Origin of the sequence: Clostridium algoriphilum (genome assembly GCF_020443705.1) — a bacterium.
Taxonomy (GTDB): domain Bacteria; phylum Bacillota; class Clostridia; order Clostridiales; family Clostridiaceae; genus Clostridium_AD; species Clostridium_AD algoriphilum.
The window spans coordinates 57,672-115,342 of record NZ_JAIZZK010000011.1; the positions used below are offsets into that span (position 1 = coordinate 57,672).

57 protein-coding genes (2 of these 57 cut by a window edge) are annotated in these 57,671 nt (G+C 31.6%); 12 read left to right on the plus strand and 45 right to left on the minus strand.

What is annotated here, in order from left to right:
• The 4 genes from zwf to LGK95_RS10040 form a co-directional block, all read right to left on the minus strand.
• On the minus strand, positions 1 to 156 hold the beginning of the coding sequence (gene zwf, locus LGK95_RS10025) for a glucose-6-phosphate dehydrogenase (RefSeq protein ID WP_226124581.1). The gene continues 1,359 nt to the left of window position 1, outside the view; only the first 156 of its 1,515 coding nucleotides appear in the window; it begins with the start codon at positions 154 to 156; the stop codon falls past the left edge of the window.
• Positions 157 to 329: 173 nt separating this feature from the next.
• A complete protein-coding gene (locus LGK95_RS10030) occupies positions 330 to 1,010 on the minus strand; it encodes a fructose-6-phosphate aldolase (RefSeq protein WP_226124584.1) in 681 nt (226 codons plus the stop codon).
• Between the two features lie 20 nt (positions 1,011 to 1,030).
• On the minus strand, positions 1,031 to 3,436 hold the full coding sequence (locus LGK95_RS10035; protein ID WP_226124587.1) for a glycyl radical protein: 2,406 nt from the start codon (positions 3,434 to 3,436) through the stop codon (positions 1,031 to 1,033).
• 19 nt (positions 3,437 to 3,455) lie between these two features.
• On the minus strand, positions 3,456 to 4,211 hold the full coding sequence (locus LGK95_RS10040) for a DeoR/GlpR family DNA-binding transcription regulator (RefSeq protein WP_226124589.1): 756 nt from the start codon (positions 4,209 to 4,211) through the stop codon (positions 3,456 to 3,458).
• Positions 4,212 to 4,464: 253 nt separating this feature from the next.
• Here LGK95_RS10040 and LGK95_RS10045 point away from each other — a divergent pair, with 253 nt between their 5' ends.
• Entirely contained in the window at positions 4,465 to 5,367 is a 903-nt protein-coding gene (locus LGK95_RS10045; RefSeq protein ID WP_226124591.1) for a glycyl-radical enzyme activating protein, read from the plus strand.
• 65 nt (positions 5,368 to 5,432) lie between these two features.
• Here the strand turns inward: LGK95_RS10045 and LGK95_RS10050 are convergent, their stop codons facing one another.
• The 19 genes from LGK95_RS10050 to LGK95_RS10140 form a co-directional block, all read right to left on the minus strand.
• On the minus strand, positions 5,433 to 7,214 hold the full coding sequence (locus tag LGK95_RS10050; protein ID WP_226124593.1) for a penicillin-binding transpeptidase domain-containing protein: 1,782 nt from the start codon (positions 7,212 to 7,214) through the stop codon (positions 5,433 to 5,435).
• A gap of 513 nt (positions 7,215 to 7,727) precedes the next feature.
• Entirely contained in the window at positions 7,728 to 8,189 is a 462-nt protein-coding gene (locus LGK95_RS10055) for a hypothetical protein (protein ID WP_226124595.1), read from the minus strand.
• A 159-nt stretch (positions 8,190 to 8,348) separates the two neighbouring features.
• Complete coding sequence (locus tag LGK95_RS10060; protein ID WP_226124597.1) at positions 8,349 to 9,314, minus strand: aromatic acid exporter family protein; 966 nt, start codon at positions 9,312 to 9,314, stop codon at positions 8,349 to 8,351.
• A gap of 291 nt (positions 9,315 to 9,605) precedes the next feature.
• Positions 9,606 to 10,541: a hypothetical protein gene (locus LGK95_RS10065; RefSeq protein ID WP_226124599.1), complete on the minus strand. Its 936-nt coding sequence runs from the start codon at positions 10,539 to 10,541 to the stop codon at positions 9,606 to 9,608.
• 36 nt (positions 10,542 to 10,577) lie between these two features.
• Positions 10,578 to 11,204: a Fe-only nitrogenase accessory protein AnfO gene (anfO, locus tag LGK95_RS10070; RefSeq protein WP_226124602.1), complete on the minus strand. Its 627-nt coding sequence runs from the start codon at positions 11,202 to 11,204 to the stop codon at positions 10,578 to 10,580.
• A 65-nt stretch (positions 11,205 to 11,269) separates the two neighbouring features.
• The gene (locus LGK95_RS10075) at positions 11,270 to 12,016 is read right to left on the minus strand and encodes a beta/alpha barrel domain-containing protein (protein WP_264174522.1); all 747 of its coding nucleotides are present in this window, start codon (positions 12,014 to 12,016) and stop codon (positions 11,270 to 11,272) included.
• A gap of 4 nt (positions 12,017 to 12,020) precedes the next feature.
• Entirely contained in the window at positions 12,021 to 13,052 is a 1,032-nt protein-coding gene (locus LGK95_RS10080) for a homocitrate synthase/isopropylmalate synthase family protein (protein WP_226124603.1), read from the minus strand.
• Positions 13,053 to 13,168: 116 nt separating this feature from the next.
• Positions 13,169 to 13,477 carry a 2Fe-2S ferredoxin gene (locus tag LGK95_RS10085; protein ID WP_226124604.1) on the minus strand — a complete coding sequence of 103 codons (309 nt, stop codon included), beginning with the start codon at positions 13,475 to 13,477 and terminating at the stop codon, positions 13,169 to 13,171.
• The gene (gene nifB, locus LGK95_RS10090) at positions 13,474 to 16,092 is read right to left on the minus strand and encodes a nitrogenase cofactor biosynthesis protein NifB (protein WP_226124605.1); all 2,619 of its coding nucleotides are present in this window, start codon (positions 16,090 to 16,092) and stop codon (positions 13,474 to 13,476) included. Before nifB ends, LGK95_RS10085 begins: the two co-directional genes overlap by 4 nt.
• Before the next feature lie 16 nt (positions 16,093 to 16,108).
• Positions 16,109 to 17,434, minus strand: a complete 1,326-nt coding sequence (gene nifE, locus LGK95_RS10095) for a nitrogenase iron-molybdenum cofactor biosynthesis protein NifE (protein ID WP_226124606.1) — start codon at positions 17,432 to 17,434, stop codon at positions 16,109 to 16,111.
• 24 nt (positions 17,435 to 17,458) lie between these two features.
• Positions 17,459 to 18,829, minus strand: a complete 1,371-nt coding sequence (gene nifK, locus LGK95_RS10100) for a nitrogenase molybdenum-iron protein subunit beta (protein ID WP_226124607.1) — start codon at positions 18,827 to 18,829, stop codon at positions 17,459 to 17,461.
• Positions 18,829 to 20,427, minus strand: coding sequence for a nitrogenase molybdenum-iron protein alpha chain (gene nifD / locus LGK95_RS10105; protein WP_226124608.1), 1,599 nt, complete (start codon positions 20,425 to 20,427; stop codon positions 18,829 to 18,831). The genes nifK and nifD overlap by 1 nt, the downstream gene beginning before the upstream one ends.
• 22 nt (positions 20,428 to 20,449) lie before the next feature.
• Entirely contained in the window at positions 20,450 to 20,833 is a 384-nt protein-coding gene (locus tag LGK95_RS10110; protein ID WP_226124611.1) for a P-II family nitrogen regulator, read from the minus strand.
• A 14-nt stretch (positions 20,834 to 20,847) separates the two neighbouring features.
• The gene (locus LGK95_RS10115; RefSeq protein ID WP_226124614.1) at positions 20,848 to 21,174 is read right to left on the minus strand and encodes a P-II family nitrogen regulator; all 327 of its coding nucleotides are present in this window, start codon (positions 21,172 to 21,174) and stop codon (positions 20,848 to 20,850) included.
• A 146-nt stretch (positions 21,175 to 21,320) separates the two neighbouring features.
• Complete coding sequence (nifH, locus tag LGK95_RS10120; protein WP_226124617.1) at positions 21,321 to 22,142, minus strand: nitrogenase iron protein; 822 nt, start codon at positions 22,140 to 22,142, stop codon at positions 21,321 to 21,323.
• 864 nt (positions 22,143 to 23,006) lie between these two features.
• The gene (locus tag LGK95_RS10125) at positions 23,007 to 23,207 is read right to left on the minus strand and encodes a hypothetical protein (protein ID WP_226124620.1); all 201 of its coding nucleotides are present in this window, start codon (positions 23,205 to 23,207) and stop codon (positions 23,007 to 23,009) included.
• A gap of 291 nt (positions 23,208 to 23,498) precedes the next feature.
• Positions 23,499 to 24,062, minus strand: coding sequence for a sugar O-acetyltransferase (locus LGK95_RS10130; RefSeq protein WP_404814416.1), 564 nt, complete (start codon positions 24,060 to 24,062; stop codon positions 23,499 to 23,501).
• A 186-nt stretch (positions 24,063 to 24,248) separates the two neighbouring features.
• Complete coding sequence (locus LGK95_RS10135; protein ID WP_226124624.1) at positions 24,249 to 25,166, minus strand: S66 peptidase family protein; 918 nt, start codon at positions 25,164 to 25,166, stop codon at positions 24,249 to 24,251.
• A gap of 48 nt (positions 25,167 to 25,214) precedes the next feature.
• The gene (locus LGK95_RS10140) at positions 25,215 to 25,502 is read right to left on the minus strand and encodes a SoxR reducing system RseC family protein (RefSeq protein WP_226124627.1); all 288 of its coding nucleotides are present in this window, start codon (positions 25,500 to 25,502) and stop codon (positions 25,215 to 25,217) included.
• A 268-nt stretch (positions 25,503 to 25,770) separates the two neighbouring features.
• Here LGK95_RS10140 and LGK95_RS10145 point away from each other — a divergent pair, with 268 nt between their 5' ends.
• The 5 genes from LGK95_RS10145 (at position 25,771) to LGK95_RS10165 (ending at position 28,475) form a co-directional block, all read left to right on the plus strand.
• Positions 25,771 to 26,325 (plus strand): flavodoxin family protein, encoded by a 555-nt coding sequence (locus tag LGK95_RS10145; RefSeq protein ID WP_226124629.1) that lies wholly within the window; start codon positions 25,771 to 25,773, stop codon positions 26,323 to 26,325.
• A 200-nt stretch (positions 26,326 to 26,525) separates the two neighbouring features.
• Complete coding sequence (locus LGK95_RS10150; RefSeq protein ID WP_226124631.1) at positions 26,526 to 27,008, plus strand: GreA/GreB family elongation factor; 483 nt, start codon at positions 26,526 to 26,528, stop codon at positions 27,006 to 27,008.
• 129 nt (positions 27,009 to 27,137) lie between these two features.
• Positions 27,138 to 27,593, plus strand: a complete 456-nt coding sequence (locus LGK95_RS10155; RefSeq protein WP_226124633.1) for a DUF441 domain-containing protein — start codon at positions 27,138 to 27,140, stop codon at positions 27,591 to 27,593.
• A 186-nt stretch (positions 27,594 to 27,779) separates the two neighbouring features.
• Positions 27,780 to 28,136, plus strand: a complete 357-nt coding sequence (locus LGK95_RS10160) for a hypothetical protein (protein ID WP_226124635.1) — start codon at positions 27,780 to 27,782, stop codon at positions 28,134 to 28,136.
• A 105-nt stretch (positions 28,137 to 28,241) separates the two neighbouring features.
• A complete protein-coding gene (locus tag LGK95_RS10165; protein WP_226124638.1) occupies positions 28,242 to 28,475 on the plus strand; it encodes a hypothetical protein in 234 nt (77 codons plus the stop codon).
• Between the two features lie 222 nt (positions 28,476 to 28,697).
• Here LGK95_RS10165 and LGK95_RS10170 read toward each other — a convergent pair whose 3' ends face one another.
• Both LGK95_RS10170 and LGK95_RS10175 read right to left on the minus strand, forming a co-directional pair.
• The gene (locus LGK95_RS10170; protein ID WP_226124640.1) at positions 28,698 to 29,297 is read right to left on the minus strand and encodes a nitroreductase family protein; all 600 of its coding nucleotides are present in this window, start codon (positions 29,295 to 29,297) and stop codon (positions 28,698 to 28,700) included.
• A gap of 202 nt (positions 29,298 to 29,499) precedes the next feature.
• Entirely contained in the window at positions 29,500 to 29,946 is a 447-nt protein-coding gene (locus LGK95_RS10175; protein ID WP_226124643.1) for a MarR family winged helix-turn-helix transcriptional regulator, read from the minus strand.
• 236 nt (positions 29,947 to 30,182) lie between these two features.
• On the opposite strand from LGK95_RS10175, the gene LGK95_RS10180 reads away from it, so the two are divergent.
• Genes LGK95_RS10180 through LGK95_RS10190 form a run of 3 tightly spaced genes read left to right on the plus strand, consistent with a single transcriptional unit; the run spans position 30,183 to position 33,109 of the window.
• Complete coding sequence (locus tag LGK95_RS10180) at positions 30,183 to 31,121, plus strand: acyl-CoA dehydratase activase-related protein (RefSeq protein WP_226124646.1); 939 nt, start codon at positions 30,183 to 30,185, stop codon at positions 31,119 to 31,121.
• The gene (locus tag LGK95_RS10185) at positions 31,075 to 32,172 is read left to right on the plus strand and encodes a 2-hydroxyglutaryl-CoA dehydratase (protein ID WP_226124648.1); all 1,098 of its coding nucleotides are present in this window, start codon (positions 31,075 to 31,077) and stop codon (positions 32,170 to 32,172) included. The genes LGK95_RS10180 and LGK95_RS10185 overlap by 47 nt, the downstream gene beginning before the upstream one ends.
• Entirely contained in the window at positions 32,153 to 33,109 is a 957-nt protein-coding gene (locus tag LGK95_RS10190) for an acyl-CoA dehydratase activase (RefSeq protein ID WP_226124649.1), read from the plus strand. The genes LGK95_RS10185 and LGK95_RS10190 overlap by 20 nt, the downstream gene beginning before the upstream one ends.
• A gap of 47 nt (positions 33,110 to 33,156) precedes the next feature.
• On the opposite strand, the gene LGK95_RS10195 is transcribed toward LGK95_RS10190, so the two are convergent.
• The 10 genes from LGK95_RS10195 to LGK95_RS10240 all read right to left on the minus strand — a co-directional run bounded on the left by LGK95_RS10195 (position 33,157) and on the right by LGK95_RS10240 (position 44,752).
• Positions 33,157 to 34,119, minus strand: coding sequence for an ABC transporter ATP-binding protein (locus LGK95_RS10195; RefSeq protein WP_226124653.1), 963 nt, complete (start codon positions 34,117 to 34,119; stop codon positions 33,157 to 33,159).
• A gap of 2 nt (positions 34,120 to 34,121) precedes the next feature.
• Positions 34,122 to 35,099, minus strand: a complete 978-nt coding sequence (locus LGK95_RS10200) for an ABC transporter ATP-binding protein (protein WP_226124655.1) — start codon at positions 35,097 to 35,099, stop codon at positions 34,122 to 34,124.
• 13 nt (positions 35,100 to 35,112) lie between these two features.
• Entirely contained in the window at positions 35,113 to 36,012 is a 900-nt protein-coding gene (gene nikC, locus LGK95_RS10205) for a nickel transporter permease (RefSeq protein WP_226124657.1), read from the minus strand.
• Between the two features lie 13 nt (positions 36,013 to 36,025).
• Positions 36,026 to 37,030: an ABC transporter permease gene (locus LGK95_RS10210; RefSeq protein ID WP_226124660.1), complete on the minus strand. Its 1,005-nt coding sequence runs from the start codon at positions 37,028 to 37,030 to the stop codon at positions 36,026 to 36,028.
• 79 nt (positions 37,031 to 37,109) lie between these two features.
• A complete protein-coding gene (locus LGK95_RS10215) occupies positions 37,110 to 38,666 on the minus strand; it encodes an ABC transporter substrate-binding protein (protein ID WP_226124662.1) in 1,557 nt (518 codons plus the stop codon).
• 332 nt (positions 38,667 to 38,998) lie between these two features.
• On the minus strand, positions 38,999 to 39,985 hold the full coding sequence (gene amrS / locus LGK95_RS10220; protein ID WP_226124664.1) for an AmmeMemoRadiSam system radical SAM enzyme: 987 nt from the start codon (positions 39,983 to 39,985) through the stop codon (positions 38,999 to 39,001).
• Positions 39,986 to 39,996: 11 nt separating this feature from the next.
• Entirely contained in the window at positions 39,997 to 41,397 is a 1,401-nt protein-coding gene (gene amrA / locus LGK95_RS10225; protein ID WP_226124666.1) for an AmmeMemoRadiSam system protein A, read from the minus strand.
• 607 nt (positions 41,398 to 42,004) lie between these two features.
• Positions 42,005 to 43,294 carry a D-alanyl-D-alanine carboxypeptidase gene (locus tag LGK95_RS10230; RefSeq protein WP_404814418.1) on the minus strand — a complete coding sequence of 430 codons (1,290 nt, stop codon included), beginning with the start codon at positions 43,292 to 43,294 and terminating at the stop codon, positions 42,005 to 42,007.
• A gap of 306 nt (positions 43,295 to 43,600) precedes the next feature.
• Positions 43,601 to 44,473, minus strand: a complete 873-nt coding sequence (locus LGK95_RS10235) for a mechanosensitive ion channel family protein (protein ID WP_226124671.1) — start codon at positions 44,471 to 44,473, stop codon at positions 43,601 to 43,603.
• Positions 44,474 to 44,602: 129 nt separating this feature from the next.
• Positions 44,603 to 44,752, minus strand: coding sequence for a hypothetical protein (locus tag LGK95_RS10240; protein ID WP_226124704.1), 150 nt, complete (start codon positions 44,750 to 44,752; stop codon positions 44,603 to 44,605).
• Between the two features lie 262 nt (positions 44,753 to 45,014).
• On the opposite strand from LGK95_RS10240, the gene LGK95_RS10245 reads away from it, so the two are divergent.
• Both LGK95_RS10245 and LGK95_RS10250 read left to right on the plus strand, forming a co-directional pair.
• Complete coding sequence (locus LGK95_RS10245) at positions 45,015 to 45,791, plus strand: CsxC family protein (protein WP_226124673.1); 777 nt, start codon at positions 45,015 to 45,017, stop codon at positions 45,789 to 45,791.
• 217 nt (positions 45,792 to 46,008) lie between these two features.
• The gene (locus LGK95_RS10250) at positions 46,009 to 47,457 is read left to right on the plus strand and encodes a DUF7852 domain-containing protein (RefSeq protein WP_226124676.1); all 1,449 of its coding nucleotides are present in this window, start codon (positions 46,009 to 46,011) and stop codon (positions 47,455 to 47,457) included.
• 298 nt (positions 47,458 to 47,755) lie between these two features.
• Here the strand turns inward: LGK95_RS10250 and LGK95_RS10255 are convergent, their stop codons facing one another.
• A complete protein-coding gene (locus LGK95_RS10255; RefSeq protein WP_226124678.1) occupies positions 47,756 to 48,262 on the minus strand; it encodes a hypothetical protein in 507 nt (168 codons plus the stop codon).
• A gap of 176 nt (positions 48,263 to 48,438) precedes the next feature.
• On the opposite strand from LGK95_RS10255, the gene LGK95_RS10260 reads away from it, so the two are divergent.
• Positions 48,439 to 49,221, plus strand: coding sequence for a CsxC family protein (locus LGK95_RS10260; protein WP_226124680.1), 783 nt, complete (start codon positions 48,439 to 48,441; stop codon positions 49,219 to 49,221).
• A gap of 222 nt (positions 49,222 to 49,443) precedes the next feature.
• Here the strand turns inward: LGK95_RS10260 and LGK95_RS10265 are convergent, their stop codons facing one another.
• The 9 genes from LGK95_RS10265 to LGK95_RS10305 form a co-directional block, all read right to left on the minus strand.
• Entirely contained in the window at positions 49,444 to 50,379 is a 936-nt protein-coding gene (locus LGK95_RS10265; RefSeq protein ID WP_226124682.1) for a DUF2935 domain-containing protein, read from the minus strand.
• 413 nt (positions 50,380 to 50,792) lie between these two features.
• On the minus strand, positions 50,793 to 51,473 hold the full coding sequence (locus LGK95_RS10270; protein WP_226124684.1) for a fructose-6-phosphate aldolase: 681 nt from the start codon (positions 51,471 to 51,473) through the stop codon (positions 50,793 to 50,795).
• 62 nt (positions 51,474 to 51,535) lie between these two features.
• Positions 51,536 to 52,360: a [formate-C-acetyltransferase]-activating enzyme gene (locus LGK95_RS10275; protein WP_226124688.1), complete on the minus strand. Its 825-nt coding sequence runs from the start codon at positions 52,358 to 52,360 to the stop codon at positions 51,536 to 51,538.
• 12 nt (positions 52,361 to 52,372) lie between these two features.
• Positions 52,373 to 54,673, minus strand: a complete 2,301-nt coding sequence (locus LGK95_RS10280; protein ID WP_264174523.1) for a formate C-acetyltransferase — start codon at positions 54,671 to 54,673, stop codon at positions 52,373 to 52,375.
• A gap of 170 nt (positions 54,674 to 54,843) precedes the next feature.
• The gene (locus LGK95_RS10285) at positions 54,844 to 55,161 is read right to left on the minus strand and encodes a PTS fructose-like transporter subunit IIB (RefSeq protein WP_226124691.1); all 318 of its coding nucleotides are present in this window, start codon (positions 55,159 to 55,161) and stop codon (positions 54,844 to 54,846) included.
• Positions 55,162 to 55,233: 72 nt separating this feature from the next.
• Positions 55,234 to 56,334 carry a PTS fructose transporter subunit EIIC gene (locus LGK95_RS10290; protein WP_226124692.1) on the minus strand — a complete coding sequence of 367 codons (1,101 nt, stop codon included), beginning with the start codon at positions 56,332 to 56,334 and terminating at the stop codon, positions 55,234 to 55,236.
• Between the two features lie 85 nt (positions 56,335 to 56,419).
• A complete protein-coding gene (locus LGK95_RS10295) occupies positions 56,420 to 56,857 on the minus strand; it encodes a PTS sugar transporter subunit IIA (protein ID WP_226124693.1) in 438 nt (145 codons plus the stop codon).
• A gap of 1 nt (position 56,858) precedes the next feature.
• Positions 56,859 to 57,005, minus strand: coding sequence for a hypothetical protein (locus tag LGK95_RS10300; protein WP_226124694.1), 147 nt, complete (start codon positions 57,003 to 57,005; stop codon positions 56,859 to 56,861).
• A gap of 397 nt (positions 57,006 to 57,402) precedes the next feature.
• A protein-coding gene (locus tag LGK95_RS10305; protein WP_226124696.1) for a hypothetical protein crosses the window boundary here: on the minus strand, positions 57,403 to 57,671 show its 3' portion. It continues 1,111 nt past the right edge of the window; 269 of the gene's 1,380 nt are visible here — the last part of the coding sequence; its start codon lies beyond the right edge, outside the window; the stop codon is at positions 57,403 to 57,405.

The window sequence follows — 57,671 nt, forward strand, 5'->3', positions numbered from 1 at the left end:
CCGTCTTCCTATAGACACAATTGTAAAATTCTCTGGTAATTTATTCTCGTACATCAAACTAAAAATAGCAGGAATAAGTTTTCTTTTTGTTAGATCGCCAGTTCCACCAAAAATTACAAACATACTAGAAAGTTCTTTATTTATATCTTTCTCCATCAAGTGCCTCCTTCCTCCTATTTTTTTATAATATACTTTTTATCATATTCATTTTGTATTTTTATGTTCCAATTATCATTCTTAATGTATTACAAATTAATCAAAATAAAATAACTAACTTATTATAATTAATATTAATAAGTTAGAGTTTTAAAGTAAGGTTTATTTATGTCCTATAAATCTACAATTGATACACCTTTTCCAAATATAGTTTCAAAATCAGTTGTAAAATCCTCCACAGCCTTTTTAATTACAGGCATTTTGAGAGCAGTATGTAGAAGTGCTGGTTGGATTGTCGCCGTTTGTGCACCACACTCAAATGCTGTATTTACCTGTCCCATATTTTTAAAGCTTGCAGCAAGTATTGTGGTTGAGTAATTATACTTTTCAATCATCTTAGCAAAAGTAGTAATAACTGCCTTAGGATCTATATCCATGTTCTCCATACGATTGTAATAAGGAGCTATAAAATCTGCACCGGCCTCCATAGCAAGTAACCCTTGTACTTTTGTATAAATTGCAGTAGCAGTAACCCCAATTCCTTTTGCTTTTAAGGCTCTAATTGCTTTTAATCCTTGCTCAGTTACAGGCACTTTTATAAATACCTTATCATCAACATTCTTGATAATAGCAGCAGCTTCTGCCATTATGCCATCATAATCCTCTGAAACGACTTGAATATGAAGAGATTTATTCATTCCTATAATTTTTCGAATCTCTTTGAAGTGATTAAAAAAATTAATTTTACCCTCTATTTTTATAATGCTTGGATTGCTAGTAATCCCTGTTATTGGGTAAAACTCACTATAATGCTTAATATCCTCTATATTAATTGTGTCAAACATATATTTCATAGTTTAAAACTCCTTTTATATTATATTTTGTGTTCGGTACGTTCTATTATGTCATCCTGAGTCTGTTTTGATAATACATTAAAGAATGCACTGTAGCCTGCAACACGTACAATTAAATCACGATGGTCCTCTGGATGTTTTTGTGCATCTAATAACACTTCTCTTGATACTACATTATACTGAACATGAAACCCATGCAATCGATTAAAGAAGGTACGTAGGAGCATAACAAGCTTCATTCTATCTTCCTCTTTTTCAAGCATTTGTGGATTTACCTTTTGGTTTAAAAGCACTCCCCCAGTAATTTTTTCAGTAGGTAGTTTTGAAACCGATTTAAACACAGATGTAGGGCCGTTTTTATCCATACCGTGACTTGGAGAACACCCTTCAGCAAGTGGAGTATGAGCTAATCGTCCATCCGGCGTTGCTGATGTAGAATCCCCTTGTGGTACATTTGCAGATATTGAAGATGTTCCTGCCGAATATATTCCACCAATAGGTCCACGACCATATCTAGTGTTATGGTATTTTCCTATTTCATCAATGTATACATCATATGCATCTTTTAATAATAAATCAATATAGTCGTCGTCATTTCCATATTTTGGTGCATCATTTATTAGCGAATTCTGTATTTTCTTTCCTTCTTCGCCTTCAAAATTGTTGCTTATTGCTACCCACAATTGAGATGTGGTAAAAAGTTTATCCTCAAATATACATTTTTTTATAGCAGCCAGGGAATCTCCCAGATTTGCTATGCCAACCTGTAGTCCGCTAATAAAGTCATAAACTGCTCCACCTTCTTTTAGAGTTAATCCACGGTCAATGCAATCATCAACTAAGCTAGAGCATAAAACATCTGCAGCATCTTGCTCAAGTACTGTGTCTGCACAGTTATCAATAATAACGCTGTGACGTGTAAACTCACGGATGATTTTATCCCAGGCCTCAAGCACTTGGTCAAATCTTTCCATATTTTTAAAATGACCAACCCCCTCGCATAATTTAATACCACTTTCAATATCAACACCATCATTCAATGCTATCATAAAGCTCTTAACAAAATTTAAAAAACTCATACCAGTGCATCTATATCCCCATTTTCCCGGCACCGCAACCTCAACGCATCCAATAGCACTGTAATTGTAGGCATCAATTTCCTTAACACCTTTTTTTATAAAACTAGGAATGATAATTTCATCATTGTTAAAAGCCGGCATTCCTGTACCTAACCGAACGACCTCTATACACTCCTTCATAAAGGTATCATCCAATCCACTATGATAACGAACTGTTAAATTAGGTTGTGGTAGTTTAACTTGTGCTACACTACGTAGTATTAGATACGATAGTGGGTTAACAGCATCCTTCTTAGAACTTGTTTGACCTCCAACTGTAACATTTTGATAAAGTGGACTACCAGCACTAAATTGAGTATGGCCCCAAGAACGAATTTTATTAATTGTATAAGTTTTTAGCCACAAATTGGTTAATAATTCACAAGCATAATCTTTTGTAACCGTTTTATCAGCAAGGTCTTTCTTGTAAAATGGATATAAGTATTGGTCCATTCTGCCATAAGAAAGTGAGTGTCCATTAGACTCAATTTGTAAACATAAATGAACAATCCACAATGATTGAATAGCCTCTTGCAAATTATCCGCACCAGCAAACGGAACCTTGCTAAGAATGTGACCCATATTTACAAGTTCTGCCCTGCGATTATCATTTTGCTCAGTCCTCGCCTTCTCGAATGCACAATCTGCATAACGCTTAGCAAAATCAACTACTGCGTTTAGTACAATGATAATTCCACGATAAAAATAAGACTTGTTTAATTTTTTATAGTCTGTTAAGTCTAGATCATTAAGTTTCTCCTGGGTACGCTTCTTGTAATCAGCTAGGCCGTATATTAAAATCTTTTCATAATTAACGGCTAAATGAGCGTCTCCAGATGTAATATTTCCCTCAGCTTTAATTATACCTAAATCATAAAACACTTTGCTCTCAGCAGGCATAGCTGCTATACCACGGTCTTTTAGTGTGTTATGCTCCCAGTATGGTGCAATTTTTCTTAGAGCCTGCTTATTTTCTTCTGTAATATAAAACCGATCTCCGTCACGCTTATCAAACTCATCAAGCTCCTTTATTACCCAATCCATTGCATATTCCGGGAAAATAGGTGCAGAGCGATTAGAACATGCTTGATTACCTGCAATCAGAGTTTGAGGCTCAATATATATGCTCATATTTTTCAGCACATTCTCAAGCATTAATGCTCTACGCAAAACCATTGGTTTATCCGCATGTAGCTTGTAACTTTCTGTTACAAGTTTAGCACGTTCTACACACACCATAGGTTTTGCGTTTAATAAATCTTCACGAAACTCTTGCATTCTTGTAGTTAATTTACCAAAGTAATTCATATTTTTCTCCTTTTAGTAATTATTGTGTATCTACTACTTGTACATCTAAGTTATTTTGAACTAATAGGCTTTCCATAACTTCAGGTATTTTGTTATCAGTAACAAGAATAGTGACTTCATTAATTTTAAACTGTGATACTACACCTTGCATAAAAAATTTTCTAGATTCGGTTAACACAATAACCTTATTAGCATTTTCAGCCATCGTTCTTACTGTTTCTGTTCTCATGTGATTATTGCCTGTAAATCCTGCTAATTCAGTAAACCCATCTGTACCAACAAATAGCTTATCCACATAAAAACTTTCAATACATTTGCGAGTAATTGGCCCAACCACAACCTGACTCTCCTTCTGGTAATCACCCCCAAGCAAAACTACCTTTCCATAAGGACATTCTCTTATGTATGATGCTACAAATGCAGAATTAGTAATTATGGTGACATCACGCTTATTTGTTGCAAGCTCCTGGGCAAGTAATGCGCAACACGAACCAGACTCAATCATCACCGTTTCACCATTTTCAACTAAATTTGCAGCTAAAATTGCAATTTTAAGCTTCACATCATAGTTACAGGCCAAGCGGTTATTAATATCGTCACTACTAATCATTACGGCATAACCATGCTCTCTCTTTATAAGGCCTTTTTCTTCAAGTAATGCCAGATCCTTACGTACTGTAACTTGTGAAACCGCAAGCTTTTCAGATAATAAAGTAACTTCAATACGACCATTTGCATTTACAAGTTCTAATAGTTTTGCATGCCTTTTGTTCATGAAAAATCTTCCTTTCTTTCCTAAATATTATGCAAATTATATCACAGTGGGTTTCAAAAATAAAGATATTAATTTCAAGTGAAATAGATCATCATTCGTTCACAAGTTAATTATAGCAAATATACTCTATAAATCAATTTATAGTTTCATTCGTAACTAATATAATTTTTATATGAAGCTTTTACTTTACTTTAAAATATGTCTATGCTACTATAACTTAAAATGATAAAAAAAGTATATAAGGAGCTATCATATGAATAATCAAACTGCTTCCATCTTCAATATACAAAAATATAGTATTCACGATGGACCAGGTATTCGCACAGTAGTATTTTTTAAAGGGTGCCCTTTAAAATGCCTTTGGTGCAGTAATCCGGAGTCACAATATGGTAGTCCACAGCTATCCTTTGATGAAAGTAAATGTGATGGATGCTTAAAATGCATGGAAATCTGTCCACATAAGAATATCGCTTTTATAAATAATAAAATCACTTTTAATGGGAATAAATGTACCGGTTGTTTGAACTGCGTTAAGACATGCCCTAAGTCAGCACTTACCATATTCGGAAAATACCGAAACCTTGATTATATTATGAAAGAAGTTATGAAGGATAAAGACTTTTATGCTGAGTCAAAGGGTGGTGTTACATTATCCGGTGGTGAGGTTTTAGTGCAACATGAATTTGCAATTGTTTTACTGCAAGAGCTAAGAGAACAAGGCATCCATACCGCCTGTGAAACTACAGGATATGCACCACCAGAAATTTTCCAAACGATTATTAAAAAAGTTGATTTACTTTTATTTGACATAAAGCATTATGATAGCCAAAAGCACTTTGCTTATACTAATGTTTATAACGAAACAATTATTTTCAACTTAAAAACTGCAATTGAACAAGGGAAAGATGTTATTATCCGAATTCCAGTGATACCCGACATCAATAACAGTTTGGAAGATGCACAGGGTTTTTGTAATATTTTAAAAGAAGTTGGTGCAATAAAAGTAAACCTATTACCTTTTCATCAATTTGGTGAAAAAAAATACTCCTTATTGAATAAGAAGTACAGTTTTGCAGGTGTTTCCCAATTGCATGAAGATGATTTACAAGATTATAAAGAAATATTCATTAAAAATGGACTAGATTGTATAATATAATTTAGGTCATTTTAGTACTACTCTGTTTACTGATATAAAATAGTTAATTCTAATCTGCATTATTATTATTTTTTTGTACCACTCACATTATCAGGAGTCATTTTCATTATTGGAAATAACTCTGAAAACAGCTTATTAGCTGCTGGTACAGCTGTCTGAGCCGCATAATATTTAGCAGAGTTTGGCTCCTCTATAGTAACTATTAAGCTAACTTTTGGGTTACTTGCAGGGGCCATGCCTACAAATGATGATATATATTTACCAGATTCATAACCTCCATTGGTACTATTAACTTTATTGGCAGTTCCAGTCTTTCCAGCTATGTGATAGCCATCCATATAAGTTCCAATTGCAGTTCCTTCTTCAACAACCCTTTCCAAATACGTTCTTAATTGAGCTGCTTTTTCTTTGTCCATTATAGCTTTCTTATTAAAATCATTAAACTGCTTGTCTATAACTTTTTTACCATTTACATTATGTGATACTTCTTTCATAACATGTGGTTTTATCCATGTTCCACCATTAGCTACTGCATTAAAAGCAGCAATATATTGTACCTGGGTAACCGCAACACCTTGTCCGTAGGACATTGTAGCAAGATCAATAGGTGTGATTTTTTTTAAACTTTTTACTAAGCCTGTACCTTCACCAGTCAAATCGATATCGGTTTTTTCTCCAAACCCAGCCTTTTTTACAAAGTTATAAAGGTTTTCTTTTCCAATCATCTGCCCCAGCTTTACAAACCCGACATTATCTGAATTTTTAATTATGTCAGAAAAAGTCTCAACTCCATAATTCTCTTTGTTGTCACTATACAATGTTCTATCTCCGACCTTGATGCTTCCATCACTTACAAAGCGATCATTGTCAGTTAGAGCATTATTTTGAAGTGCAGCTGCAGCTGTTATAACCTTGAAAATTGATCCAGGCTCAAACACATTGCTGATAGCTCTATTCTTCCATGTTTCCTGTGTTTCTTTATCTGTTTTACCTTCCACATAAGGCTTGCTTAAATTATAGTCTGGTGCATTTGCCATTGCTAAAACCTCACCATCATTTGGATTCATAATGGTAATACTTACAGACTTTGCACCATTTTCAGTTAATGTTTCTTTAGCTACTCTTTCAGCTAACTCTTGAATTCGTTCATCTATAGTGAGAGTCAAATTATTTCCGTCTATCGGCTTAACCGTTACTGCTTCCGTATAAGGCAGTTCATTACTTTCCCTATCTAACTCAACTACTTTTACACCAGGAATACCCGCTAAATCATCATTGTAACTCATCTCTACTCCGTTGACTCCAGAACCATTTGAGTTGGTATGCCCTATAACATGAGATAAAAAACTATCATTTGGATAGATTCTCGCCACATCACTTGAAATTATTATTCCCTTATATTTCAAATCTTTAATAGAATCTACCACTTCCTTCTCAACATTTCTTTTAAATGATACAAATTGAAGTGGTTTTCCTTTGCCATTGTCGGTATTTAATATCTTTTCAATTTCGCTCTTTTTAACATTAAATATCTTTGAAAGTTTTTCAGATGCTTGTCCCTGTGGTATTTTTTTATCTACCAAATATTTTTTTAATACACTTAAATCAGCATCTACCCTATAAACATTCATGCTTAATGCCAAGTCTAAACCATTTCTGTCCACAATTACCCCTCTCTTAGGAGCTACTTCTATACTTTTCGTCTGCTGTTGTAATGCTAATGCTTTATATTTAGAGCCATTAAGGGCCATTAAATATAATAACCTACCAACAAGAGCACTAAATACTAAAGAAAATATAATACCAACAATAAAAATTCTTTTACCTCGCGACTTTCTTCTTTTCACTTTGCTCACCAACCTGCTTTATATTTTAGTTTAAATATGTATATTCTTATTTAATGATTTTTTATTAACATGTTCATTCTACCCTTCAAATGTGGATAAATCGTTAATGTATACTAGTCAAAATGTATGTAAACAAAGAATACTTTCCAACCATTATAATCGAAAAAAAATCCAAATACTACATATAGTATCTGGATTTTTTAAATTTAAATTTTGTTCACTGTTTATAATTACATTTTTGTTTATGTATTATAAATTAATTAATTAGACAGATTTATATTAGGTAATTATGCTTTGATCTAATACCCCTCTTAATATACTATCGGTGCACATGTTAGCAAACTGAAGGTATAATAATATACATTCATTACAAAACTTATGAGAAACGATAATTTAGCTTGTTAAACCGATATGAGGAATACAACAAAATGGATATGTTTAAGAAATGAATGGAATAAAATTAACTAAGGTGAAGCATTAAAGTTTTAATGCTTCACCTTAGTTAATAAAACTTTATAAGTTAATTACCCTTTTTAAGGTTGGTTTGTTTCCATTAATTGGATTAAATTCTATTACATCTGGTAATTTCCAGTTTCTTACTCCCCTATTAAACCTCTGTGGTAATAGATATTGGGTTGTCTTATGTCCTTTTTTTCGGTGTCCCATTATCTCTTCCTCAAACATGTACTTTACCTCATTCATATGACAGCTGTTTATCTTAATTTGTTTGAAATTAAGCTCACTAACAATTTTTAAGAATCTGTCTACTTCACTTTCAAAAACCTTAGCAAAAAAAGCATTTTCCCTATTACCATCACAAATTATTATTGGGTTTAGTTGACTATCATTAATAACAGCTTTTAATTTGTATACGCTTTTCTTGCTCTTTCCCATAAAATAGCCATAATTAAGATGATTGGGATCATCATCTTCAGGAAAGATTACATTATATAATAATTCTTCTTCTTCTTTCATTTTAATCCTCACCTTTCTAATAAATTATTAGATTAATAAAACTAAAATCCTCAAAGCCTCTTTTGTATAAGGTTCTTTATTAAGAATGTATCTGTTACACCTATTATAGCAGTTCATTGTAAAGAATATGTTACTTATTTGTTTACAATTGGTTAAATATTAAAAATTGTGAAAATATTCTTTAAATTCTTTCTTAATAATTAAAAAGTCTTCTAAATCATTAAGAAATTGGAATAGTAATGCTCTATTCTCAAACTCATCTCTATTCTTTGGTAATTCCATCATTTCATAATATTTTCTAAGTGACGTGATCTTATTTATAAGCTCAATGCAATCATTATCTTCATGAATATTAATTGCAACGTCATTTGTAAAATCTGATAATAACTTAGTTTGCTCATAGGTCATATAAACCCTTGAGAAATGTCTTTTCATTCTTTTTATTGCATCTAATTGTATTAACCTCATATCTATATAACTTACATAATAATTATTACTCCTAAATAAATGGTTATTATTTATTATCTGTGCCATTAGCTTACTACTCTTAATTAGTTCCTCAACACTCAAAATTAACTTTTGCTCATAAATTGGTACAGCTTGGGTAACTAAACTTACTGCCATGTCAGATAATATCAATTTATATTGCTCTTCAATATCTTTTTTATTTTTCTCAAAATTTTCCTCAAATGACGCTGTATATAGGTTAAACACCATTGCAACCCCAATACCTATTATAGTTAGCTTTGCTTCATTTATTATCCAATAAATATTAATATTTGTACTTATCAAAAGATGTGTTGATAGAACTGCACCAACCACCATTCCTTCATTTGTTTTTAAAATATTAGTTATTGGTATAAATATAAGTAAAAATAGTCCAAATACAAAAGGATTATTACCAAGTAAAATATATAGCATAAAGGATAAAAGTATAGCTACCCCAGATGCTATTAATCTCCTACCTCCAACTGTTAAAGCTTCTTTCTTAGTATCCTGAATACTTAATATTGCAATTATACCTGCAGTTACCCCAAAGTCTAATTTCATGTAATTTGCTATAATAACTGCTATTGTGGCAGACATTGTTATTTTAAATGTTTTTGATTGTAAGTATTTTACCATTCCTTAATCTTCTCCTACCACCATAATAATATGGTATATTCTTGTATAATCGTTTTTTTTACTAGTCATTCTTATTTCTACCCATCAATGAATTAAGCATATATTAATTAAATATTACCTCTATACACTGAGAATATCAAACTTGAATATTATAATATTCAATATTCTTTATAAATTTACATTTACTAATAAAATATTATAAGTACTAAATTAAAAAGACTCTAGCATTTTTTGCTGGAGTCTTACATGTTGTCTGTGTTATATGCTTTTAATTATTCTTTTATTTTGGAATTATTTTTTCTCTATCTCATTATTAGGTAAGCCTATAAAAGTTTTTCTGACGAATTTATCAATATGGAATTTATTATCTTTTAGGTTATAATCAATCCCGCTGATTTTTACTTTCTCTAAGTTAAATTCAATTTTAAGTGGTATAATATCCATAATTAATTCGTTAAAATTATTTGGTTTAAGTTCTGGTTTGTATACAATTAGTTGTCCAAATATATCTTGAACTATGATTATATCTGTTGATGTTGATAATGATTTTACTGTTCCATCCTCGTTAAAGTTTAAAGAGTTTCTATCTCCATTAAGTCCACTAGCTCCTAAATCAAATGCATGTAGTTCTCCAATAATACTATTAATAGCTGTGTGTTTTCTAGGTTCGCAAGATTTAATAACTCCATTTTGATATAGTGATAGTCCAATGCGGGTTTCAATTACACCATAAATTGATGGTATATTAATAAAATCCCTTGGCCATAATGTTAAGCTCTTTACATCTCCGGATTCATAAAAATTGATACCAATAACCTTTTTCTTAAAATTACCAAACTTAAAATTAAAATCTAATTCCTCTGCTAATTCATATTCATTTTGCTCTGTCCAATAGGCAGTTATCTTTCCATTCAAGGGGAAAATACGTTTAACTTTTCCACCATCATAAAACAAAGCGAGTTCTGCTGGCAATTTACCAATACTCGTATCTATAACAGTTTGCTTCTGGAAGGATATACACTGCATATTCCCACTCTCATAGAAAGCTAGAGATCTTTTATACTTACGTCTTACTTCTGATTCGTCATATTGAGGAATTAAATCTCCATACATCGTTTTAATTTTGCAATATTGACTTAATTTGCATTCTTTTATAACGCCTTCACTATAATATTCAATATTACTTATACCCTTAAGTTGTCCGTATTTAGTCAAGAATCCTTCCATATTATCGCCTCCACAATAAATTTCGTATACAATTTACTACTCACCGCAACCCTTAGGATAAACTGTTATTTTAATCTCATCCTTACTTATTGACTCACTTTTTGTAATTAAATTCAGCCTATTAAATTCAGCTTCAAACCAAGGAGGTATATGCCCACAAATTATTTCTAATTGATAAAAAACTGTAGTATCAAAAAACGGTAACAATATTCCCTTTGAAGTAAGGTTGATATTATGCTCTTGAATCTTTTTTAAATTTAGAAAATAATAACCATCCCTGCTTTTCTGAATTAGAGGTAACTTATCTTTTGATTTTGACATTTCCATAGATTTTGTTTCTTCTTCTTCTTTTTCAAACACAAACTCCAAAAGATCCTTCGTTGTGCCCTCTAGTTCCCAGGTATTAAAGCCCATTGAATCAAGAACCGTATATGGGAGCCCTTTAATTTCTCTTCCGACAAAAACCTTGCAGTCCCCAAGGGTTTCTGCCATGTTTCTAATACTTTGACGAATTTCTTTTAAACTAGCTATATTATCAATTCTATATATAATTTCTTTAGTTATTTTCCATTCACCCATGTGTCTTGAATAAACTTTAACTATACCAGGTTCAACAAAGGATTGTGTTCTGCCACTATTATCTTGAAAAACTGCAATTTCCATATAATTCTCTATTTATCATATCAACAACAACTCTATCATTAACTTGACAAATTATCCTCCTTATTTTAATGAGCTAGTACCCTATAACTTTTATTCCTATCTATTGCCTTTATAAGCTTAACGTAATCACAATTACCTGCACGTTCACCTATTCCTCCAAATGTAGTATCCACAAATTCACATCCTGCCATAACTGCTGCTACAGAATTTGCTACAGCCATACCAAAGTCATTGTGTCCATGAAATTCTATTGATATATCGATCTCTTGTCTTATTTCAGTTATTAATTTAAAAATTTTGTTTGGGTATAATATTCCCACTGTATCAGCATATCTAATACGTTTTACACCAAGGGCCTTAGCTTCTTTAATAACATGTATTAAAAAATCAGTAGAAGTTCTTGAAGCGTCTTCAAGTCCCACTACAACTTCAAAGCCCTTGTCTTTGGCATAATAAACACTCTTCTTCATTTCATTAATAACCCAATCTTTATTTCTGCCAAGTTTCCATTTTATTTGTATATCAGAAACTGGTACCGAAATGTGTATTATATCTACTCCGCAATCAATGGAGTGGTTTATATCATTTATGTTCATTCTATTCCATGCAGAAATTTTGCTATTTAAACCTAGACTCATTAATTTTTCAATACTCTTTTTTTCTTCTCCTCCCATAGCAGGAGTTCCGGCCTCAATTTGATATACCTTTTTTGAGTCAATAATTTTAGCAAATTCAATTTTATCCTTAAATCCTAACTCCACTCCTGCCATTTGCTCACCATCTCTTAGCGTTGTATCAACAATTTTGCACATAATGTTACCTCTTAATTCTTCTACATATGTCTATAAAATCTTTATCTGATACTTCTGTTTTATTTGATATGCTTATATTTTTAACCTTGCCTAGAATGTTAAGAATTTCTAAATCACTAAATTTATTATCCATATTGAGCTCTTTTAATTTAGAATTTATAGAATTTTTTCCTGAATGTTTACCTAAAGCGAGCTTTCGCTTCATTCCAACAAGTTCAGGCATAAAAGGTTCATAGGTTACTGGATTTTTCTCAATACCAGCGACATGTACTCCTGATTCATATTTAAATATATTTTTGCCTATAATTGCCTTATTATCAGGTACATTTTTATAGGTTATTTTTTCATATTGCTCTCTCATTTCCGAGAGCAGACCAAGTTCTCCATTTACCTTTTCACCCATAATAACCTTTGTAGCAACTAGTAATTCTTCTAAAGCGGTTGTGCCATAAGTCCCATCCCTTCCACCAAATGCTGTGGTTATAGATTGTATACCTGAAGTCAAGCCCTGAAAACCTACAGCGGTTGCCATAGAGAATTCATCACTAGCATATATATTTATATTAACATTATATTTATCTTTAATATAATCATTAAAAACCCAATTACTCTCTCCTTTAATTCTTATAGAAAAGAGTTTATTTATATCTATGTTTTCATTGATCTTTTGCATAAAGTCACTAGCACATGATTTAACATCTATTTCTAATATAATTTTAAAATTATATTTCATTTCCAAATTACAAATTTTAATAATCTCTAAGTTCTCTTCTCTTATCAAGATATATTCTATGCCTCTTGCTTTACATATTTGCAATTGGCTAGCTTTATTAACTCGAAAAATAATATCTTTCGTTTTTATTGAAAGCTTTATAAAATTAAAAACTTCCTCATCGATTTCAAAAAAATCTACTCCTACTCCTTTTAAGTTTCTAATAAACTCTGGTAATCCCTTTTCATTAAAGCTTTTTTTTGTAATGTTCATTAATGTCCTATCAATAATAAATTTGTCTTTTTCTTTTATAACTAAAGACATTAATAACACCCCTTTAAAAAGCAATTCATTATAACAGATAAAATATAAAACCTGAAAACATCAATGTTATCAGATTTCATATTATAAAGTTGAAATTTCTAAATTTATTTCTTTTATCATATCTCTAGTCTTTTTACTATATTTCCATTTATTAAATGTTCTTCCACAATTTCATCGACATCATCGGGTGTTACCTTACCATACCAAGTACCTTCAGGATAAACAATAACTATCGGTCCATCATTACATAAACCTAGGCATCCTGTGTTAGTTACCATTACCTTATCACTGATATCATTTTCCTCAATGGATTCTAAAAAATTTGTTACAATCTCACTAGATGCATTTGAATGACAATATCCCTTTTGTGTTCCATTTATTCTAGAACTTGTGCAAACAAAAATGTGATATTCAGGTTTTATCATGACACTGCCTCCCCTACAATTTTTCTAATTCCATTTCTAATTTCGTCACATAATAGATATACTTTTATCTTTTTCTTTTCTAGTTTTTGTTTAGGTACATCTCCAATTCTAAGAGCAAGCACCCCACAACAATCCTCAATTGTTTTTATTATATAGTCAATTTTATCTTCGTGACTATCATCACAATCATCTACACCTGTACAAAATTTAGGTATTTTCCTTTTTTCAATAAATGTTGCGTCACCATTTGTAAAATCATATATATAGAACTCCGCTGCATGTCCAAAATGCTGATCTACATTAAGGCCTGATTTAGATGCAACTGCAAATCTCACAGGTTTAATATCATCACTTTGAGATAATTCTGTCACTCCTGCTGTTTGCGATATATCATTTCCAAGAGTTCCTACAGCATCCGCTCTACATTGTTTACAGTGATACATTTGTTTAAGATCTATTTCACATTTTTTTCTCATTACTAACAATTCTTCATTATTAACTGTTTTAATGTGTTCAAATTTACTTCCTGGCGCATTTATCATTGGCATAATATTTGTCATAAAGGCTCCACATTCTTTAACTTTTTTAACAGTATCTTCTATCCCAATATCATTAATACCTTTTACATAAACTATGTTTACCTTGCAAATAAGACCTTTCGAAGTAAGGTACCGAAGACCTGATAATTGATTTTGTAATAAAATACGAGCTCCCTCAATTCCTGTATATTTCACCCCAAGATAATTAATTTCCTTATAAAGTTTCACGCCTATTTCTGGATCTATGGTGTTTATTGTTATTGTAATATGCGAAACACCGAGTTCTAATATTTCGTTTGCATAGAAAGGTAACATTAATCCATTGGTAGATAAACAAAATGTAATATCAGGACTCTCTTTTCTAATTAATTGGATGGATTCTTTAACCACATCAAAGTTTGCTAAAGCATCTCCCGGACCTGCTATACCAACTACTGTAAGATTTTTAAGTTTACTTTTAAATTCTTTAAACCTTTCTAGTGCCTGCACCGGAGATAAGATTGAACTTGTAACTCCAGGCCTACTTTCATTTACACAATCAAATTTACGGCTACAATAGTTACAACTAATATTACAAGCTGGAGCTACAGGAATGTGTATTCTGGCATTGTCATGAGCACAGCCATTAAAACATGGGTGACTTTTTGTTCTCTCCTCCATACTAATTACTTTTTTAACTTGAACCGCAATAGAAGGCTTAACTTCATCTAATCCATTATCGTAATATTTATCATACATATCCTCTCTGTAGCCCCTTTCTTTTCTTTCCAATATAGCATTAGTGATTTCATCTAAGAATCTTAATGAACCATAATATCCTACATTAACTGCTCTTTGAGCACCTACCCTATCATGAATAGGAAATCCGATCCTTATTAGTTTAATTCCTAATTTTTTCTCGAGACGTCTTCCATTAGAATCCCCGATTAATAAATTAACCTTGAGATCCTTAGTATATTTCTCTATAATTTCAAAATCACTATCATCTATAATAATAGGTTGCTCTTCAAGGTCTTTTGTAAGTTCTTTTAAATTACCTGCTAAAATTTTATTCTTAGAACCAGTAGCTATAAGTAGAGGCTTAATACCATTTTCAACACATAGGGCAGTAACTGCATACACTATTTCAGGCTCTCCGAAAATAACTGCTCTTCCTTCGCCATTATATTTGTGAGAATCTATTATTCCATCAAGGTAACGACTTCTTTCTTTCTCTAATACTTTAGGAACTGACTTTTTACTAATTTTAGAAATTAAATTAATAAAAACATCTGTTGCTTTTATTCCTATAGGAACTGCACATTTAAATATGGGAACTCCGAAGGTTTCAAATAAATAATCTCCAGCAGTAGAGCCAATTTCAGCGCTACAATCCATCTCTATAGTAGCTCTGGCTCCTCCCATTAAAGCTATATCATGAAGGCTCGTACCTCCTTCTGGAACTTTATTGTAATTTTTATTGTAACCGGAGTCCAATGTATCTGATATATCTGGTAATATTGTATATTCCACTTTAAAAGCATCTAAAATATATTTCAATTGCCTTATATCTCCTGGATTTATATTTGCAGCAATTACATTTATCCTATCGCTTTTTATATCATCCTTACTTAAAAACTCAACTAATCTTCTAAGTGCTTTATAGTAGCCCTCAGATTGGGTACCTGAATAAGCAGGTGTCGATATTGGTATAATCTTAATATCACTAGTTGTAGAATTCTCTTCTTGAAATTCTATAATTATACGTCCTATATCCTCTCCAATAGTTTCTGCAAGGCACGTTGTTAGAACACCAATAACACTTGGATTATATAATTTAATTATATTTTTAAGTCCTAATTTCAGGTTTTTAGCACCCCCATAAATTGTTCCATCTTCAGTAAGTGAAGATGAAGCTATATCTATTGGTTCATTAAAATGAGTTGCCATATGCCTTCTTATATATGTGCTACAACCTTGAGATCCATGTAGAATTACCATACTATTTTCAATTCCTTTAAGAGCCATTACACCACCAAGCGGCATACACATCTTACAAGGATTAACACTCAAATTTACAGAATTTTTGATTACCATATTAACACCTCCCTCTTTATATAAGATTCCAAACCGGACTATTTATTGTTAGATCTACTTCCTTTGCAAAGTTAACCGCTCCTTCAAATCCAGCTAGAGCATGCTTTCTTTCATGATTATGGTCACAAAAGGCAACTCCTAACTTATAAGCTAAAGGTCTTTCTTTAACTCCTCCAACTAAAATATCTGCATTTTTTTCAAGTATAAATTTCTCAAGTTCTGCTGGATTAGTATCATCTAAAATCACTGTTCCTTCAAGAGTTATTTCTTTAATAATATTGTAGTCCTCTTCTTTACCTGTTTGAGTACCTACCATAACAGTTTCCATTCCAAGCTCCCTAAATTGTTTTATTAATGAGATGGCTTTAAATCCACCACCTACATATATAGCAACCTTCTTGCCTGTTAATCTCCTTTTATAGTAATTTAATGTTTCCTCAATTTGTTTTTCTTCAGTGAATATCAGTTCTTTTGTTCTTCGCAATATATCTTTGTCTTTCGTGAATTCTGCTATATTCGTTAAAGATGCTTTAATATCCTCAAGTCCTAAAAAGCTAACGTTAATGTACGGTATTCCAAATTTCTCGGTCATTTGATTGGCAAGATAATGCATTGAACCAGCACACTGTACAATGTTTAAATTGGCTGTAGGAGCCTTCTTTATCTCATCAGTTGTACTATCACCTGTGATTCTTGCAACCACTTTAACACCTATTCTCTTAAAATAATTTTTGATAATCCACATTTCTCCGGCTAAGTTAAAATCGCCCAAAATGTTTATTCCCAAAGTCTTTGGATCATTATTTTCACCCATAAGATTTAATAGTGCATTGCAAGCAGCTCTATATCCTACTGCTTTATTTCCTGAAAATCCAGGTGCCTTTACTGGAATAACTCTAATATTATGTTTAATCTCAGCTGCCTTACATACAGCATCAATATCATCTCCAATTACGCCCACTATACAAGTTGAATATATAAAAATAACTTTAGGAGTGTTTGCAGCTACTATCTCATCGATAGCAGCTGCAAGTTTCTTTTCACCCCCAAATATAACATCCCTTTCTCTTAAATCCGTGGAGTAACTATTCCTGTAATTTTCAGAATCACTACTTAAACTTCCTCTTATATCCCAAGTATAGGCAGCGCATCCAATAGGTCCGTGAACCAAGTGAAAAGCATCTGTTATGGGATTTAATACGACTCTTGCACCAGCGTAAACGCAAGCCCTTTGGCTCACTGAGCCTGATACACTATTACCATCGCATTTCATCTTTTTATTTTTACTTTTAGAGTTATAACAGACTGAGTCTTCTCTTTCTTTAAGTAGCTTTGATTCCATATAATTACCTCCACAAATAATATATTACATTACTAGTTCAAAATCTTCTTCTGGGCACGTTCTATCTATTTTATCTAAAATTGTATTTAACATCATTTCAATTAATCTAATTGCACCCTTATATCCAACTATTGCAAAATATTGGTGTGCATATCTGTCTAAAATTGGGAAACCTACTCTTACAAAAGGCACATCCTCTGCTCTTGCAATAAATTTACCATGGGTATTTCCCATTAATAAGTCTACAGGCTCATTTTTAATCCATTGGTGAAGTTCAAATAAGTCAGATGCTGCCTTAACTTCTGATCCTTCTATGTCATTTGCAGTTAATATTGCATCAACTTCTCTTTTAAAAGAATCTCCTGGAGTTCCTGTAATTACATATTTAGGAATCATACCTAAACTTATTACAAATTCAGTTAAACCTATAACTGTGTCTGGATCTCCATAAATAGCCACTTTTTTACCATTAAAATATGCTTGACTATCTAGCATTAAATCAACTAGTTGTCCTCTTTCCTCTTCTATAGAGTACGGAACTTCTTTATGAGTCAGTAGAGCGAGTTCTGTAATTAATCTATCTGTAGCTTCGATTCCAATAGGTGTACTTAAAGTTTTCATAGGAACTTTACATTTCTTCTCTAGTTCTATTCCAGCAGCTTCAGCAGAATATGCGCCAAGTGCTAATGATAATTTAGAGTTTCCTGCATCTATAATGTCATCAACTTTAGTTCCACCTAATGGATACATTTCAAAAGTGCCTGTCATCGGTGCATCTAAAACTCCACTAGTATCAGGGAATAGAATATTGTCAATTTCCATTACACTAAGAATTCTTTTTATTTCTCTCATATCGCCTGGTTGTACAAACCCAGGAAGCATATTAATTTTTTCGTTCTTAACGCCGCTGTTAACAGATAAATAAGTAACGAATGCTTTTACCATACTAGAAAATCCTGTTACATGTGAACCTACATAACTCGGAGTACTAGCGTGAATTACATGTTTGCCATCTGGTATATCACCTTCAGCTTGGAAAATCATTGTTTTACAATCATCACCTATGGTTTCTGATAAACAGGTGGTATGAACTGCAATTATTTCAGGTTTATAAAGTTCAAATATATTTCTTATAGCAGTTTTCATGTTTGATCCTCCGCCAAAAACTGAAGCTCCTTCAGTGAATGCACTAGTCGACGCCATTATTGGCTCCTTGAAATGCCTCGTGAGTTGCATTCTATGAAAAGCGCAACATCCTTGAGACCCATGACTATGAGGTAAACATGCATGAACACCAAGTGCTGCATACATAGCCCCAATAGGTTGACAAGTTTTTGCGGGATTAATTTTTAAAGCTTTTCTTTCTACTATTTTTTTTGTAGTTAAATCTAACATTACTCATCACCTCCAACAACTTTTCCTTCTAATAGTGGTTCTACCTTCCATGGTGCAGTAACATATTTCCAAGCAGGAGTATAAACCCCTGATGTAAGTTCTCTAGCAAACACTACTGCTCCTCTAAATCCAGCGTAAGGACCTGAATAATCATAAGAATGTAATTGCTTAGAGGTTACTCCCATTTTTTGCACTACATATTTATCTTTTATACCTGAGAAAAACATGTCAGGTTTTAACTGTTTAATTAACTGATCTGTTTCATAATGGTTTAAATCATCAATTATTACGGTATCTTTATGCATATCTTTGATAAGACCGTCATATTTAGCTAAAGGAATTTCCTTTTCAAGCTTTGCATACCTCTCAGGAGATATAATAGTTCTGTATTTACCTTCATCTTTTTCAACTGTTAAATGTTCAATATTTTTGCTATCTGCATCAAGTTTTATATCTGGAATCACTTCGCGACCTTCATAGTCATCTCTGTGAGCAAATTCGTAACCAGAAATTATAGTTTCAATACCTAGGTCTTTAAGCAATGTTTGATAATGATGAGATCTTGAACCTCCAACATATAAAAATGCGGTTTTTCCTTCAAGCCTCGTTTTATAATATTCCATTTCTCCTTCTATCTCAGCTATTTCCTCAACGATTACCTTTTCAGTTTTTTCTATTAATTCTGGTTCACCAAAATATAATGCTACATTTCTTAAAGTTTCTGAAATACCACTGACTCCTATAAAATTAACTTTTAACCAAGGTATACCATATTTTGTCTCCATCATTTCAGCTATATAATTTATAGATCTATGGCATTGAACCAAATTAACTTCAGCAGTATGAGCATTTTTTATGTCATCATAACTTCCATCTCCAGTCATTACACATACGACCTCATAACCTATTTTCTTAAAGACTCTTTCTATTTCCCAGCCATCTCCACCGATATTATACTCACCTAACAAATTGATTGAGTGTTTTTTAGTAGGTAACTTGTCTCCTGTACCAATTACACTTCTCATCAAATTATTATTTGCAATATGATGACCAGCAGACTGACTTACTCCTTTATATCCTTCACAATTAAAAGCTAATACTTGAATTCCATAAAGCTTTTCCGCTTCCTTCGCAACTGCATTTATATCATCACCGATTAATCCAACGGGGCAAGTAGCTGAAATTGTTATAGCATTAGGATGGAATATCTCTACAGCTTCCTTTATAGCTTGCCTTAATTTCTTCTCACCACCAAAAATAATATCACTTTCCTGCATATCTGTTGAAAAACAGTATTCAATATAATTTTGACCTTCTGGTTTAACTTTAGCCTTATTCCGTCTTGTACCCCATGTATAATAAGAGCAACCGATAGGACCATGGACTATGTGTACCATGTCCTTTATTGGACCAAGTATAACTCCCTTGCAACCAGCATAACAACACCCACGACTAGTTATCATACCTGGAACTGTTCTTGTATTAGCTGTTATTTGAAGTGAATCATCTTCCGCTTTTTTAATGACTATATGTTGTTTCCTGTTTTTAAATGTTTTTGCAGGATATTTTTCCAGAACCCTATCCATAAAATCTTTCATATACTTCACCTCACTTTTTTTATTAAACAGCTTCTATGCCCGTTTCACCAGTTCTAATTCTAATAATGTCATTTACTGTAGTTACAAAAATCTTTCCATTACCCGGGTTGCCATTTTGATTTACATCTATGATTGCTTTCACAATACCTTCTACATCTTTGTCTTCAACATCTAGTATTATCATTCTCTTTGGCATTAATCTGTGTACCTCTGACAATTGTTCTGCCAAAATTGGAGGTAATTCACCATTGTCATCAAATGCATTTTGAAATAATTCATATGCTATTTTTTTCTTTCCTCTTCCCATAACCTTTATTGCAGTCATAGAAGGAACTGCTAGTTTAAGAAGAGCTTCTTTAGTCTTATTAACCATATCCATACGAATAATAGCTGTTATTTCCTTCATATTATTAGCCCTCCTTATAGTCCAGAATTTCCAGAACTTATGGTATATACTTCATCTACATCACTTACAAATATTTTTCCATCACCAAAAGCACCTTTTGCTCCAGTTTTTGAACTTCTCATTATAATCTTCACAACATCTTCTTTATCATCATCGTTAACTACTAGTATAAGCATTTCCTTTGGAAGTTCATCATAATGAACATCTCCAACCTTAACTCCTCTTTGTTTACCACGTCCAACTACACCTATTTTTGTAACTGCTGGAAAACCTGCATCACATAACTCTGAAAGAACAATACCTACTTTTTCTGGTCTAATTATAGCCTTAATCATTATCATCACTTGATTCCCCCTATCTATTTTTTTATAATAAGCTTGGATACTTTTAAGAGTATTATGACTAGAATTGCAATTCAATGTGCCTTAAGCAACGCTTGCTTGCAATCTTTTGTTTGTTTTATATTTATCCTTAATAACTACTTCAATTAGATGTCCATTAAACCATGTTCCATTAGTATTTCTTCTAATCTTTCTTGTGACATTGGTTTTGGAATTACAAACATTTTATTTTCATCAATTGCCTTAGCAAGATTTCTATATTCCTGAGCTTGTTCTGCCTCTGGTTCAAATTCTATTACAGTTTGTTTGTGTATTTCAGCTCTTTGAACCATGTTGTCACGCGGTACAAAATATATTAACTGACTACCAAGTTCTTCAGCGAATGCTTTTAGAAGATCTATTTCCTTATCAACATTTCTACTATTACAAATAATACCACCGAGTCTTATTCCTGAACTGTTTGCATATTTTAGTACACCCTTTGCAATATTGTTTGCTGCATACAATGCCATCATTTCACCACTTGCAACTATATATATTTCTTGAGCTTTTCCTTCACGCATCGGCATTGCAAATCCTCCACAGACAACATCACCTAAAACATCATAAAAAACATAATCTAAATCTGGAGTATATGCACCTAGACTTTCAAGCATATTAATTGAAGTAATAATTCCTCTTCCTGCACAACCAACACCGGGTTCTGGTCCACCTGATTCAACACATCTTATACCTCTATAGCCAGGCTTTAATATTGCATCAAGATCTACATCCTCGCCTTCTTCTCTTAAAGTATCAAGAACACTTACCTGTGCAAGACCACCTAATAAAAGTCTCGTTGAATCTGCTTTTGGATCACATCCAACCACCATAATTTGTTTTCCCATTTCTGCAAGACCTGCTGTTAGGTTTTGAGTTGTGGTAGATTTTCCTATTCCACCTTTTCCATAAATCGCTACTTGTCTCATTAAAAACCCTCCTCATATATATAATTCTTTACCAATGTTTATTTTGGTAAAGCTTTTACCAAATTAATCTAAATGAATCTCAACAACTATTTTAATTCAATAAACTTTAAATTGATATTTTATAATTGTATTCTTCATTATAAAAATAAATGACTAATTTACAATTATAATCATTCACTTTTCTAATAAATTATATTTATAATCATATTAATATATTCAAACTACAATCTTGAAATACTAAATTTTATAAATAAATCACTTATTTATTAGTTGTTTCATTTAGAATTTTCTGATTCTTTTCAACACAGATACTTACAATACAAGCAATTCTTTGTAATAATGCATGTGTTTCTTATATTTCCCTATCTATCTTTGTTGAATTTTATAGAGCATGTCCTAAAAATACAAATTATATAAGATAATCAAAACATGAACAAATGATAATCATGAATTTAATTTATTTTTTTGTTATTGTTTTTAAAATGAATTATTCAATAAATTAATTAGTCATAATTGTCTGTTTTTGTTTGATTAATTGTTTCTTATATTACCGTTTTTTCACTGTTTAGTCAAGTGTTTTTGACTTTTTTATTTAAAAAAACTTAATATATCATTCATTTTTTCATGAAATCGTTGACACTTTTACTAAATTCATCTAAAATCCTTTTTATTATATTGCAATTACATTCTGAAAGTTTTTTAATTCTCACATTCATTACTTGAGATACATTAGATCTCAAGTTAATATTTCACAAAAAAAATAGAACTATTATTAATAGTTCTTAATATTACACATTTAGGTGATGCTAGTTAATTAAGTTTGTATTTAATGATATCTTCTTAATCTGAGTACTTTTGAGAATATCAAAATATAGTTTTCGGAAATAAATTTTTAATTAACTCATCATCTGTCATATTTTTTTGTAATGAACATGTATTATCACATGCTCTTTGCCCTTCTAATATACTTGCTTTTGTGCTAACAGAACTATTGCAACTTAAATCACTGATATGATTACTACTAATTTGACTATGTAAACTGTTTTTTTTATTATATTGTGCCATAATATCCTCTCCTTTGAATTGTTCCCACTAAAAGTTTGTGTATACCCTTATTATTGACCAATTATATATAAATCAATCACCTTTCATGAATATAGCCATATCCAACTTGACCATTATTTTACATATTGAAAACACCTACATTAATGTAGAGATATTTTTAATACAAGTTCTGACTGAAGTTGTGCAACTTGCTCCATAACACACCTATAACAATATGTTGTTTAAAACAAAAAAGCCAGCTAATGTGGCTTTACACCACCTTAACTAGCTTTTCCAAATTATATCTAATAATCATGGTTCAATAATTTTTATTAATTTAGCTGGATTCCCACCTACCATTGTATTTGCTTGTACATCTTTTGTAACAACAGAACCAGCTGCCACAATCGCATTATCTCCAATTGTAATCCCTGGAAGTACTACGCAATTACCACCAAACCAAACATCTTCTCCAATTTTTACAGGTTTTCCAAATGATATCCCTCTATTTCTTTCTCCTGCGTTGATTGGATGGCAAGCTGTATAAATACAAGTCCTTGGACCCATAAAACAATTTTTACCTATTCTAATTTCACAACTGTCCAGCATAAGGCAGTCAAAATTGGCTACAAACAATCCTTCTATATGAATATTATATCCGTAATCACATTTAAAAGTAGGTTCTATAAATGTTAGCTCACTACAAGTACCTAACAGCTCCTTTAGTATTCTCAACCTCTGTTCCTTCTGACCTTCTTTTGTTAAGTTGTATTCGGATGTTAGCTGTCTTGCCTTCTTTTTATCTTCATCAAAAATAGGACTTAAAGCATCATACAATTCACCATCAATCATTTTATCTCGTTCATTTTTCATCATATCCTCCTGTATGTAAAATCATATTTTTTATTTATTAATTCTTAAAGTAGTTGTTAGCATCTATGTAACACACTAAAGGGCTATAGCATTCTTTGCCGTAGCCCTTTAGTTTATATAAAATAAGATTCAAGTACTAAAAAACGTAATCTTAAGTAAATTGTTGATATTAGTTTCCATGCTTTTTTATTATTCTACTACAGCTTCCATTACATTAATAACTCCAGTTTCTGCATTCATTCTTACCTTTGCTCCAATTGGAAGTGTAAGTTTGGGATAGTCATGACCTGAGCAAAATCCTGAAAACATAGGAATATCTAAATTGTATAACCTATCTTGAAAAACTTCTTCTAAGGTAAGGCTTCTTTCATAATGAGGTAAACCACAATCTTTAAATTGGCCTAAAATAATCCCCTTGCATTGTTGAAGTTTATTCGCTAACAATAGTTGTGTTAGTATTCTATCAACCCTATAAGGAGCCTCACAAACCTCTTCTATAAAGAGTATTTTATCTTTCATATCGGTTTCATAGGGTGTCCCAAGTGAGTTGCATATTAACCCAAGATTACCACCTATTAAATCACCCTCAACTATACCTGGAACTATGCACTCCGTTGTGAATTCATTTGGATTTTTAATAGTATATGGCTTATACCCCTGCATAAGTGTGAACATAAAACTTTTATAGGTTTCGGTATCTTCTAGATTAGAAGTACCCATTGGACTATGAAATGTGGTAAGGTTACATCTTTCATAAAAAGAGTTTAAGAAAACAGTTATATCACTAAAACCTGCAAATATCTTTGGATTATTCCTTATTACATCATAATCAAGATAGGGTAATAATCTACTTGAGCCATACCCCCCTCTTATGCAAAGTATCATATCTACTGCTTTGTTTTTAAACATTTCCATAATATCAGATGCTCTATCTTTATCCTTACCAGCAAGGTATCCCCATTTATCATATAGATGGGTTCCCTCTATTATATTAAACCCTTGGTTCTTTAAAAATAGTATTCCTTTTTTTATAGCTCCAACATCTTCTGGACTGGCAGGCGAAATAATCCCAATAGTGGCTCCTAAACATAACCTTTTTCCCAGCATTATTAACACTTCCTCAAATTAATTAAAATAATATACTTTATAATATATCTACAAATCATCCCAATAAATCTTTTCTTCTTTAGTATCTACCACAGCTGATTTATCAAACATTTTAATTAATGCAATCGCTAATACAAAAGCAATTATCCCACCAAATATTTGAGATACTTGGATAGGTGCTCCAATAAATCCCCCTATATGTTGTCCTAAAACCACTCCAATAACTACTAATATTAGTGGAAATATAAAAAGCATAAAAGATGCTAATAACATATTAGTCTTTTTTTCTTTTATAGTTGTCTTTTCTTCATCTCTTTTGAATTGGTCTACTTTCATACTAATCTCCTTTCAAATCTAATAACAAAAATAGTCATTATAATTGAGTAAAGTATGTTTAAAACATCTACTATACTACCTTAAAATTATATATGTTTTATATAAAATAATCAACATGCTATAGACAAACATTTGATCTCACAAATAACTATTAATGTAATAATATAATCATCCATATTTGTGAAAACCTTAAATTTGCCACTAAGCATCTAATGTACTAAAATATAATAGAAAGTACAATAATACAATATAATACGGAGGGTTTTAAATGAAGATAATGATACTTACTTCAAGTCCTAATAATGATGGTTTAACAGCTGCCTGTGGTGAAGAAGCAAAAATAGGAGCAGAAATGAGCTCCGCTATTGCTCAAATAATAAATCTCAACACATTAAATATTCCATCCTGCCATGCGTGCGGAAGCGGATGGGGTACATGCCTTAATAAACATACGTGTCAAGTTGAGGATGATTTTCAAAAGCTACACGCTAAGGTGACAGAGGCAGATGCATACATAATTATCACCCCTGTCTACTGGGGTGATATGAGCGAATCGCTAAAGGCATTTATTGATAGGCTACGAAGATGTGAAGCTTCAAATGGTGAAAAAAACAATTTATTTGGCAAACCATTTATATGTGTTGCTGCCCCTGGAGGAACTGGTAACGGATGCATTTCTTGTCTTGCTACTTTTGAAAGGTTCGTAGATCACGTTAAGGGTGTAAAATATGATTTCATAGGGGTAACCAGAAAAAACAAAGATTACAAGTTAACTACCATAAGAGAAGCTGCAAAAAGCATGGCAGAAAGCTTAAAGCTGTAAATGAAATTGAGTAGACTTACAAACATATTTGTAAGTTTATTTTTTTTGCCATTACAGTAGCTTTCAATATAATAGTATTACTCCTATATATATTCGCTTTATAGTGTCTTGGTGTTATAATAGTAGTCTTAAGTAATAAAATATAATTTTTACAAATAAGGATAAAATTAAATAAATAAAAGTAAGAGGAGGTGACAAAAATGAATAATAGACTTACTAAAAAAGATATTGAAGAACTACAAAAGGAATTTGATTATCGTAAAGGCCCTTTAACAATGGAAATAGCACATGAGAAAATGGTAGCTGCGGCTCATGGTGATCGCTCTGAAAATGCCGAATACAAAGCTGCAAAATCAAATATGTACGAAAACTTTAGGAGAATGGGCTATCTTATAAAAATGATTAGAACTGCTGAAGTTATAGATGATGTTATAGGTATTACTAAAGGTGCAAATATAGGTAACAAATTATTAATAAGATTTGAAGGCAGTGATGATATAGAAGAAATAGAACTTGTTACAACACTTCAAGTCGATATATTAAATGGAAAATATAGTATTGAGTCTCCGATAGGAAAAGTATTGTTTGGAAAAAAAATTGGAGAGATAATCGAGGTAAAATCTCCTGATGGAAATTATAAAATAGAGTTAGTAGATATAACTAAAGAGTCATTACCTAAGTAGATATGCCCCGGTTTAATATTGGTCAAATACATAAACATACTAGAATCAATATAATATATTTTGAATAGTATATTAAGTGAGTAATTTATTATTTCACCATATAAATAATACTTTAGGAGATGATTTGTTTTGAGTTCCACTATTATTTTATTGGCTATCCTTGCTGCTGCAATACTTGGCAAGGCTAATTCAGTTGCTATTGCTACTTGTGCTTTACTTATGCTAAAGCTCTTAGGTATAGATAAATATGTGTATCCAACTATAGAAAAGAGTGGAATGACATATGGACTTATACTTCTTATAGCTGCCATTATGATACCTCTTGCTAATGGTCACGTTACAGTTCAAAATATAAAAAGCGTATTCACATCTTGGATAGGTATAACAGCTCTAGTTCTTTCATTTTTAACAACATATTTAAGCGGACAAGGCTTGAACTATCTTACTGTCCAGGGACATGGTGATATTATGCCTGCAATGATAATAGGAGCAGTTGCTGCTGCATCCTTTTTAGGAGGAGTGCCTGTAGGTCCACTTATCACATCAGGAATATTAGCCATATTTGCAAAGATGATTCATCAATAGACTGAATTTGTAGCCATATAGTGGAATTAATGTCTGCTATGTGGCTACAAATTTTATTATCTTATATTTGATTTATAACCATAATTATATGCATATAATAATAAAAGCACTAATTTTAAAGGATTTTGACTTGTACTTAGTGAATTAAACATATGTATGTAGTTTACTAAAGGGAGGTGAAAGAGAATGGAATTAAGAAGTGTTATTGATTTAGTAGTAGATGAGTATAGCAATTACTACTCAGTAGTAGAATTAGGTCTCGATAAAGAAAAGGACTACGTAGTACTAGTAAATTCTTTTATGGTGAATAGTTATAAAGATATACTTCACCTAAACGAACCGTATAAAAGTGAGCTTTCAAGTCACGAAAGTCAATATATCGGACTACATGCAATGGATATATTAAAAAATAGAATTAAGGGGATTGAAGAGGGACGATTACCAGGTAATATTTTTAAAATAGAGGAGGTAATTAATTTTTATGGTGTAGGTAATGTTTATTTTAAACCTTTGTATGAAAAGAATATTAAAATACTGACATAATAGAGTTATTTATATTACTATAGAGAATGAAATTAAGATTAACAAGGATAAGAGATAAATGCAATGAAAACGTTAACATTTAAACTAAATTTTGGAGGTTTTAATATGCTAAAAAAATACTTAATGGAAACATTTGAGATATCGCCCTTGGAAGAAATTAATTGCAGAATTAACAATAGTAAACTAACAGTTGCTCAACTTATTGAAGTACTAAAAAAGAAAGGAACTGAACAAAAGATTATTAACATTATAGAAAACTTTAAATTTTCATCAAAGTTGGATGTAATTATGTATTTAACTGGAATTGCAGATAGTTTTAAATTAGAACAGGTTATATAAATTAAAGAGGCACTTACTTTTTTTAGTAAGTACCTAAATACCATTAAATGAATGGCGTCCTGGTTTTTAAATTAAATTTATGTCAGTCTTTAATACATAAATTGAATCGTTTAGTTCAATAGATTCGTGGCCATCATTATAGTAAATATATTGATTTTACAAAATGCATTCTATATATGTTTATAATCACAATATAGAATGCATTTTCTATTAGCTTTAAAATTATTTAAATATCTTAATACGATTTTCTAATGGTTCAAATTGTTTTTCATCAGGTTGTGCTGTTGGTTTACCAAATGGCATTTGTGAAACAAGTTTCCAACTGTCTGATATGTCCCATTCTTTTTTAACTTCTGCTTCAATGAGTTCATTATAGTGTTGTAATGATGCCCCAAAACCTTCAATTTCTAATGCAGTCCATACAACATATTGATGCATCCCACTTGATTGTAGCGAAAATCCTGGGAAATTATCCTTATAAAGAGGAAATTTAGTCTGAAGATTTTCGATAACCTTAGCATCTTCAAAGAATAGTACTGTTCCATACCCATTTCCAAATGAATTTATTTTTTCTTCTGTAGATCCAAATTGCTCAGCTGGGACAATTTTTCTTAAAGCTTCCTTTGTAATATCCCATAATTTATCGTGATATTTTCCCAATAATAAAACTACTCTTGCACTTTGAGAATTAAATGCTGATGGTGTATTTTTTACAGCTTGTTCAATAACTTCCTTAATTACCTCGTCCGTTGTTACATTTTCCTTACTTATACCATAAAATGAATGTCTGTCTGCTACAGCAGTATAAAAATCTTTTTTCATATTATTTTCCTCCAATTTTAATTAAATATTATTTTCTCATTATTTACATATAGAAGTTAATGTATTCTACTTATTTAAATGTAAGCATAGATTGATTCTTCATTTTTTACAAAAACTAAGCAACCACTCTATATCTTAAGTAAAACAGCAAATAATTTATTACTAGTTAGTATTAAACTGTTAAAAGAGAAAATACATATATTTATACACCTGATAATTTTTTTAATAAACTTATTAAGTTTTTCTTTTCTTCTGATGTTAGTATACTAAATACATCATTTATATTTTCCAGATGTTTTGGAAACATTCCACTTATGAGTTTTCTACCCTCATCAGTAATACTTATTAAATTAACTCTTCTATCCTTTGGATCAATACATCTCTTAACCAAATTTTCCTTAGCTAAATTATCTATAACAACAGTCATATTACCACCTGTCGAAAGAATTTTTTCAATTATCTCACTGACTCTTAAATCTCCTTTATGATACAGCACTTCAAGTACTGCAAACTGAGAAACCGTTAGCCCTCCCTCTTTTATGGTTTTATATTCTCTTTTATGAACACTTTGAGCACATCTGCTTAATGCAATTAATGCTTTTAAATTTAAATCCACTAACTCTCCGTAATTACTTTTTTCTTTATCCATACATATAATATATTACTAACTAGTAATAACGTCAAGCATTTTTTTATTTTCATGTTAATTATTTTAAAACAGCTAACGAAAGGATAGCTCCAAAGTTAATATGAATCTTTAAATTTAATAGTTGTTGTATATAAATTTAAATAAATATACCATATTTATTGAATTTAGGAATATTTTATGACTTAATAGTTCAGAATAAAAAAAGTGATAGTAGAAAGAGATGCAAGGAGGAAGATATGAAAGTTGGTATTCCTAAAGGTTTGTTATATTATAAATACTACCCTTTTATAGAAAGGTTCTTGATTGAACTAGATGCAGAAATAATTACATCTACCGATACAAATAAGAACATTTTAAATGAAGGAATTAAATACTGTGTAGACGAGGCCTGCCTGCCTATAAAAATATTTCATGGACATATATTAGATATCAAGGACAAATGCGATTTACTAATAATACCAAGGTTTATGAGGTTACGTGAGCGGGAGTTTATATGCCCGAAGTTTTGCGGGCTTCCAGAAATGATATTATGCAGCATACCTAATATGCCAAAGGTAATGATAGAACCTATATATGCAACTAATGAGAAGGAATTATATACTTGGTGTAAAAAACTAGCTGGGATGATTACTAAAGATAAAAGTATGATAAAAATTGCATTTAAGAAAGCTCTAGGCGAACAGAGAAACACAAAATTTGGTATTAAGGATGAAGGCTTTAAAATAACTATTGCATTAGTAGGACATCCATACAATCTATACGATACTTTTATTAATATGAACATAGTAAAAAAATTAAATAAATTGGGAGTTGGGGTTGTAACAGAGGAATATGCTAAGGAAGAACAAATAAAATCGGAAGTAAAGACTCTTTTTAAACGTCCTTTTTGGACTTTTGGTGCAAATTCTTATGGATTTACAGCTAGTATAGCAAAAAACGAAGAAACCGATGGTGCAATATACTTATCTTCCTTTGCTTGCGGGATAGATTCTGTTGTAATTGAACTTATCAAAGAAAAAATTGGAGATTTTCCTCTTTTAGTTTTAAAAGTTGATGAACATACTGGTGAAGGCGGCATAGACACAAGAATCGAGGCTTTTATTGATATGATCGAAAGGAAAAATAATAATGAAGATAACATTTCCACATTTCGGCAACACACATCTTGCAGCTAAAGCACTATTTGATGGGTTAGGTATAGAATGCATAATTCCACCAGTTAATAACACCGAGGCATTGGAACTCGGATCAAAGTTTTCTCCTGAAGAAATGTGCCTACCTTATAAAATTATGATGGGCAATTATTTGCAGAGTATAGAGCTAGGAGCCGATACCATAATCCTTCCTGGGAGTTGTGGTCCTTGTAGATTTGGTGAGTATTGTGAATTACAGATAAATGCACTAAAGAGGATGGGACACGATCTAACTTTTATTGTAATAGATAACCCTTTTGACATAGGCAAAGTTGAATTTTTAAATCGTCTATCCAAGATCTCAAATAATAGCCCAGTAGGTAAAGTTAAAAAAATACGAGCATTAAAAGTAGCCTATACCGTGATTGAGCTTATAGAAAAAATTGAAAGCAAGGTACATTATCTAGCAGGTTTTGAAGTCAACAAAGGAGACTTCAAGAAGCTTTTAAAAGAGTGCATTGAAAATGCTGAGAAAGCTATTTCACCATTACAAATGGTAAATATTTTAAAGGTATATAAGAATAATTTAAGCGAGATTCCACTCAATAAACATAAGTCCCCAGTAAAAATTGCAATTATAGGTGAGATCTATACTGTAATTGAACCCTTTTCTAATCTATATATAGAAGATAAACTCATGGATTATGGAGTATCCACTAAAAGAATGCTTACCCCTAGTTGGTGGATTAAAGATGCAATACTTAGTCCTTTTAAACTTAACTCAATTGACATAAGAAAAGCCTCTAGAGAGTATCTTCCCTATTATATTGGTGGGCATGCTAGAGAATGTATAGGCGAAGTACTTATTGCAAAGAAAGAGAATTTTGATGGAGCAATTCAAATTTTCCCTATGGGATGTATGCCGGAAATTGTATCGAAAGCAATTTTAACCTCAATTTCTAACGATAAAGATTTTCCGATAATGACTCTAATCGTAGATGAAATGACTGGAGAAGCAGGATATATTACTAGAATAGAAGCATTTGTAGATATGTTAGAAAGGAGGAAAAACAATGTACTATATGGGAGTTGATGTAGGATCTGTAAGTACTAACATTGTACTATTAGATAATGCATTAAATGTTATAGAAAAATTATACTTGAGAACAAAAGGTAAACCTATAAAAGCAATTCAAGATGGATTAAAAATTCTAAGCGAAAAATATGATACTAAGCAAATAAAATCAGTTGGCACCACCGGTAGCGGAAGACAAATGGCATCCTTTTTAATAGGAGCAGACATAGTGAAAAATGAAATTACTGCTCATGCAGTTGCATCACTTGAAATTGACAAAGAGGTAAATACTATATTAGAAATTGGAGGTCAAGATTCAAAGATAATTCTATTAAAAAATGGCATAGTAACAGATTTTGCAATGAATACCGTATGCGCAGCAGGTACAGGATCTTTTCTTGATAGGCAAGCAGAAAGATTGGAGATACCCATTGAAGATTTTGGAGAATATGCATTAAAGTCAAAGGCACCTGTAAGAATAGCTGGAAGATGTGCTGTTTTTGCAGAATCTGATATGATTCATAAGCAACAGCTTGGATATAATGAAGAAGACATAATAGGAGGTCTTTGTGAGGCAATGGTAAGGAATTATCTAAGTAATGTAGGAAAAGGAAAACAAATCCGCTCTAAAATATTTTTCCAAGGTGGAGTTGCAGCTAATATTGGAATTAAATCAGCTTTTGAAAAAGCCTTAGATACCGAGGTTTATGTTCCAGAGCATTATAATGTAATGGGGGCTATAGGGTCCGCAATACTTGCAAAGGAAAAAGTCATGAAGATAGGCACAACAAATTTTAAAGGTTTTGAAATAGCATTTAATGATTTTGTACCAAGAAACATTGAATGTAATGGTTGTGGTAATAATTGTGAAGTAATTGCAATAAAAGACGGAGAAAAAACTGTAGGTTGCTTTGGAGACAGATGTGGCAAATGGAGTAACAAGATGGTGATATAAAATTCAATAAAAAAAAAAATAGACAACACTAAATTGTCTATTTTTTTTTACAAATTCCAGCAAGCTACAAGATGTCCTCCACCTATATCTTCAAACTTAGGTTCTTCTTTTTTACAAACATCTGTACACTTAAAACATCTTGTATGAAAACTACATCCGGAAGGTGGATTAATTGGACTTGGTACATCACCAGTTAATATTATTCTATTTTTCTTCTTAGTTGGATCTGGAATTGGAATTGCTGAAAGTAATGCTTGGGAATATGGATGTCTAGGTTCATGGTAAAGTATATCTCCATCTGCTAATTCTACCATCTTTCCTAAATACATTACACCAACTCTTGTGCTTACATGTTTAACTACATTTAGTCCATGTGCAATGAATAAATAAGTCAAATCAAATTCTTTTTGCAAATCATGAAGTAAATTTAGCACTTGAGCTTGTATAGAAACATCTAATGCTGATACTGGTTCGTCGCATACTATAAGCTTAGGATTTAAAGAAAGCGCTCTAGCAATACCAACTCTTTGTCTTTGACCACCACTAAATTCATGAGGATACCTATTTCTATGAAAACTAGCGAGTCCAACACAATTTAAAAGTGAGAGAACTCTTTTTTCTATATTCTCTCTCTTTTCTGTTTTATTTACCTTCATAGGTTCAGCTATTATATCTCCAATGCTCATTCTTGGATTAAGAGAGGAGTAAGGATCTTGAAATATGATTTGAATGTTTTTCCTCATGTTCTTTTGTTCTTTCTTGGATAACTGAGCTATATCTCTCCCTTCAAAAATTACTTGACCTGAGGTTGGGACCATTAAATTTACAAGCATTCTACCAGTTGTTGATTTGCCACAACCAGACTCTCCAACTAAACCTAAAGTTTCACCCTTATAAATGTTAAATGATACACCGTCAACAGCCTTAACAAAATCTGTTGTTCTGCCAAATACACCAGATTGTACAGGAAAATATTTTTTTAAATTTTTAACCTCTAATAATGGTTCCATATTTACACCTGTCCTTCCTGTTTTTCACTGTATAAAAAACAACGAACTTTTCTACCTTCATATTCCACAAGTTCTGGTTGTTTTTGCGAGCAAATGTCCATACATTTACTACATCTGTCACTAAAGGAACATCCCTTTGGCATATTTAAAGGATTAGGTACCATACCAGGGATCATAAATAACTGATCTACCTTTTCATCTACCTTAGGTATGGAAAGCAATAAGCCTTTAGTATAAGGGTGTAATGGCTTTTCAAAAAGCTGAAGTGAAGTTGCTTTTTCAACAATCTTACCACAATACATTACTACAACCTTATCTGCTGTTTCTGCGACTACCCCAAGATCATGGGTAATTAAAAGAATTGCAGTATTTAGTTTGTTTTTTAAATTTACAATTAAATCTAATATTTGGGCTTGTATAGTAACATCAAGAGCCGTTGTAGGTTCATCTGCAATAAGTAATTCCGGAGTACACGAAAGCGACATTGCAATCATTACCCTTTGCCTCATACCACCACTTAATTGATGAGGATAATCATTTATCCTCTTATCTGGAGTTGGTATACCTACAAGCTCTAGCATCTTAACCGCCTCAGCTATTGCCTCATGTTTTTTTAATTTTCTGTGTCTAATTAAAGTTTCTGATATTTGCTTTCCTATAGAAATTACAGGATTCAAAGAAGTCATAGGTTCTTGAAATATCATAGATATTTCGTTTCCTCTTATATTCTGCATCTCCTTTTTACTTTTTTTTAATAAATCTTCACCTTTAAACAAAATTTCTCCACCTATAATTTTACCAGGTGGATTTGGTATAAGGCTCAAAATAGATAGTGAAGTTACACTTTTGCCGCTTCCCGATTCACCAACAATGGCTAATATTTCACCTTTATCCACTTCAAAATCAACGCCATCTACTGCATTTACAAGTCCACCCTTAACTCTAAACTGAGTTTGTAAATTTTTGACCTCTAATAACATTATGTTATCCCCCTTATTGATGAAGCTTTGGATCCAATGCATCTCGGAGTCCATCACCAAATAGATTGAATGCAAGTACAGTTATAGTTATAGCAATGCCTGGGAAAAGAATTATATGAGAAGCATTATAAAAATATCCACGTCCTGCCCCTAGCATACTTCCCCATTCTGCTTGTGGAGGTTGTACTCCAAGTCCTAAAAACCCAAGAGCTGCCGTATCTAATATAGCGTTAGATACCCCAAGCGTGGCACGTACAATTATAGGAGAAATTACATTAGGCAATATGTGCTTAAATATTATAGCAGCATCACTATTTCCTATAACCCTTGCAGCTTGAACATATTCACTATCTTTAATAGACAATATAGAACCGCGAACAATTCTCGCGTATTCAGGAATAGTAACAATACTAATTGCAATTATAGCGTTATCTATACCTTTACCGAGTACACTCATAAAAGCAATTGCCAATAATAACGATGGAAATGCAAGTATAATATCCATAAATCTCATAATTAACATATCTACCTTGCCGCCATAATACCCTGCTATTGACCCTACAAAAATTCCTATGGATAATGCTACTGCAACAGCTGTAACACCTACTCTTAAAGAGATTTTTGTACCATCTATTATCCTGCTTAGAATATCACGACCCTGCTCATCTGTTCCAAACCAATGAGCAAGCGATGGCTTTTGAAGACTTTGTGATAATTCCCCTATATTCGGTTTATAAGGCATAATTAATGGTCCAAAAATAGCAACGAACAATAGAATTATTATTATTATGAGCCCAACTAGGGCTGCTTTATTTTTCCTTAACATATACCACGCATTACCAAATTTAGATTCTTCTTTAGGAGTTTGTTGCAACTGTATTTCTTCATTTTCATTTAAATTTTTAGTTGTCATTTATATCACTCCTTTAAGAATATTTAATTCTTGGATCTATAAACGCATAAATTATATCTACGATTAAATTAACAAGCACAAAAATTACTGCCATCATCATAACCGTACCTTGAACCACAGGATAATCTGTGACTAAAATTGCATCTACTACATATTTACCAACACCTGGCCATGAAAATACAGTCTCTGTGAGTACTGCTCCACCTAATAAAGATCCTAGCTGAAGCCCTATTACTGTTATAATTGGTATTAAAGCATTTTTAAGTGCATGTCCAAAAATAACTGGCCTTTCTAAAAGTCCCTTTGCTCTGGCTGTCCTAATATAATCCTGCCTAACGACCTCAAGCATGGTAGAACGAGTCATTCTTGCAATAATAGCAGTCGATGCTGATCCAAGGGCTACTGCCGGCATAATGAGATGTTTTAAAGCACTAGAAAACGCCACTATATTACCTGTAGCTAAAGAATCAACTAAGTATAGCCCTGTAATTCTAATTGGTTCAAGGCCTATATCTATTCTCCCAGATACGGGCAACCATTGAAGTTGAACTGCAAAAACTAATATAAAAATTAATCCTAACCAGAATATAGGCATAGATACTCCTAGTAATGATATTATCATACAGATATAATCAATAATTGAGTTTTGTTTAATTGCAGAAATAACGCCCATAATTACTCCAAAAATAGAAGAAAATACAATGGCAGCTAATGCAAGTTCAATTGTAGCTGGGAAACGCGCCATTATTTCATCCCATACCGGAGTTTTTGACATAAGTGAATCTCCCAAATCTCCATGAAATATCCCACTTAGAAAATCCCAATACTGAACATAAATAGGCTTATTAAGTCCAAGTTGTTCTCTTAAAGCTATGATTTGACTTTGGCTTGCATGCTGCCCAAGAATTGTGGAAGCTGGATCCGTGGTAAACAAATGCATAACCAAAAAAACAAGTATTGATACTCCAATAATAACTGGTAATAGTAAAAGTAGTCGTTTAATAATATATTTAACCATGGTTACCTCCTCCTTAAATCTTAAAAAGTGAAATACCGCGGCTTGCGATATTCCACCTAAAAATCATTGTAAAATATAATTACTTATCTACACCACTAAAAAATACTGATCCTGTTGGATGTACTGAAAAGCCAGTAACTTTAGGTGAGTATGCTGCAAGGACTTGTGAATGAGATATTGGAAGCCATGGTGCATCCTTTGCAACTATCTGTTGAAGTTCTTTATAAACTTTATCTCTTTCAACTCCATTTGGTAATTCTCTACCTTTTACAAGCAAAGCATCCACTGCAGGACTTGAATATTGAGCTGAATTCAAAGTAGATTTAATTTCATGCGAATCAAATAGTGAAAGGAAATTATCTGCATCACCATTATCACCTGTCCAACCATAGAAGAATATATCTCCTTCTCCATTAGCAAGCTTTGCTTTGTAATCAGTCCAGTTGTAAGAATCTATTGTTGCAGTTACTCCAATTTTAGCTAAGTAGTTTTGAACTGATTCTGCAAGTTTTTGTCCTCCCACTGTATTATAAGGTCTAGGATTAGAATAAGTAATAATCTTAACCTTTAAATCTGATTTACCAGCATCCTTAAGCATTTGTTTCGCTTTTGCTGCATCATAATTGTAAGGCTCAACCGCCTTGTCATAACCAGGAATAAAGGATGGAAGTGGGCTGTTAGCTACACTTGAATATCCTTGATATAAATATTTAACTAATTCGTCACGATTAATGGCATGGGAAATAGCTTCTCGTAGCTTAGCATCATTAAATGGTGCTCTTGAACAATTAAATGCCATGTAGTTAATATTCATTCCATCGCTTTGGTATACTTTCATATTACTAGATTTTAATTTCGCAATATCATTAGGGTCAACTCCATCAATTATATCTGTCCCACCGGTCATTAAATCACTGGCACGAACTGAATTCTCTTTTGTAAACTTAAATACTACATTATCAGCCTTTGGCTTAACTCCCCAATAAGTATCGTTCTTTTTAAGTTTTAACGATTGATTTTTGTCCCAAGATACAAAAGTATATGGGCCTGTTCCAACCGGGTTCTCCATTAGTTTACCTTTATATTTTGCAACTGCTGTTGGACTTAAAACTGGAGCCGCAAGTGTCATTGCAAGATTTGCAAGAAATGGCGTATATTTATTTTTCAATGTAAATTTAACTGATAAATCGCTTATTTTTTCAATTTTAGCTACTGGTCCATAAGTAAATGATGCATATGGCATATCATCTGTAGCCTTTGGAGGAATCTGTCTTTGTACATTAAATACAACAGCATCTGCATTAAATGGTGTTCCGTCTTGGAACTTAACATTTTTTCTCAAATTAAAGGTGTATTCTTTGCCATCTTTACTAATTTTCCAATCAGTTGCAAGGCTAGGCGCAATTTCTGTTGAACCATCTTTGTATTTAATTAAACCTTCATAGATATTACACATAACTTTTGCTGATTCACCATCATCGACATATGCTGGGTCAAGACCTCTAGGATCTGCTCCTTGAGAAAAAACTAATGTCTTTGCTGTTGCAGTTTTGGTCGCAGTTCCTCCACAACCTGTAAGTGCAGCACTTAATACAAGTACTCCCGTCAGCATCATAGCCAAATATCTTTTTTTCATATTGATTTGCCCCCTAAAATTAAGTAATTTTTTTAATTCATTTATTTTAGCCTATTCTACCACCCAATATTTTAGAATGCAAGTTATATTTTAATCAAATCATTTTTTTAAGTATTATAGCTATATTCGACATAAAAAATGTCATAAATTATAGTTTTGTGAACTTTTATTTTCAGTTTCTTTCATAAAATCGTATAATTCTTATTGTTAAATATAATATTCACGCTACATTCTACATAATTTATAGGACTAATACAAAAAACTTAGCATAGTTATTACACTAGCTAAGTTTTATTACTTTTATTTTATTTTTATATTATCCTATATAATATTTAAAGTATAATATTTGTTTTATAACCACATTTTACACATGTTCCGAATTTAGTATTAACCTTAATATAGTAGTCTTCTCTTTCAATAAGATTATTACCGCACTTTGGGCAGTATGTTGAGTTATCAATGCCGCTAGCATTACCAATATAAACATAGTTGAGGTATTTCTTTGCTATCTCTCTATCCTTAATCATTACCTCAACTTCTGTAGGTGGGTTATCCATCTTGTAATTCGGAAAATATCTTGATAAATGAAGTGGAATATTTTTATCTACTGAGGCTATAAAACCAGCAATTTTTTCAATCTCGCTACTAGAATCATTTTCACCACTTACAAGCAGCGTAGTTAACTCAACATGACACTGTTTTGATGACATCTTAATAGTATCGAGTACCGGTGCAATACTTCCTCCACAAATATCTTTATAATACTTGTTATTAAAGGCTTTTAAGTCAATATTCATAGCATCAACATAAGGAAGAAGCCTTTTTAAAGGTTCCTCTTTTATATATCCATTAGTCACTATCACTATATTTATATCTTTTATGGTTTCTTTGAGTAACCTTGATGCATTGTATACATATTCATACCAAATAGAAGGCTCATTATATGTAAAAGCTAACCCGATATTGTTTTTAAGACTTTTACATATCTCCACTAACTTTTCTGGTGGTATATATTCGCTACTTGATCTTCCTTGGGATATTGAATGATTTTGACAAAAGCCACAATTAAAATTGCATCCAAAACTTCCTATAGATAATATATTGCTGCCTGGTTTAAAATGATATAATGGCTTTTTTTCTATAGGATCCTGTCCAATGGAAGTTATTTCTCCATAATTAATAGTATAAAGTCTTCCCTCTTTATTTATCCGTACATTACATTTACCATGTGCACCTACTTGTATAAGACAGTTATGAGGGCAAAGTTTGCAACTTATTTTATCTCCTTGTTTTTCATAAAATAAAGCTTCTTTTTCCATATTCCCAACTCCTATTTATGTCTAATAATCTCAAACTTTTCTATAGAGTAATCCTCATTTGGAAGAATTGATGCTTTATTAAGTACAATACTTATTTGTTGCTCTGATGTATCAACGCCATCGAGGTCCGGCAGTAACAATCCACTCTTCACTCCACATCGAACAATCACTCCAAATTTCTTAGGATCTAATTCTCCTTTTAAAGCTAATTCGGGCTCAGTTAAAACATCTACCGAAAAAACAATATCCTCTAGTTCATTCACAGATACATTACTAAACCTTGGGTCTCCTTCACCTGCTGAAACAGCATTTTCTATAATTTCTTTTGCAATATTATCTCTTACAGGGAAAATAGTACCGATGCATCCTCTTAATGCACCAAATTTTTTAAGAGACACAAAAACTCCTCTTTTTGTATTTATCATATCTTCAGTTACATAACTCGGTACATCCATGTACTTCCCTTCTATTATATAATGAGTAAGACTTTCTCTGGCAAGTCGAACATAAACATCTTCATTATTTACTCTTTCATTATATTGTTCTCTTTTCTTTCCTGTAATTTCTGATAATATATCTCTGTCACTCTTACTAAATTTAAATTTCATTACCGCATACCCAACTCCAAAAGTACCTTCATAAGAAAGAAGTTCCCCTTTTATATCTCTGCCATCCATTGCTCCCAGCATTATATAATAAGATCTTAAAGCACATTCTCCAGCATTTTGAATTATCTCAGAGTTTAAATTAAATACGCCAATTACATCTCCCTTTTTCAGTAAACTTATTATAGAGCTATCGAACTTTTCTCCATCTGGATTGTAGTCATAAGGGCCTTCCTCTTTAAGTCGATGCGAGAGATCTCCACTACCAATAAACACAACGTTTTTATAGCTTTCTTCAACAGCCTCTTTGATGAGTTTACCAAATTTATATAATTGTATAGGTGTTAGTCCACCGTATGTAATATGAACAAGTTTAAAAGAACTGTATTTGTTTTTAATAAAATATAACGGTACTATGCTACCATGATCTAATTCGTATTGTGCACCGTATTGTTTAAGGCTACTACCTGTTGCACTAATAGTTTGTATTTTACTGTTGTCCGCCCTCACCATAATTTCTTGTGTAAGATCCATATCTATATCAAAATTCATAGAAACTTGTGGAGCACCAAATTGCTTTAAACTACCTGAAATTGTTGGTTCAAAAGAAAGTGCTATAGCATCTGAAAACATAGTACCATGTGGTGTAACTATTATTATTACCTCTGGTTTTATTTCTGATATTTCGCGTCCAATAAGCTCACATGCATCATATGTGCTTTTTATCTTTTTTTCTTCTCCATGTCCTACCTCTGGAATTATTATAGGTGGATGTGGCATTGCATAATAAGCTATTATTTTACCCATTATTATCACCTCTCGTATTTATTACATTAAGATATATACATATAAATTTAGGTAATTATTCTACTATATTATCTTAAGCGTGAGTATTTTACTCAAGACTTAAATAGCTACTTTTTCTAAATTGAAATAAAAACTAAGTTGTTTGTATTCAACATACTATGTAGTTTACCCATTTTTTTTCACATTATTATGTTAAGCCTATGTTTTTATTTTGGCCCCTTTAAATAAAGTATTATGTGCTTCTTCTTAAGGAATAATATATTCTCTATTTTTGTAACTAGTTTTAAATTCATTATTTGCCTATTTCCCCGGAAATATTACATACATTTACCTTTTAATAGACATTTAAATTAATTACAACGCAATCTTGTTAGCTCATAACGTGAAAGATGTTCTTTCTTAAGTACATTTGGGTATATTATTTAATATTCTGTCTTCCTTATTTTTAAAATGAAGTAATTCTAATATACTAACAATTCCGCTATGGCTCTTTTATAGACTACCTATATTATCATAAATTCATATAAACGTTTAAAGCATAAAAAAATCCTCTGAAGATTCAGAGGATTTTTTTTTTATTATTTGTGTTTCATACTATGAACGAAATTTATTTGTACTTTAAATTATTCCTTTTAAAGTTACTTCTCTTTCTTTTTCTCTTATTTAAATTAATTGTTCTTATTATAAGCGCTATTACTATTAAAAGTAAGATAAATATTCCACCAGCCATGATATATATAGATATAGCATTTTTTGCTAGAGTTCCTTTCGAAACCGTTGAATAAAGATTGTAAGTTTTGACCTTTCCTTTTTCAGTTAATGTCAAGGTTCCAATGCTCTTGTTGCCTTTGAGACTAGACAATGAATTACTGGTTAAGTTTACTTTTTCTTGCAAATCTTTTTTGTTTGATTCGTTATTGTAATAGCTAACGTCTTCTTTAGCTACAAGTGGTACATTAACAGTTTTCTCTGGACCAAACAAACCAAGAGGTTTATATTTTACTATTTCAGTTTTTATAAGGTCATTGTTTTTATGTAAAACTGTTGGTTGTAAATAGTAGCTATAGTTAATTATTTTTTTCATATCATTAAAAACATAAGTGTCGTTAGCATCAAAAATTGATCCCATAACAACCCCCATAATTTGTCTGCCATCTCTTTCATAAAAGGCTACAAGACATCTTCCAGCTAGTGAAGTATATCCTGTTTTACCAGCAATACAACCATCAACGCCAAGATTTTTGTTACTATTTTCGATCTTAAATATTGTACCTTTTGACGTTGACAAAGTATTTTGCTTTTTACTCATTGACTCTTTTACCCATGGGTTTAAAAATGCAACTCTAGACAATATACTCATATCATAAGGCGTAGTATAATGATCTGGATCATGAAGACCGTTAGATGTTACAAAATGAGTTCTGCTCATGTTCAATTTAGCTACCTTATCATTCATCATTTTCATAAAATTTGTTGAATTACCTGCAATATTGTCCGCAATCATATATGCCATGTCATTTGCTGAATACATTAACAGACCATCCATTACGTCAACACCTGACATGTTTTCATTAAGTCCTATTGGATGAAAATTAATATTTAATGAATCTGCTGGTTGAGATTTTGCACTTTTGGTATATTTTAATACATCAGTTTTTTCCTTATTCTCAGCAAGCAATAGTGCTGTCATAAGCTTTGTTGTACTCGCAGGGTACATTTGCTTATCTACATTTTTCGCATAAATTACTTCGCCAGTTGCAACATCTACAGTGATGGCTGCCTTCCCATATATTGTTGGTAAATTAGTAGTGCCGTCGCTAGAGGCAGCGAAAACATTTGAACTCATAGAAAATACTAGAACTAAAACAATCAGTATAAAAAATCTATTATATTTCAACATTCATCTCTCCATTACTTTTATTTATTATGCCTGCATTATAAAATACATTTTATAGTATAACATTTTACAAGACAATTGAAAATAGGAGTTCTTATAATATAATATAAGAGTGTATAAAATAATAAAAAAATATAAGCTCAACATTATCATCAGGCTTACATTTTTATTTAATTAATGTCTTTTTACTTATAACCTCTTTTAATTCATTTATAATCTTATGCTGAGATGCTACCACTTTTTTATTAGCTATTTGCTGTTCACTTATTAAATTTAGTTCTTTCATAACTATATCATGAAAATACCTCAAATCATTCCATTAAATAATTCAATATCTTCATGTTTAGAAAATTCATCTAGTATATCTTCTACTAAGGCATGTTGTAAGTTTCTATAATTTCTCGCCTTGCAAATTAGCCTTAAATTTAAACAAACTCTTCCGGGTTCAATAGAAGTATATATTGTATGAGAAAGATTTTCGTAATAAATAGGAAGAGTTTTTGATGCTATACTAAGGGAATCCTTTGCTTCTTGTTCAATATCTCCTACTTTATCATTAGCTATAGACATTAATATGCTTTTAGCTTTTTTCCAATTACTTTGAAGTGTAAGGCTTATCTCAAGCTCATTCCAAGTGAAAGGAAATGAGTTAGTTTCATTTATAATCTCTTCAGTAAGAACTTTTATATTGGGTATGTAAGTAATTCTTCCAGAACTTTGTCCATAGGTTTTGTTTTCATTTTCAATAACCTCAATAATAGTAGTATAAAACCAGTCAATAGCTAGTACATCACCAAGACTTTCTCCAATCTTTATTCTATCCCCAATTATAAAGGGTTTTTGAGTATTAATTATCAGCCATCCCAAAAAACTTGCTACAAGATCACGAAATGCAAATGCCAGTCCAGCCGAGAAAATTCCTAAAAATGTAAGTATATCCTTAGACTCATACATCCATATTGGTATAATCCCTATAGCAGATACGATATTTATTGATAATGAAGTTGTTTTTTTATACCTTATTATGTCCTTTGAATTATAACTCGATTTATTAATAAATGAATTTATACTTTTCTTTAATATATAAAATATCATTATTACCACTAAAGTTATAACGATTTTTATCAAAACACCTACTGTTTGAAACTTTAAACCTAGCTCTAACAAAAATTCAGTCACGTGATTTCTACTCCTTTATATTAATTTTAACTATATATATAGTTAAAATTAATATAAAGTAAACTGACATCTATGTCAAGCACATTGTAAAAAAGATACTACAAATCAAAGAGATTTAATTTTATAGATTTAAGCTTGAAGTTTTTTAACTTCATTTGACTTGTCTAGTGGCAATACTTCAGCGTATATCCTATCAATTCCAACTTGTTTAGCTATAGCTTGCGCGTCATTTTGTGCTATCCCATTTATAACAACCACATAACACGCCTTTCCCAGCATTAAAATATGATATATCAGTTACCCAAATTTAATTTGGTTTTTCTCCAATGAAAAATGACTCTATCAATTTATGCTAGAGCCTTTTGATTTTGGCGGAGAAAGATGGATTTGATTGATAATTACAATTAATGGCCGTTCTCATAAAGATGATATTATTCTTTAGAAAATCGTTTAATTATATATTATATATAAGGTAACGCTTTCCTCATTTTCCACATATTATATAAAAGGTCTCAAGACCTCAATAAAGGAGGAATTACCTTTGGAAAAGAATCAAATTACACATCCTTGCGATAATTGTGGTGAAATTATTAGTTCAAAAACATTACCTTTAAGTAGTGGAACTACTATTCCACCTGTCGGTATTAATGGCCCTCTAGTGGCTAAAATCCCTGTAGTACTCGGCGAAAGAGAAATTCAAATAGATGTTGAAGCTGTGTTTAAATTAAACGAACCATTTTTGGAAATTAAAAGAGTAAAGAAAAATGTATATTTAACTCAATGTAAATTACTTCCAAGATCAGGCGTAATCGCTGCAGATGGCACTCTCATTTCCGGGAAATTATTTATAAGTGGATTCGTAAGAAAAAATATAGAATACGCTACTGCTGACTGTGTAGAAAAAGAAGTTACAAGTGGGAGAATTGCTCATACAACAATAGAGGTCCCATTTACAGCTGTAACAGAAGTTGTATATGCGGTACCACCAGTAGTTAACCTTCGCAGGCCACAAACTGAAATAGATTTATTAAGCGGTTGCGGGTGTCAAGACTGCGCTGGAACTGTTATTGGGAAATCAGGATGTGAACAATCTTTTGAAGACAATATAACTTTTACCGAAAGCCCATACTGCGAGTTAGAAGGAGTAAGAATTTTTGAAGACGATATTAATACAGACCCTTTGTACAATAAAACTAATTCAAATGTACAGCTTTATAATAAAGTAACCGAAAAAATGGTTATATACATTAGACTTAAAGTATTACAATTACAACAGGTAACTATTCCATATATTCATTACTCCGATTGCGACGAATAAATATTCCATTATACATTTAAATATAACCGTTTTTCTAAAAAAATATTATTCTTTAGAAAAGCGGTTATTTATATAATATATAATCAATATAATACAAATCACATATTTGATGATATTTAAATACATAAGGCATCTGAAATAAAATAACTAATCTTTATGCTAGTTTACTCCATTTTATTTCATTTACCAAACACTTATAATAAAGGAGTATTTTTCAATGAAAACAGATAATAACCGCGAAAAATTAAGACTGATAAAGTCGCTTATTATTTTGAACATGTTACAACAACCATCTTGTTTTATAAATATTCATAAAACATCTAAAAAAAGTTCAACAAAAATTAAACGAAAAAATAGAAACCCAAATAATTTAAATATAAAAAAGAATTCAAAAGATAAATTGAATAAAGAATTTATACCTCCAATTCAACAAGTAACTTTTGAAAATGATTCAGAATCTATACTTCCTGTCTGTGATAAATTAAGTATAGCAAAATTTCTTGTTACTTTAAAACTCTTACAACAGTCATGTTATAATGAAAATATTAATAAAACATTGAAAAACACCTCAATAAATATTAATCATGAAAATAAAGTAACACCAAACAAATTAAATTTGATTAGAAATTCAAAAGATAAATTAAATACAAAATACATACTTCCCACACAACAAGTAACTTTTGAAAATGATTCAGAATCTATACTTCCTTTCTGTGATAAATTAAGTATGGAAAGTATTCATGTTATTTTAAAACTCTTACAACAGTCATGTTATAATGAAAATATTAATAAAACATTCAAAAACACCTCAATAAGTATTAATCATGAAAATAAAGTAACACCAAATAAATTAAGTTTGATTAGAAATTCAAAAGATAAATTAAATACAAAATACATACTTCCCATACAAGAAGTAATTATTGAAGATGATACAGACTGTATAAAGAAAAAAGGTGAAATTAATACTACTACCAATGATATTTATAAAATTCCAAAAAATATAAATACTGATCACTTTGGAAACTTAATATCAACGCTACCCATTATAATAGCAGAAAAAGATATAGATATTCCTATTGAATCAACATTTAGATTGAAAAACGCTGCATTAGATATAAAGAACATGAAAAAAGACATATATTTAACTAATAGTAAGCTAATACCTCTGCATGAAAAAGAGGATATTTCTGCCTCCTTGAATGGTAAACTTTTTTTAGAGGGTTTTGTTAGAAATAAATTGGATTTTTCTGTAATAAAAGGTGTAAATGATAGCATAATTAATTTAGATACTGAATGTGTTATAATTTATATCCCTTTTAAATGTACTACTTTAATAAACTATAAAGTCCCTCCAGTTTTTTCTAAGGTAAAAGACTATATACCCATATATATATCATCGAATTGTTTAAATGTTAATAAAGATTTTAACGAATATTTAAGCGAAAAAAATACTCAACGTAGTGAATATATGAATTGCGATATTCGACCTTTAAATTGTGAAATAGAACAAGCCACAATTTATGAAACATACAGCCTAATAGATAAAAAACCTTTTAGTGAAAATTTCCCTTTAGAAATGAATTTTCATACTATCAAAGAGAGCATTCTAATAAATCTTTCATTAACATTGATTCAAAAACAAGATATAGCAATTAATCATAAATAGGAATCTAAATAATATCCTCTAAAACTTCTTTAAAATAGTAAAAATCCCAATATATGTTGGGATTTTTACTATTTCAATGTATTCTATTATTTTAACTATATTTTAAGCCTTTAAAAATTAAACTTACATATATATTGCATAGCATTCCACTACTCCTGAGGATGCAGTGAAAAAAGCTGGACTATACCTATCATACTCAGATGCATTATTATGGAATTTTTGTGCAACAGGTGTCTTTAGGACTAAAGTCCCCTCAAAATAATGTAAGTGATCAAAAAAGTCTGTTCCTGATTTAACTTTATGAACAATACCACATTGAAGGGGTATTGCTGGACTTGATATTCCAATGGTCTCTATCTAATTCATCTAATTCATGGTCGTGAAGTTGTTTTTTTTCACAATGATCTTTGGAATCATGTTTATCACCATGTTTCTTTTTAGAATCGAACTTATCTTTATCATCGCATTTATCATCCTGTTTCTTTTTACGATCGCACTTATCTTTATCATCGCATTTATCATCCTGTTTCTTTTTACAATCACACTTATCTTTATCATCGCATTTATCATCCTGTTTCTTTTTACAATCGCACTTATCTTTATCATCGCATTTATCATCCTGTTTCTTTTTACAATCACACTTATCTTTATCATCGCATTTATCATCCTGTTTCTTTTTACAATCACACTTATCTTTATCATCGCATTTATCATCCTGTTTTATTTGATAATCACACTGATCTTCACAATAATGTTTATCTTCACACCAGTCTTCAGGGTGATAACTTATTTCAATATTTGACATAACATCGCTCCTTATTTTTACTTAGTATATAATACGTGACTTAATTGAAAATGACACCATTTATTGTAAACCTCAGTATTCCGATTATGACGGGTAAATATTTAGAAGTAACGTTTTTTTATTTCCGTCATATTATGTAGAAGGTCTCAAGACCTCAATAAAAGGAGGAATTACCTTTGGAAAAAAATCAAATTGTACACTCTTGTGATAATTGCGGTAAAATTATTAGTTCACAAACATTACCTTTAAGTAGTGGAACTACTATTATATCAGCCGGTATTAATGGACCCAAAGTAGCTAAAATCCCTGTAGTACTAGGCGAAAGAGAAATTCAAATAGATGTTGAAGCTGTGTTTAAATTAAACGAACCATTCTTTGAAATTAAAAGAATAAAGAAAAATGTATATTTAACTCAATGTAAATTACTTCCAAGATCAGGTGTAATTGCTGCAGATGGCACTCTCATATCCGGGAAATTATTTATAAGTGGATTCGTAAGAAAAAATATAGAATACGCTACTGCTGACTGTGTAGAGAAAGAAGTTGTAAGTGGTAGAATTGCCCATACAACTATAGATGTCCCATTTACGGCTGTAACAGAAGTTGTATATGCGGTACCACCAGTAGTTAACGTTCGCGGAGCACAAACTGAAATAGATTTATTAAACAGTTGCGGGTGTCAAGACTGCACCGGAACTATTATTGGGAAATCAGGATGTGAACAATATCTTGAAGACAATATAACTTTTACTGAAAGCCCATACTGTGAGTTAGAAGGGGTAAGAATTTTTGAAGACGATATTAGCTCAGACCCCTTGTACCATAAAACTAATTCAAATGTACAGCTTTATAATAAAGTAACCGAAAAAATGGTTATATATATTAGACTTAAAGTATTACAATTACAGCAGGTAAATATTCCATATATTAGGTATTGCGATTCCGATTGCGATGAGTAAATATCCCATTATAGACATTTAAATATAACCGTTTTTCTAAAAAAGTATTATTCTTTAGAAAAACGGTTATTTATATAATCAATATAATACAAATCATATATTTGATGATATTTAAATACATAAGGCATCTGAACTAACAGACTTACGAACAACACCTTTAGTATCAACACTTAATTTAACACCTTTAAAATTTAAATATATGAATAGAAAAGACTTTTAAATTCATATATTATTTGTGAATATTTTCAATAAACGCAAATAATGATTTGCTTCACGTAAAGTATGGTCACCTAGCAATGGTATCATTATGGACTTGATTTTACATTCTACTAATCCTTGCGTACCTTGTGCCTTAAATTTAGCTATTTCCATAGTTGCTTTAAGACTATCATCCGTAAGTTTTGAAATTGGGATTGTTTTATCCATTGCTTCTTTTGACTCCCTTATCAACATATCAAACTCATTTCCAAAGTTATTTGCTGTATTTATAAGTTCATCTTCAGTTGGGTCAAGAAGTCCACGAATAAATTTTGAGTGTTCAGCCATAATTCTATTCCAAAATGATTCTTGCTCATAAATATCTCTCTCCAAGTTGATTTCCTCATGATTTTGAAGCCTTTGAACTATCTGATAATAAAATTTTGCTTCTCTTAAAATGTGGTCTATAAGTAAAGGGTAATTATTTGTAAATATCCTACAGGATATGACCCCTGATAAAATCATAGTCTTAAACTGTGCTAAAGCGTTAATTAAACCCATCGCCCTTTGATTAAGCATAAACACTCTTTGTTCAAGCATAGGATTACCTATCATTAATGCATCTCCATCTCCGCCCATTAATCCTGCCTCTGATTTTGTCAAATTGGTTGAAATATTAACTCCTGTAAAATATGCTGAAGCCATCTCAGCTTTTAATGTAAATGGTGTTATTACTTCACCAGACTCCAATACGCTGGGGCTAACAATACCATTAGAAAGTGATATAGTGTCTGCTAACAGTCTGTCAAACTCTATTCGGAAGTTATTCGCCTGCTGGATATAATTTGAGTCCTTTTGCGTAAAACCTACTTGTAAAAAGAATGAGTGTTCTTTCATAATCCTTGCAAAAAAAAGATGTAATTCTAGCGATTGTCGTATGAATTCAGTCCTAAATATCATAGTCACCTCTCCTTAATAAAAAATTCATTCGCTATCATTGTATTAATAGGATACATAAAATGTTACTTCTTATTATTCACTTATGCTAAAAAACTATAATTCAGAGACATTATAAGAGAATGGGACCCAAGATATCTGGAAATGGGCAAGAAAATTACATTTTCGTGATTATGATAGCAAGCAAATCCATTTTGTAGAGGCTAAAACTAATGTCGTTGATGACCATTTCCACGAGTTAATATTTGCTGCACTTATAAATGCTCTAATATTTGAAGAAGAAGCTTAGTATAAATGTAGTTGAGTTAAGGCACTGCTGTAAAAAGCAGTGCCTTCTTTTTTTACTCCTTTATATCAAGAATACCATAAAATACACTTCTTTAAATATAGTATTATAACTTCCAGTAGTTTTTGTATTATTTTACGTCACACGTATATTTACCTTTTCCATAAACACCTTCCCAGTCTACAACGAATTGGTCTACACTCCAATCCGTTAGTGGGTGTTTTAATAATCCGTCCATTATTTCAGCGTTAACTGTTACAGAATGTGCTCCAGCTAGTATAACCTCATGTACTTGCTGTACATTTTTAAAAGAAGCTGCTAATACCTTTGCATCAATTTGATGAATCTCAAATAACTCAACTATTTGTGCAACTACGCCAACACCATTTCCTGTTATATTGTCTATTCTATTTACATATGGTGCAACAAACTCAGCACCTGCAATTGCTGCCATGAGAGCCTGCTGAGCTGTAAACACAGCTGTAGCAGTTATCTTTATTCCTTTTTTCTTTAAAATCTTCATTGCCTTTATTCCTTCAGGAATTACAGGAACTTTTATATAAATATTTCCCCCAATAGTATCCTTAAGGTACTCTGCTTCTTTAACTATATCTTCTGCCTTAAGGCTCACCGCTTGGACATGGAGCATTTTATCTTCACCTATTATTTCTCTTATTCCCTTTAAAATATCTAGGAAATTTCTATTCTCCTTTGATATTATTGTTGGGTTTGTTGTTACCCCACTCATTGGGTATAAATCAAAAGCTCTTTTAATTTGTTGAAGATTTGCGGTATCTAATATATATAACATAATTTTATCACCTTTCTATTTTAAATTATTTTAAATGCTTGCCATTTTACTGTGGTTATTTTCTATAACCCACCTATTACTACCTTAAGACCTTGGGACTCCATTTTAGTTTTTATACCTTCTACCTCTTGATTCGAAGGAGGCTTTATTTGTTTTAATTCATACTCTTTCCCTATATATTCATACTTTTTGCTACCATATTGATGAAAAGGCAATATGTGAATTTCCTTTAGACCTAACTGTTTTACAAAGTTAATAATTTCTTCAATATTTTCATCATCCATTGTATAACCAGGAATTAAAGGAATTCTAGGAATCACTTTTTTATTATTTCCTACCAAAGCTTTAATATTACCTTTAATTAATTCTATATCTGCTCCTAGTAATTCCTTAGACCTTTGTTTATTCATTATTTTTAAATCGAACAAAATCAAATCCAAATACTCTGATAGCTCTAGCAAATTATTAACTGCTACTTGCCCACAGGTTTCCATAGCAGTATTAATACCAAGCTTTTTAAGTCCTTTCAAAAGTTCCAATGCAAATTGTGGCTGTGCAGAGGCTTCCCCTCCCGAAAGGGTTACTCCTCCACCTGAAGTATTATAAAATATCATATCCTTTTGAACCTCATTCAAAACTTCTTCTACAGTCATATACTTGCCAAATTCAACAATAGCACCAGATGGACACTCGTAAGCATCCAAGCTACAGGTTTTGCAATTTATACATAAATTGTTTATTTTGCCTTTCTCTATTTCAAAGCTTTGTGATTCAGGATTACAACACCATGGACAATGCATTGGACATCCCTTTAGAAATACAATAGTTCTAATACCATCACCATCATGAAGGGAATACCGCTGTATATTAAAAACTAATCCTTTCATAATTATCACTTCCTATAGTAGATGTTCTGTTCTTGCAATTATATCATTTTGTATCTCAATGCTAAGTTCTATGAAGAAGGCACTGTAGCCCGCAACCCTCACAACAAGACCTTTGTGACTTTCTGGATGCTTTTGAGCTTCTATTAACGTAGCTGCTGATATAACATTAAATTGTATATGCTGAAGTTTTAGTTTCATGAAAGCTAATAGGTAGTCTACCATTTTCCTTACACCTTCATCGCCCTCTAAGGTCTTCGGACTAAATTTCACATTAAGTAAGCTTCCATTAGAGGTTAAATAATTATCCAACTTACTTACACTCTTTAATATGGCTGTAGGCCCTAACCTATCTTTTCCTACCATTGGCGATAGCCCTCCGTCAGCTAGCTGTTCTCCATATTTTCTTCCGTCAGGAGTAGCCCCTACCGCAGCACCTAATGGAATATGGGCAGATACTGTATATGCTCCTGGGGTAAAGAAGCCTCCTCTAGGGTTTTCATGTTTTTCTATTTCCGCTTCAAAATGTCTCAAAATGTCTGAACTTAGATAATCAACTTCATCATTATCATTTCCGTATTTATCATACTTGTTTATAAGTCTTACCCTTAGCTGTTCACCGTCTTCACCTTCAAAGTTGTTATTAAGTGCCTGAACAAGTTCTTTAAAACTTATTCTCTTCTCTTCAAAAACAATTTTTTTAAGTGCATATAATGAATCGCTTAAGTTTGCTATTCCTATTCCCTGAACACCAGAAAAATTATATTTTGCTCCTCCGTCTGTTACATCCTTTCCTTTTTCAATACAACTGTCTATGAAACAGGAAAGCATCGGAATTGGAGCGTATTCTCTATGTCCTATATCAACTATGTTAGAACCGCAAGCTACAAGTTCTACATATCTATCTACCTTAACTTCAATTAATTCTATAATCTTTTCAAATGTTATATCTTCATTATTTTCATTTTCTTTTAGTGTTATCTCCATTATCTTAAGTAGATTAAATAATGCTATATCATGTAGCCCATAGGTCTTACCAGGTATAGATAACTCTACACACCCAACTATTGCGTAATCTCTAGCATCCTCTAAAGAAACACCCCTGTTTAGGAAGCCTGGGATGATTACCTCATCATTGAAAATTTGAGGAATGCCGGTTCCTAGTCTTATAGTTTCCACAGTTTTATTTAAGAACCTTCTCTCTGTAAATTCATTAATTCTTACAGATAAGTTTGGCTGTGGAAGAAGTATATCATGATAAGTATCTAAACAAAGATAAGATAACTCATTCACAGCAGAACGACCATTTTTAAATACCCCACCTAAAGCTATAGTATATCCTGTTGGGAAACCTGCAAAATACTTAGCACTAGATGTACTTCTTATAAGTACTACATCATTTGTCTTAACCCAGAAGCACTCAAGAATTTCTCTAAGTTTCTCCTTATCAATGCCCTTTTCTAAATCATTTTTATAAAACTTATACATATATTGATCAAATCGTCCTAAGGATAATGAGCTGGCATTAGATTCAAACTGCCCTATTATACTAATATACCAAAGAAGCTGTAATGCTTCATGGAAACTTTCTGGTTTCTCATAAGCAACCTTCTTAGATATTCTTGCAATTTCTAAAAGTTCATCTTTTCTTAAAACATTACTCTCATTATCTGCTTGACTCAGTGCCAAACTGCTATATCTCAAAATATGTCTTCGAGCTGCCTTAAGTACTATAAGTGACGCTTTATAAAAATCATTTTGAGGGCTTTGTAAAGATTTTTCTCTAACTTGTGATACTATAACCTCAATACCATTTTCGAGTAGACCCTCAAAGTCCATGATGATATGTCCTTGGCCTTTATCTGTTTGGTTAAGTTTTATCACGTCATCCTTCACCGCTATTTTTACATCCATACTTATCTTTGAATTTATAAAGTCCTTCATAGACTTACCTACCCAATAGGAGTATAACTCCTCCTTGTAGATTTTCTTATCCGCGTCACTTATATAAAAAGTATCCTGAGGTCTATTATGAATAGTATCAAGTTCTTCACATATCCAATATGGATCCATTTCTGGTGAAATTATCCCACTTCTTGGTTTTACTGTTCTGTTACCTGCAATCAGTTCTCCTTCACGGATAGAAATCTGAACATTATTAAGAATATGTGCTGTTGCTGTTGCTCTTCTTACAATTACAGGTTCACCTTCAGTTTTCTTATAACTTTCTGTATATAATAGAGCTCTTTCTAAGGATATTTCTCTTTTTTGTTCAAAAAGCTGGCTTTTTAATTTAGTTATTCTTTCATTAATCATTCATAATTCATCCTCCTTTCGAAATTGTTTTGTATTGTTTATTATTATTTCGTCTTTATCTTTATTGTATAATTAAATCAGATAAATTTCAATAGAAATAATATAATTACGGTTAAAATTTATAATATAAATAAAAAAGCTGTCGTTTTCTCCGACAGCCCCATAAAAAATTATTTCTTACTATTTACATGTGCCACCACTTTGTCAATTAATTGATCAGCTTTTTTTACAACATCACTGATAGCGACTTTAACGGTTAATAAACCATTAAATCTTTCAACTTCTTTTATTCCCATATCTTTAGTTAAAATAATTACATCAGCACCTTTAACATCCTCTGCTGTAATTTTATTTTCTACACCTATTGAACCTTGAGTTTCAACCTTAATTTCAATGCCTTTTGCTTTTGCTGCTCTTTCTAATGCTTCTGCAGCCATATATGTGTGTGCAACTCCTGATGGACATGCTGTTACTGCTAAAATTTTCATATTGATTCATCTCCTCTATTCGATTACTTCAAATATAACATATTACAATATACTATTTTTGAAAAACTATTACTATTCAAAATCTATTTCTATTTCTTCATTATCACCGATAACTTCTTTGTCAGCGTCCCCTTTAATAGTTTTCTTTAAAACATTAACCATTAAAGCGGTTACTATAATACCTAATAAAGTAGCGATAACATATCCAAATGCACCTCTAGCAACTGGTAATACTATCCACCCACCCCAAGGTGCTGGATTTCCAGCTCCAAGTAACATTGCTGTAACTGATCCAACCGCTGAACCAACCATTATTGAAGGTATAACCCTAAATGGATCTGATGCTGCAAAAGGTATTGCTCCTTCAGTTATTCCTATAAGTCCCATTAATATACCGGCTTTTCCAGCTTCTCTTTCTTCTGTAGTATATTTTTTAGGTGCTAAAAATGTAGCAAGGCCCATTCCTATTGGAGGTATACATATAGCTACTCCGATTCCAGCCATTATCTTTAAAGCCATTGGTGTTGCCATTCCTGTAGCAGGATCTATTGTACCAACCATAGCTACTCCAAATGCGTAAGCAACCTTATTTACTGGACCTCCCATATCAAATGCAATCATAAGACCTAAAACTATTCCAAGTACTACTAAATTACCAGTACCTAGTGCTTCAAGCCAAGCCTTCATTGCTATCATAACACCTGCAATTGGCTGTCCTAGAACCCAAACAATTAATCCACCAACAACAAATGTACCTACTAGTGGAATAACAAATATAGGCATTACTGAACGCATTATTGAAGGAACTCTTATTTTCTTTAAATAAAAAACAACTAAACCTGCGAGCAATCCCGCGATTATTCCTCCTAAGAAACCTGCTCCTATTTGACCTGCTAAGAATCCACCTATAGCTCCTGGTGCAATACCTGGTCTATCTACCATTGAGAATGCGATAAACCCTGCAAGTATAGGTACCATAAGCCCTAATCCTGCAGCACCTATATTAAATAGGTCGTTTAGTGCTGTTCCTTTTGGGGGTACAGCTGCTGAACCGTACAATAGAACTGAAAGTGCTAATAGAACACCTCCCGCTACAACAAAAGGAATCATATAAGATACCCCGCTCATCAAATGTTGTCTTGTGTTTTTTAGTAGTTCCTTTAATTCTCTCATTTTGATTTCCCCCTCTAATTTTTATTAGTATTTTTTAAGAAAAATATCCAAGACTAGATAACAATTTGATCTTCACTTTATATTTTTACGCTGTAATGACCTCTAGAAGTTCATCAATTCCCTGGGAAGATTTTAGTTTTTCTCTAAATTCCTCTCTCATTATCTTTCTTGAAAGCTGAGCAAGAATCTGAAGATGAGAATCACCTGCCCCAGTCTCTGGAACTGCAATTAGAAATACATATTTCACTTTTTCTTCATCACTCCATTGAATCTCATTCTTCAATCTAGCGAATGCTAGAGATGCATTTTTAACTGAATCGGTTTTTCCGTGTGGAATGGCAACTTCAAAGCCTATTGATGTGGCAAAATTTTCTTCTCTTACAAATACCTGTTTAATATAATTATTATAATCATGTAATCTACCTTGTGATTCAAATAACCTAGCCATCTCTTTAATCACATCTTCCTTAGAAGATAAGTCTAAATCTAATATTATAAGTTCTTTTGTTATTAAGTTATCCATATTATTCTACCTCCTGATTGAAAATGTGACTTATATCGTCTACACTCTTTATACTTTTGATTTTTAAAATCATTTCGTCATTCCCTAATACTGAGTAAAAATTTCTAAAGAATTTTTTAATAGTATTAACATCATTAAATTTAAACATTGTTCAGTCTTATTTCCACAACGAAAGGAAATTTTGATCTAATTAAATATAATTAATCTTATTATCTCCTCAATTGTCTTTTATATGTGATAGTTTTATAAAAATGAGAATATTACTAAATATCCTCTGCATTACCCGGTATGAATATTAAACTTTTTAACAGGTATTGATTTAATTAAAACAATGCCTTGCCTACTTTCTTCGTCTTCACCCACTGTGCTAAGTCTTCTAAAAAAATAAAACCATGGAGTATCCATGGTTTTATGAAATAAAGATCATAGAAGAGAATGGTATGTTTTTCTTACCATACATAGTTTTATAAAAAAATAAAAAATAGAAGAGGTAATTATTTAAATAATTACCTCTTCTATTTTTTTTCTTAAAGTATTTATCTAACTTAAGCCTCAATATCTTTGTTTTCATTTTCAAAAATCATAACATCTAATTTGGGTTTATTTCCTAATTGAATAATTAAACAAAGTACAATACCTGCTGCGAGTCCCCAAGCTGCCCCTCTTGTTGCAACTACAGCGGCCATAATACCTGCTATACCTAGATCATTAGCTGTACGTGCCTTAAGAACTCCAACTCTTATAGAAACATATCCTTGAATTAGCATTGTAGATGCAAGTGCAATTCCTAGAATAGGTTTGCATAAGGAAACTA

What these genes read in the sequence shown, in the direction of transcription:
- nifE (WP_226124606.1), bottom strand. Translation starts at nt 17,434, where the DNA reads ATGGAATCAAAGCTACTTAAAGAAAGAGAAGACTCAGTCTGTTATAAC.
- LGK95_RS10265 (WP_226124682.1), bottom strand. Translation starts at nt 50,379, where the DNA reads ATGATATTTAGGACTGAATTCATACGACAATCGCTAGAATTACATCTT.
- LGK95_RS10195 (WP_226124653.1), bottom strand. Translation starts at nt 34,119, where the DNA reads ATGGAACCATTATTAGAGGTTAAAAATTTAAAAAAATATTTTCCTGTA.
- LGK95_RS10255 (WP_226124678.1), bottom strand. Translation starts at nt 48,262, where the DNA reads ATGTCAAATATTGAAATAAGTTATCACCCTGAAGACTGGTGTGAAGAT.
- LGK95_RS10285 (WP_226124691.1), bottom strand. Translation starts at nt 55,161, where the DNA reads ATGAAAATTTTAGCAGTAACAGCATGTCCATCAGGAGTTGCACACACA.
- LGK95_RS10125 (WP_226124620.1), bottom strand. Translation starts at nt 23,207, where the DNA reads ATGGCACAATATAATAAAAAAAACAGTTTACATAGTCAAATTAGTAGT.
- LGK95_RS10045 (WP_226124591.1), top strand. Translation starts at nt 4,465, where the DNA reads ATGAATAATCAAACTGCTTCCATCTTCAATATACAAAAATATAGTATT.
- LGK95_RS10190 (WP_226124649.1), top strand. Translation starts at nt 32,153, where the DNA reads ATGTACTATATGGGAGTTGATGTAGGATCTGTAAGTACTAACATTGTA.
- LGK95_RS10295 (WP_226124693.1), bottom strand. Translation starts at nt 56,857, where the DNA reads ATGGATAACTTAATAACAAAAGAACTTATAATATTAGATTTAGACTTA.
- LGK95_RS10075 (WP_264174522.1), bottom strand. Translation starts at nt 12,016, where the DNA reads ATGTGCAAAATTGTTGATACAACGCTAAGAGATGGTGAGCAAATGGCA.
- LGK95_RS10185 (WP_226124648.1), top strand. Translation starts at nt 31,075, where the DNA reads ATGAAGATAACATTTCCACATTTCGGCAACACACATCTTGCAGCTAAA.
- LGK95_RS10290 (WP_226124692.1), bottom strand. Translation starts at nt 56,334, where the DNA reads ATGAGAGAATTAAAGGAACTACTAAAAAACACAAGACAACATTTGATG.
- LGK95_RS10150 (WP_226124631.1), top strand. Translation starts at nt 26,526, where the DNA reads ATGAATAATAGACTTACTAAAAAAGATATTGAAGAACTACAAAAGGAA.
- LGK95_RS10115 (WP_226124614.1), bottom strand. Translation starts at nt 21,174, where the DNA reads ATGATAATGATTAAGGCTATAATTAGACCAGAAAAAGTAGGTATTGTT.
- LGK95_RS10180 (WP_226124646.1), top strand. Translation starts at nt 30,183, where the DNA reads ATGAAAGTTGGTATTCCTAAAGGTTTGTTATATTATAAATACTACCCT.
- nifD (WP_226124608.1), bottom strand. Translation starts at nt 20,427, where the DNA reads ATGAAAGATTTTATGGATAGGGTTCTGGAAAAATATCCTGCAAAAACA.
- LGK95_RS10175 (WP_226124643.1), bottom strand. Translation starts at nt 29,946, where the DNA reads ATGGATAAAGAAAAAAGTAATTACGGAGAGTTAGTGGATTTAAATTTA.
- LGK95_RS10135 (WP_226124624.1), bottom strand. Translation starts at nt 25,166, where the DNA reads ATGCTGGGAAAAAGGTTATGTTTAGGAGCCACTATTGGGATTATTTCG.
- LGK95_RS10040 (WP_226124589.1), bottom strand. Translation starts at nt 4,211, where the DNA reads ATGAACAAAAGGCATGCAAAACTATTAGAACTTGTAAATGCAAATGGT.
- nifB (WP_226124605.1), bottom strand. Translation starts at nt 16,092, where the DNA reads ATGGTAATCAAAAATTCTGTAAATTTGAGTGTTAATCCTTGTAAGATG.
- LGK95_RS10030 (WP_226124584.1), bottom strand. Translation starts at nt 1,010, where the DNA reads ATGAAATATATGTTTGACACAATTAATATAGAGGATATTAAGCATTAT.
- LGK95_RS10250 (WP_226124676.1), top strand. Translation starts at nt 46,009, where the DNA reads ATGAAAACAGATAATAACCGCGAAAAATTAAGACTGATAAAGTCGCTT.
- LGK95_RS10055 (WP_226124595.1), bottom strand. Translation starts at nt 8,189, where the DNA reads ATGAAAGAAGAAGAAGAATTATTATATAATGTAATCTTTCCTGAAGAT.
- anfO (WP_226124602.1), bottom strand. Translation starts at nt 11,204, where the DNA reads ATGGAAATTGCAGTTTTTCAAGATAATAGTGGCAGAACACAATCCTTT.
- LGK95_RS10300 (WP_226124694.1), bottom strand. Translation starts at nt 57,005, where the DNA reads ATGTTTAAATTTAATGATGTTAATACTATTAAAAAATTCTTTAGAAAT.
- nifK (WP_226124607.1), bottom strand. Translation starts at nt 18,829, where the DNA reads ATGTTAGATTTAACTACAAAAAAAATAGTAGAAAGAAAAGCTTTAAAA.
- LGK95_RS10140 (WP_226124627.1), bottom strand. Translation starts at nt 25,502, where the DNA reads ATGAAAGTAGACCAATTCAAAAGAGATGAAGAAAAGACAACTATAAAA.
- LGK95_RS10165 (WP_226124638.1), top strand. Translation starts at nt 28,242, where the DNA reads ATGCTAAAAAAATACTTAATGGAAACATTTGAGATATCGCCCTTGGAA.
- nifH (WP_226124617.1), bottom strand. Translation starts at nt 22,142, where the DNA reads ATGAGACAAGTAGCGATTTATGGAAAAGGTGGAATAGGAAAATCTACC.
- LGK95_RS10145 (WP_226124629.1), top strand. Translation starts at nt 25,771, where the DNA reads ATGAAGATAATGATACTTACTTCAAGTCCTAATAATGATGGTTTAACA.
- LGK95_RS10200 (WP_226124655.1), bottom strand. Translation starts at nt 35,099, where the DNA reads ATGTTATTAGAGGTCAAAAATTTACAAACTCAGTTTAGAGTTAAGGGT.
- amrA (WP_226124666.1), bottom strand. Translation starts at nt 41,397, where the DNA reads ATGGGTAAAATAATAGCTTATTATGCAATGCCACATCCACCTATAATA.
- LGK95_RS10085 (WP_226124604.1), bottom strand. Translation starts at nt 13,477, where the DNA reads ATGATAAAACCTGAATATCACATTTTTGTTTGCACAAGTTCTAGAATA.
- LGK95_RS10110 (WP_226124611.1), bottom strand. Translation starts at nt 20,833, where the DNA reads ATGAAGGAAATAACAGCTATTATTCGTATGGATATGGTTAATAAGACT.
- LGK95_RS10280 (WP_264174523.1), bottom strand. Translation starts at nt 54,673, where the DNA reads ATGATTAATGAAAGAATAACTAAATTAAAAAGCCAGCTTTTTGAACAA.
- LGK95_RS10170 (WP_226124640.1), bottom strand. Translation starts at nt 29,297, where the DNA reads ATGAAAAAAGATTTTTATACTGCTGTAGCAGACAGACATTCATTTTAT.
- LGK95_RS10160 (WP_226124635.1), top strand. Translation starts at nt 27,780, where the DNA reads ATGGAATTAAGAAGTGTTATTGATTTAGTAGTAGATGAGTATAGCAAT.
- amrS (WP_226124664.1), bottom strand. Translation starts at nt 39,985, where the DNA reads ATGGAAAAAGAAGCTTTATTTTATGAAAAACAAGGAGATAAAATAAGT.
- LGK95_RS10215 (WP_226124662.1), bottom strand. Translation starts at nt 38,666, where the DNA reads ATGAAAAAAAGATATTTGGCTATGATGCTGACGGGAGTACTTGTATTA.
- LGK95_RS10060 (WP_226124597.1), bottom strand. Translation starts at nt 9,314, where the DNA reads ATGGTAAAATACTTACAATCAAAAACATTTAAAATAACAATGTCTGCC.
- LGK95_RS10210 (WP_226124660.1), bottom strand. Translation starts at nt 37,030, where the DNA reads ATGGTTAAATATATTATTAAACGACTACTTTTACTATTACCAGTTATT.
- LGK95_RS10240 (WP_226124704.1), bottom strand. Translation starts at nt 44,752, where the DNA reads ATGCTGGGAAAGGCGTGTTATGTGGTTGTTATAAATGGGATAGCACAA.
- LGK95_RS10065 (WP_226124599.1), bottom strand. Translation starts at nt 10,541, where the DNA reads ATGGAAGGATTCTTGACTAAATACGGACAACTTAAGGGTATAAGTAAT.
- LGK95_RS10275 (WP_226124688.1), bottom strand. Translation starts at nt 52,360, where the DNA reads ATGAAAGGATTAGTTTTTAATATACAGCGGTATTCCCTTCATGATGGT.
- LGK95_RS10270 (WP_226124684.1), bottom strand. Translation starts at nt 51,473, where the DNA reads ATGTTATATATATTAGATACCGCAAATCTTCAACAAATTAAAAGAGCT.
- LGK95_RS10130 (WP_404814416.1), bottom strand. Translation starts at nt 24,062, where the DNA reads ATGATGAAAAATGAACGAGATAAAATGATTGATGGTGAATTGTATGAT.
- nikC (WP_226124657.1), bottom strand. Translation starts at nt 36,012, where the DNA reads ATGACAACTAAAAATTTAAATGAAAATGAAGAAATACAGTTGCAACAA.
- LGK95_RS10035 (WP_226124587.1), bottom strand. Translation starts at nt 3,436, where the DNA reads ATGAATTACTTTGGTAAATTAACTACAAGAATGCAAGAGTTTCGTGAA.
- LGK95_RS10080 (WP_226124603.1), bottom strand. Translation starts at nt 13,052, where the DNA reads ATGTCTTTAGTTATAAAAGAAAAAGACAAATTTATTATTGATAGGACA.